We start from the raw sequence: 57671 nt of genomic DNA on the forward strand, positions 1-57671 counted from the left end.
AAGGACATTACGATCCAGAACTAGGCCGCAGATCTCCGTCTTCCGGCGTCGGCGATCCGGTTGATCGTCGTGGCATTGAATGCCTTCAGGTCGTCTGGCTTGCGGCTGGTCACAAGCCCGTTGTCTTCGACAACTTCGCGATCCACCCAAATGGCTCCGGCATTCATCAGGTCAGTCTTCAGCGACGGCCATGAAGTCATGGTCCTTCCCTTCACGACACCGGCCTCAATCAGAGTCCACGGTCCGTGGCATATTGCCGATACCGGCTTACCGGCGGTGAAAAATTCCTTCACAAAGCTCACCGCGCCCGCATCCATACGAAGACGATCAGGATTCATCACGCCGCCCGGCAGTATCAGAGCGTCGTAATCTGACGCCTTGGCCGATTTGAGCTCAACGTCGACCTTCACGGTCTCGCCCCAATCGGTCATATCCCAACCTTTAACCTCACCAGGCTTTGGAGAGACGACCTCAACGGTCGCTCCTGCCGCCTTCAGAGCCTTTTGCGGCCCAGTTAGCTCTACTTGCTCAAAACCGTCGGTCGCGAGAATCGCGACACGTCTCCCGTTCAGCTCATTTGCCATCTGTTACCTCCTCATGCCGGAGATAAGACAGGTTCGGCCGCCTCTTCGTTGCCCGAAGATTCTGGCCAACCACAACACTCCCTACATGACTTCAGGAGCTTCAATCCCAAGCAACGATAGGGCGCGAACCATCTCGCGTTTGGCGACAGCCGCCGTAGCCAGAAGCAGTTTCTTCTTCGCCTCATCCGTCTCAGTGAGGATGTGATGCTTGTGGTAGAAGTTGTTGAACTGCTGCGCCAACTGAAAGACATACTTCGCCAGGATCGCCGGTTCTGCATTCTGGATGGCCTGCTCGATCACCATCGTCAGCTTCGAAGCTGTGAGCCATACCTCCCAGATACTGGCGCCGTTCTCTCCTTCCAGCAGATCCCCTGCGGCAAGGTCAGTCACAGCGTCCTGCTCCTCGACGCCCGCTTTACGGAAGATATTTGCGGCGCGCACGATGGCGTACTGCACATATGGCCCGGTCTCTCCCTCAAAGCTCAATGCATCGCGGAAGTCGAATGCAATCACGGTATTCCGTGAGTACTTCAGCATGAAGTAACGCAGAGCGCCAACAGCGATTTTGCGCGCGGTTTCGAAGCGATCTGCCTCATCGAGTTCAGGATGACGCGCGTCCACTTCAACCTTCGCAGCGGCGATCAGCTTGTCCAGCAGGTCGTCAGCTTTGACACCGAATCCCTTGCGCCCGCTCACCTCGATGTACGCACGTTGCTGGTCTTCCTCACTGACGGTGTAGCCCAGTTCAATTGCGCAGCGTGGCGTCAATGCCACCATCTCGTAGTTCAGATGGGTATAACGATCGGCGGCATCCTCATATCCCATGCCGCGCAACGCCTGAATGACATTGCTCTGGGGGTCATTCTGACGCGAGTCGATGACGTTGTAGATGGCATCGGCGCGGCCGAAATAGGGATGCGGCTCTTCGCCATCTTCGGTCGAGATCCAACACATATGGTTGGGGTATTGGTGAAATGGCTTGTAGCCGAAATCCTTACCCAGCAGACCGAACTTCCACAAATGATAGGCAATGTCCTTACCAACATAGGTCACGGTGCCGTTTGACCGCACGATCACCTTCGCATCACCGTCAGGACCTTCGGTAGGGAACTCCGAGCCGGCGCGACGCATCACCCAGCACCCCTTGTTTTTGCCTTCGGTCTCCTGGTAAAGCACGCCCTTCTCAATCATCAGCGCTCGTGCTGCTTCCCAGAACTTCAGATGGAGAATTTCGCTCTCTCTGGGCAGGAAATCATACTCGATGCCGAGCCGTTCCATGGTCTCAAGGTGACGCCGCAGGACGGCTGTTGCAATCAGGTCGGCAACCTCGGCCGTCTCATTGCCGCCATGCTCAATGGCGTGCAGCGTGTCGAGACGCAGCTTCTTCCGCGCTTCCTTCTCCGCTTCATCAGCCGTGTACCACTGCGAGACACGCGCATACAGGTCCCACATGTAGAAGTCGACTCGTTCGTTCCTGGCTGCGAGTTCTTCCAGCAACGACTTCACACCGGCCAACGTGCGACCTTCCAGGGCCACCAGGCCCACGACTACATCCGCTACCTGCACGCCGGTGTTATCGATGTAGTTCTGAACGCCGACATCATAGCCGCTCTTATATTCGTCTTTGCGCAGCAGGCGCTGAAAGGTATCTCCCAGAATGGCATTGCGCAGGTGCCCGATGTGAGCAGCCTTGTTCGGATTGATACTGGTGTGCTCCACCAGCCGGAAGCCCGGACCTCCGACGTCGGCATGCTCGCCGGTTGCGATACGGTCGGCAACCACGCCGCGATCGAGCTTGATATTCAGGTAGCCCGGACCGGCGATCTCCACCGAGGCGACGCCGTCGATCGATTCGAGCTCAGGACGAAGCTCCTCGGCAACCGCCCGAGGCGCCTTCTTCACTCGTTTCGCCAGTTGCAGTGCTACCGGCAGCGCGTACTCGCCGAACTCTAGCTTCGGCGGCTGCTCCACGGCAACCTGGGGCAGTTCAATTCCGTATTTTTTCTCAACGACAGCAGCAATCTGCCGCAGCAGATCTAATTGAATCTTGCGATACATACTCTCTCTACTTTACGGAAGCTCGGCCGGCAGCTCTTCCACTTCCCGCGTCAGCGAGGGATGTGGACCGCGCTGCGCGCGGTGCGACAGAAACATGAAGCCACCGGCAGCCGTTACCGTGAACAGGATAAAAACATGGACAACTAAAGCAAAGGCCACTGCGGGCGTCTCCGCTGCTCCGTGCGAGACCATGGCCAGTTTTGCTGTGAATTCGAAGGTACCCACTGCTCCGGGCGAGCTCGGAATGAGATAGGAAAGATTGCTGAAGGCCAGGGCGCCCCAGGGGCCGATCCAGTCACTCACAATTCCCAAGGCACGCGCTACCGCGACGAAAATCATTCCCTCACATGCCCATAAGACAAAGGACTCCAGCAGAAGCGCCAGGCGCACCGGCAGAGAGATGATGGCAATTGCATCCAAAGCCGAGACCAGCCGAGCTTCGATTTTGCCGACGAGCCCAGGATGCGGCAAAAGGTTCAAGAGCTTTCCAAAGGGAGATTTGAGCTTCGCCGCAGCCAACAGCAGCACCAGTACCGCGCCGCTCACTCCCAGCAACAACACGCGCGCCACGATCTGAGTTTTGGGCGAAATCAGCGTCGAGTTGCGCCCCATCGTAGCTACAAACAGAAGCAGCAGCGTGAAGACGTCCAGAACGCGTTCCAGAACGACGGTGCTTAAGATTACAGGCGCGGTTGAATTCAGGTCGCCGGCGTAGCTGAAGACGCGGAGAAAATCTCCAATGCGAAGCGGCATGATGTTGTTCGCAGCAAAGCTCGTCATCAGAACCCGCGCACAGGTGGAGAACTTCGCCCGGCTTGAGGCATGCATCATCAGCCACCAGCGATGCGACCGCAGGGTGTAACCCGCAATCAGAAAGACCACGGCAACCAGCATCCATGAAGGCTCAACCAGCCGTACTTTGCGTAGACCGGCATAGTCCACCTTATGAAAGGTGAACCAGAGGAAAAAACCGCTGATTAGAAAACCGGGGATTGTTTTCAGCAGATTACGGCGCTGCTGCGGCGTCATGCGGTTATCCTTGGACGGGCCTTGGGAGTGGCCACGGGCAACAGTTCATGGGTGCAGAGCATCGTCCTTATTATAGTGAGGACGACAAACGGGCCAATTTCTTCCCGATTAAGCCACGCACCGAAACTTTTTCCACATTGCTGTTCGTCTAAACACTTAGCCCATCGGGAGTTCTTCTAACCATTGGCCACGTTCGTCGTCGTAACGCAACCGCAACAGGTAGAGCGCCCTGTTCGCCAGTTCACCGCCTCTCGTAGCGGACAAGCCCTGGTTCTGGTTGTTCTCGCGCTTGCGGCCTTGGTGATTCACGGTTATCACCCCTACAGCGAAGATGGCGGTATTTATATTGCCGCCGCCGAACACGCGTTGCAGCCCCAGCTCTTCCCTCACCTCAGCCAGTTCGCGGATGCACACGTCTCCTGCCTCTTTTTTTCACGGATGATGACCGGCATCGCGACACTCGCGCATTTGAGCCTGACCTGGGTCTTTTTTCTTGGCTATGTGGCGTCCATCTACCTCACCCTGAGCGGGCTGTACAGCATTCTGCAAACATGTCTGCGCAGCGAGGCGGCCCGCTGGTTCGGCCTGCTCCTCTTCACCGCGATCATGTCGATGCCTGTCGCAGGGACATCGATCATCATGGTGGATCCCTATCTCACCTCGCGTTCGCTTGGTCTTCCGCTGGTGCTCTTTGCCATCGCCGAATCGCTGCAAGACCAGCCACGCTGGGTGCGCATCGTGATTTTCCTCGTGCCGGGCAGCCTGCTCCATCCGCTGATCGCCGCCTGCGGGATTTACCTGATTGCACTGATCGTTGCCCTTCGCAGCGGAAACCGCGCCATGGTGTACGGCGTCATCGCATTTGCCCTGGCGACATCGACGGCCGTCCATTGGCTTGCACCGGTCGAATCTTCTGCCTATCGCGAAGCCGCCGTCTCCCGGACCTACTGGTTCCTTACTCGCTGGAGTTGGGATGAAATCATCGGTGTGATTGCGCCGATTCTGTTGCTTTTGGCTCTGGATCGCTTTCGTCTGACAACCTTCACCGATACCTTTTCGACCTTCCTGCGGGCTCTCTGTCTCGGTGGGATCGTCACCATCGTGGTCAACCTGCTGTTCGCACATCCCGAGAGCGGCAACCATCTGGTCGCCAGTCTGCAGCCTCTTCGCTTTTTCACATTTCTCTATCTGGTGATGGCTCTGGCGCTCGGCTCACTACTTGCACTGATACCTCGCAGGATTGTTGGTGGACTCATCATCGCCGCACTCGCGGTATTTCTTTTCCTGGTACAGCGCAATATCTATCCGAACACGGTTCATCTGGAACTCCCCTGGCGAACCTTGTCCAATGAGTGGGAACGCGCCTTCCTCTGGATACGGGAACATACGCCGCAGGACGCCGTATTCGCGATGGACTCCGACTACCACAACCTTCCGGGCGAGGATACCCACGTCTTCCGCGCAATTGCGCTGCGCGATGCGTTGCCGGATTATTCCAAAGATGGAGGGATCGCTGCGGTAAAACCATCCGTTGCGAACGACTGGATCCGCGGTGTAGCCCTGCAGCGTGATCTCGATGCCCTGGATGACACGACACGTATCGCCAGAATGAAACCGGCGGGTGTGACCTGGGTGATCCTTCGCCCTTTAGCCAACACCCGCCTTGATTGTCCCTACGTCGATCACGATATCCGCATCTGCCGGATTCCGTAGTTCTTGGTGTATTGCTCACCGCAGTACGGGTCGATAAGAAGATTTCTCCGCGCCCGTTGGTCGCTACGAAATGACAAACGAAAATACGCTCGCGCGAAGCGCGATACCCACCGTTCGCGATCAAACCGCGAAGAATTGGGGCACCGAGTATCTACTGCTTCCGAATTCGTCGATAACCCCTAGTTGCTTGCTCCCGAGGCTGTAGCCGCAGGTGCGGGCTGCAATACGACGTTCTCCTGATCCTTGGCCTGCAGCTTGTTATAGAAGGTCCGGATTGTCGGATAATCGGTGACTGGGTAGATCAGACCGTTGCGCGCGAGGTTACGGCGAACCGTGATCGTGTTCGTCACCTGCTGGCTGCTGATGTCATACAGCATGCTGTCCAGAATCTTGTCCTGCGTTGTACCAGGAGCCGACTCGACCTTCATTCCTGCCGGAAGAACATAACGGACCGCATCGCGTTCCCATACTTCATAGTTGAAGTAGACCGGAAGCTCACGCTTTTCATGCGGGAACGCAGCCTTGGCGCGCGACTCATAGATATCGCCGGGAAGAATCATACGCTTCGAGGTCGCTACACCTACAGGACCACTCACCTTCAGCGCCACTTTCAGAGGCTTTTCGTAGTCATAGAGCTGCTCGATCTTCGTGACCTCCGCTTCCATGCCGGCGGGCAGCATGGCTTCCACGGCATCCTTCAGATCGCGGTTCAACTCTGTTTCGTCGGTACGGGTTGCACGTTGACGCCAACGTACGGCGGGAGCTCCCATGAAAGTAAATACGCCTACACCAGTTGCTTTGCCTGTTTCGTCGAGTTTCAGATCAGCGACTCGCTGCACCTGAGAGTACTTATAGCTCTCGCCCGGAAGCTCCGCGACCTTGACACCCTGATCCGTCTGACGAATGCCACCGGCATACGTGTGCTTCCAATCCAAGTGTCCGTAGGGAACATACTTCATGCCTGGATCAAAGAATTGTTCCTTACCATCGACAACGACAATCGCGACCAGATCATCAAGTTGCGAAAAGGAAAGCCAACCAGGAAGAAAGATCCTGTCATCTCGGCGTACTACCGCCATTCCGTAGGCCTTCATACCCGCAGCCTTCGCCATCGCGAGGAAAAGACCGGCCAGATCATCACTGCTGCCGCGCTTTCGGGCGAGGACGTCATCGGCGGACTTCACGGCCTTGAGGCCATTGGCCTTATCTTCGGAGGCAGTGCGCGCGCGGGTAAAGTCCGTGTTGTCCATCGCCATCACAGCGGCGTAAATCTTCTTCAGCTTGTCGTCCTGCGTCGTGGCACCGGCGATGGTTTCCGTCGTGAAGGACCGTACAGCGCCGGACGGCTCAGCAAACTTGTCGATGTCCTTCGACCATTTCTTGCCTTCCGACTGCCAGAACTCATCCGCGCTCTTGTAGCTCAGGTAATAGAACATCACCCGGTAGCTATTGCTTTTCATGGGAGGCATATAGTCCTCCTCAACCACAGCCGGAATATCCTTCGCATTCAACTCGAAGATGATCTGACCGTTATTCCCATTTACACCAGGCAATTGCGTCTGCTTGATCTCTGTACCTTTGGGAAGAATCGGCGTCCAGGAGATTCGTGTGTTGTTCTTTCCATCAGAGAAATACAACTCCCTGGTGCTGGGCTTCCATACGTAGTGCGCCTTCTGCACGTACAGGCCTCCCTGAACATCCCAGCGAGGGAAGGTATACCAGTTATCGTCCCAGCGTTTTTTGTAATGCAGCTCGATAATGCTGCCCACCGTCACGTCCGGAAGGGTAACGACCTTCGCCGTGTACTTGTTCTCCTTAGTCTTTTCGATCACCTTTTCATAAGGTTTTCCCGTATATGGGATGATCGTCCCATCGGGATGGATCGTGCGTCCCTGAACATCATCGATATTCCAGTACCAGCCATCATTGCCGTGGTACTGCACCAGTTCATAGTCCGCATTTTTTCTCCCCTCTTCGTTAAGAATTTTGATGCGAACATAAGCGCTGAACATATGGAGCCCGTCTTCCGTCAGCTCGTCATAGTTCAGAATCACGGCCGAAGCTCCCGGCGCCTGCGGGAAGCTTGTCATCTTCAGTTCATCCTGTGTCGGCGTAATCCACTGATCAGCAGCGTGCGCCACGCCGCTTCCTACCACCAACGCCGCTGCCAGATAGGCGGCACGTATCATCCGAAACATCTCAACCTCCAAACCATCTCTTGTTACTTCTTTTTCAGAACGACGTTGCTTTGCTCGTCGTAACCGATTACACCTGCGAGCTTCTGCACTTCTTCGTATTTCGCCGCGGGCAACTCCACCTGCCGCACCACGTATGTCCGTGTGTAATGCAGCTTGCCGCCTTCAACCTTACTGGCGCTCTCATACGAGGCCCAGCCCATATCCATCTTCACCGGATCGGGGATTTCGTCCGCCACATAGCCCTGCGGCAATTCGATCTCATAGTCGTCTTTCACTTCTCGTGCGGCGCCAAGATCGATGGGATATACACGGGCCTTTCTATCTGTCTCCAGACTGTCAGTTCCGAGCACGCGAGGACGCATCATCAACAAAGAGCCCGCAGGTCTGGCAAAGCTTGATGCCTTCAAGGCATAGGACATCTTCAAATCTTTCGTAAGCTCCATGGTGTTCTCAACTTTCAAACCGTCATAGCTGAAATTCACCAGATCGCGTCCGAGCATACGATCAAAGATCTCGTGCTGTTCTTTCTCAGTCCCGGTACGAAAGAGCCGACGATGCCGATCGGCGATATCACCGAAACGGCTTTCTATTATCTGCCCAGTCAGTGAGCCGTCTTCCGCCAGCTTGAACTGGCCTGTACGGCGGATTGAATTCATTTCGGGATCGAGAATTGGAAATGCAATGACTTGACTGTACTTCCCGTCCATCAGTACGCCATAGCCGCCTTGCAGGTTGTACTCAAGATGCCCGAATGGCGTGTACTCCCAGGTTGGATCGAAGATTAGATACCGCTTGCCATTATTTGCCTTCACGATGGCATGCAGCTTAGAAGACTCGTAGTCCGCCGGAAGTTCGATCGCCGCAATCATATGGTTCCCGGCAATCGATGGAGCATTAGGATCCACCACACCCCGATCAGAGTCCACCATCACCCATGTCGAGCGGATACCAACACCAGAGAGCATGGCTGAGAGAAGCGTCGCTTTATCTTTACAGTCGCCGTATTTGTTTTTGTAGATCTGTTGTGCCGGATGGGGCTGGTACCCGCCTACTCCGATTTCGATGGCAACATACCGAATCTGACTCTGTACATACTCCGCAATCGACTGGACTTTCTCCGCAAAATCCGTCTTACCGGCAATCAGCTCCTGTGCCTTAGCGGTCATCTCCGGCGTGGCATCGTTACGTCCTTTCGCAAGGACGTCATACCACTCGCCGATACTCTCCCAACTTCCCTTCGTCGCGTTAGGAATCGGGGCTCCAAAATAGTGGACGGACATGCGCTTCGTCTGCCCTCGCCATTCCGGAGCCATATTGACGTCTCGCAGATCAACTGGCGGCTCGTTGGAAACTTCCCACAGATACTTACCTTTTTCAAGATCGACCGGGACAGTTTCCTTCTTTCCCTTCCAGACCTCTTTGTATTCCACGCCTGGCGGCAACTCCAGCTTCAGGCGCTCTTTCAGAACCGGGAGCTCCTCCTGAACGTGCCAAATATATTCCGTAGAGTAGGGACGAGCCTCGCGCTCGTACTCCATGGCAACAATCGCCCCAGGATCGCCGGCCGGCGCAGTACCTCCCCTATAGCGATCATCCGAATAGAGCAGATAACCCTCGTAAGAACCGTGGTCTGCAATCTCGTTATCCTTCAACTCGTACTCATGACCATCCGGTCCAATGCTCCAGATTTTCAGAAGACGAAGTTTCGAATCACCGTCGTAGGAAGCTCCGAGATGTGCATAGCCCCTACCCTGTGGGCGCAGAATCTTGATGGCCACGCGGTGATGCTCCACTGCACGCAGGTCGCCGCTTACGGTATAGGTAGTATCCGAAAGCAGGACAACGGCATTGGTATTTGCAGGGTATGAGGGCAGCGGCTGCTTCGCAGCCTCTTTCAGCCAGTCAGGCAGGACCGGTTTCTTTTCCGCGAATGCAGAGGAGCTAAGCAGCGCGACGAAACAGGCACATGCGAGGAGACGAACCGAGGAAGGAAAGGCAAGAGAACGATTCAGGAACACAGCTACAAACCCTTTGCAGATCAAGCCAACGAGCGGGCCAAGGAATGACGGGCGGAGAACGATTTCTTCCACGCCTGACGTACCAAAGTTGGAGATGTAGCTGCTTTATATCCTGCGCACGGACGAGAGGCAAGAGAATTTGCACAGGATTTATAGCATTTTCCCAGTTCCTGAATATCCGGAAAGGACATGCAGCGGCGTTTTCTTTGCGGAAAACACCCATAGATGCGGAAGCCTACACTACCTCACAAGGAAAATCCTCTACGGCACACGTAACGGGCGGAAACCGTCGTACGGGAACAGACCCGTCGGGTAGTCTTCTGTCGGCACCTGCGGCTTGAACAGGTAGCGGAAGAAGAAGCCGGCCGTAATGGTGTTGTAGTTGTTCGTATTGTTGCCGTTCAGAATGCCGCCGACGTACCAGTGATCGGCGATGCGGTAACTCATCTCAGAGTTCAAAGAGTAGTTCAGCCCGGTGCTGGTGTTGACCGGATACTCTCCGCAGGTATGCGCCGCAATGGAGGGCAGCGTGCAACCCGAGAACGCCCCGGTCTGCAGTGACGTATCCAGGGGATAGTACTTGGCGTAGGCTTCCTGGAAGCTTTGCACGCCCACAGCACCGGCGATCGTATAGTGCCAGTTCGTGCCGTAGAAACCATTGAAGGTGACAGGCATGGCGCCGAGGAAGTACGCGTTCGGGCTGAAGTATCCGCCCATGCCGTAGGTCATGCCGCGCTGGTTGTTGTCATAGTGCATGCCGAAGAAGCTGGCGCCGAGATTCAAAGAGCCATAGCCCGGGAACTGCTTCACCCGCCAGTAGGAACCGACGGTGCCTTCGAACTTCCGGTTATCCAGGACATGAAATCCGGTCAGAGAGGCCCCTGCCGCACTGACGTAGAAGCCTGCACGCTCATTGCCGAAGTCGAGACGCAGACCGCCTCCGGTGGAGACGACGCCGCCCCAGATGTTGCCCGCGAAGACCGGTGTGGCAGAGCCCGGATCGCGCATACCGGAGTAGGACAGCTGTGTGTCTTTCACGTTGTCGCGATCGGCGAACAACAGGAAGTGGCCACCGAAGGGACGCCAGCGCCCATGGCCGATGACATTGGTTACGAGGAACTCGTAGGGGGTGAAGCCAACCGACACCGCCATATTGGTGGTTACCAGTTGCGCCTCGCCACCGAGGCCGGCCGTAAGCTGCTGCGACGGCTGATTGATGGCGTTCAAAGGAAGTGTGCCCAGAATCGGCACCGTGCCGCTGGCGTTCTGGTACGACGCAAGATCGAGCGAGCCCGCATTCAGGAAGACAGCCCGTGGAATGATGCTGAGCCGCAGTGTCTTATTCGCGACCAGCGTCGCCTCGAAGGGCGATTCCAGATCGAACAGCCGGTTCATACCCGAGATGCCGCTGCGATAACGGGCAAGAGCCGTCGCGCCGATCCATGAGGAATAGCTTGCCTCCAGAGAAGCCAGGTCCAGTTCGGCCTGCTGCCGCTCGCTGAGAGGAGGTCCCGGAGTCAGAGCCGCAGTGCGATCCCAACTGCCACGCAACGGCGGAACGTTCTTTGCCAACAGCATGGGATCCGTTGGAGGATTTTGCAGCGGGTAGCTTGGTCCCAGATCAGGATAGGGTTGACCGCTCAGCGCGACAGGGACGCCAGGATAAAAGAGTGGAGCCTGCTGCGGTCCGGTGGAGGTTCCCTCGACAGAACGGCTGCGTACCGTCCGGCGCCCGGTCGTAGCCGGACGACGTACTGGCTGCGGATACTGCTGTCCGTAGCTCTCTGTCCCGGTAGCCGCACCGGCGTTCTGCGCCAGGCCGCCACGATACTGATAGTTCTGCTGCGTCTGAGGAGCCTGAACCGCCGAACCCGTGCCGCCCTGCGGCTGCGGAATCTGCGTCTGCGCGGCGTTGTACGGCTGACCGTTGTACTGCGTCTGGGTCAGGGGAGCAACATCGATCGGGTCCTGCGGAGGATGGCTCGTACCAACCAACGGTCTCGGGTCGGACTGTCTGCGACGGGTGGCGGCGGCTTCGGCTGCCGCGATGTCCGGATGAGAGGATGACGACGGCAAACGGCCAGTGCGCCTGGAGTTCGGCACATACTTCGCCGTCGGAACAACGTCTGTCGGCTGCTGCATCTTCGGCTGGATGGGCTGGAGATCCGATCCCAGATCCACCGGGGCCGCCTGCGCCATATAGGCGGCATTCTGGTTTACGCTTTGCGGGTTGAACGGAACGTAGGGACCGTAAACTTCACCGCGAGCCTGCTGCTGAGCTGGAGGGCCATAAGCGGAGAGAGGACCTGCGCCATTGACTGCCTGCTCTGTCAACCGCCGGATCTGCTCCCGCTGATATGCCATGTAGTCATTGGCATTGACGGCATTGCCGTTGGTGTCCGTCTGCGGGAAGGCCGGCAAAGCGCTCTGAGCGGTGGCCTCGGGCTGTTGCTGGCCGAACGGAGCAAGCGCCGGATTCGCCTCCGCCTGCGGAATGTAATCCTTTAGCCGCGTCGTCGTTCCCGGACGAGCCGGCGTGCGCTGCTGCTGGTAGGCCGGATTCGTCATATACGACGGCACCAGAGTGCCATTCGGAGGAGCGCCGTTTCCCTGTAGCTGTACCGGCGCAGTCCCGTACTGATTCGAGTAGCTGGGAAGATAAGGCGGAGGCGCCGGAGCTGCGATCTGTCCCGTCACCATGGCTGCATCTGATCCCGGAGCCATCAACTGTGCCAGATCCATAGCCTGCGTCGCATTGGGCAGACGGCCGCCATTCTGGGCTGCGAGGCTCATCTCGGCAGCGAGCTCAGCACCTGGATCTCCCGGAGGCATCGCATTGAGACTTGCTTTGTAGTAGTCCGCCGCACGTTCGCTGTCTCCGCGAGCCTGCTCGAACTTCGCCGCAAGGATCAGCATTTGCGCATCCTTCGGATACTGATCGAGGCCATAACGCAGCCACGTCTCGGCATTCTTGGTATCGTTCGCCGCCAGGGCAGCCCCGATGGCGGCCTTGTAATCGGTCGCCGACGCCGTCGTCATGTCCTGCGAACGGAAGATAGCAACTGCCTGTTTCGGCTGACCGGCACGCGCATAGCCCGTTGCCAACGCGCGAATTACAGCCGGATTATCGGGAAAAGCCTTCGCCGCGGCGTTCAGAATCGCCAGCGCACGGCGAATGTTATTGGCCGCCACAGCCTGATTGGCGCGGCGTACTGCCCAATTCGCCCAGATGGTCTGCACTGTACGGCGCTGTTCTTCATTCAGGTCATTGCGGCTGCCAATCATCATTAACTGGCGATAGAGACCGGAATCGTTCTGGGAGTTATAGAGCAGCCAGGCGTCCTGGATATCGATATCCGCGGGAGGCGCCATATTCTGCCTGGCATAGTGTTGCTGCACGCGCTGCAGAAAGACCATCGCCTGCTGCGGCTGCCCCAGTCCCCCGTAGATACCGCCTACGGTCTGCAGATACTCCGGATCCAGTTCGAGCTGCTTGCGTGTCTGCTGCGGAATCTGCTGTACCTGCGCCAGGGCTTCCTGGTCATGGCCACTGGCATGAAGTGCCGTCAACAAACCCTTCCAGCTATCGAGCCGGTCAGGGTTCTCCGTCAGAACCTGGCGATAGATGGCATACGCCTGCTGGGCGTTGCCGCGCTTCATGTAGATGCCTGCGAGTTCCGTCTGCATGGCGACCGATGGCTTCTGCCCGGCCATACTTGCCTGCGAGACGGCCTTCTCCAGCATGTCCTGCGCAATATCGAGCTTGTTCTGTGCATCGTAAACCGCAGCTACCGTGCTGACGAAACCAGGATCGCGAAGTGCCTGATCATACGCGGAGGGGGGCATACTCTCCAGCGTCTGCTCGGCAAGCGCATCATTCTTCATGGCATGCTCAACGCGCACCAGCCCCTGCCAGGCGGCAACATTCGCAGCATCTTCACTCAACACCTGGCGATAGAGCCCGGCGGCCTGATCCATGTGATTGCCGGCCAACAGAAGGCCGGCGTACTGCAGCTGGGTCTCGATTTTGATACCACGCCCATCAGCGGGAAAAGGGAGCTCAAGGGCTCCCTTCAACACTCGCTGTGCATCTGCGTCTCGACCTACGGCCGAGTAGGCCGAGGCCAACGTTCGCAGGAAGTCCGGGTCTTTCATGAGCTGAGCTCGCACCCCCGCCGGCATCTTCCGTTCTGTTGCCAGTGCAAGAGCTGCATTCCCTGCCTGATATTGAGCCGTAAACAAGCCTCTCCAGCCGGTAATGCCGCTGGCCCTCAGCTTGATGTACTGCTCGTAGTACGGAGCCGCGGCTTCAGGCTGCTGCGCCTTCATCAAGGTTCCAGCCAGACCTTCGAGTGCTTCCGGGCTGCCGGGCTTCATGTCCAGCGCCGCACGGAAGTGCTTTTCGGCGGTTGTCAGATCGCTCTCATTCAGGGCTGAGGTTCCCTCGCCCATCGTGTACCAGAACCGCGAGGTCGACAGCGCATTTTCCAGACCGGCATCGCGCGCTCCGTCCTGCTTGGCCTGCTCCAGGAAGCTGATCGCTCCACCGAAGTTCGACTGCTGCATGCGGATATAACCCATGCCGGCCAGCGCACGCGGATTATCCGGATTCTTTGCCAGCAGCGCCTTGAAGCGCTCTTCCGCGTCTGTCAGCCGTTTTCCATTCAGTGCAGCATAGGCGGCCTGCTCTTCCTGGCTTACCTGGCGATTCGCAACGATCTCCGCCTGCTGTTCCGGAGTCATCGCCGGCCCCTGTGCTGCGGTACGAGCTCCAGTCCGGACCGATGCAGCAACGCGAGCCTGCGTGCTCTTCATCGCCGTCTCAAGGGCGGGATCCTTGTGCTTTGCGAGATAAGCGCGGATGTCGGAAAGAGCTGCCGGATTCTGCGCATCCCAGGTCAGCGACTGGCGCAGCGCTTCCATGGCTCCCGGATCATTCGGGTGACGCTCCAGATACCGCCGGCCTTCGGCGCGGGTAGCCGGGTTGTAGGTCAGGATGCGTCCCAGAGCGATCTGATAGCGCGAATCCTGCGGATACTTATCAATGAGAGAACGAAGACCGGCGATGGCGTGAGGGCGACCGTCTTCGGTTGCCGATTCGGTCTCGTAATAGGCCAGCGCCCAATCGCCCGGAGGCGGCGTTCCACCAAAGACCTGGCGATAGATGTTCATCGCCTGCGCATACTGTCCGGCCTGCGCCAACTTGCCAGCCTGCTGCAACTGCTGCAGCTGGTTCTGCTGGGTCATCATGTTCTCGGCACGCTCAATATTCGGATCGTTCGGGCTAACCGCCCGCAGGCGATCCAGGTACTGCTTTGCCTGCTGCTGATTTCCCGCAAGCTTGGCAGCACGAGCCAATCCGCCCAGCGCCTCAGGATTATTGGGATCAGCCAGCAGCACCTGCTGCCAGGTCTGAGCCGCCATATCCATGCGTCCCTTTACTTCAAGAGAGTGCGCCTTATCCAGCAGAGCTGCCGTCGTCGACGCATTTCCCTGCGCCCAGGACATGGCAGGCGTGCCCATCATGCCCGCATATAGCGCCAGGCTGGCCGTGAGCATTCGCATTGGTGGCAGATTCTTCATTCCTACTCGCAAATCCTTAGGCGGCGAGGGGGTATCTAGAGAGACACCGCGTCGCAGCTTAGCTTACCGCTTTTCTTAGGGTTTTGTCCCTGTTTTTTTCCGCTATTAACTGCGGAATCACTAGTTTACGGCGTGAGTTGTTACTTCCACTTCAGCTTCAATCGTCCTTCTTTGTCAATACGAAACCGCTGTTCCTGCCAACCGGTGGCAAACATCGCCAGGTTCTGGTCGTAATAATCACCATTCCTGCCATAGAGTCCCGTCGATGGATCCTTCAGAGCCGCCAGACGATCCATCTGCGTCTTGGCCTGTTGTTTCAATCCCATCATCTGCAGATAGGGAGCAAGCGCCGCCGAAAAACCGACCGGGCCATCCGCGTTCAGCACCTTACCTTCTGAGTCCACCTGCAGCGGCGGAGCCAGGTTGGCACGCATATAGTTCGTCATGCCGCCGAGCGGCGCCGCCAGCTCCCGAAGTCCCGGTGTTCCCGGATCGCTGATTCCGAGCCACAGATAGACGCGAATAGCGTCATAGCTCCCTACCGGGACACCTTCATTCTTCCCAGTGGCCAACTGCGCGGGAGTCAAGGAAGGACGTACCCCACCTGGACCGGCCAGAACCCAGTCCATGACAAAGCCGCCACCACTTCCCTGAGCCAGCAACTGAGGCATCGCGTCCAGAACCGTCGACCACGGTCCCTGAGGGTTTTCCTTCGCCAGACGCACAAGGACGAAGGGCGGCAAATAGCTGGGGTTCAAAATGTAGGTGGTTGGTTCGGGATGAAATCCCTGTGGGCCCGGAAGGATTGTCGTTCCCAGCCCCGGCGCCAGAACGACTTCACTCTGCGCGATGCGGCCGGCCATGACAGTCCCCAGCTTGGCGTAACGATCGTCGCGCCAGATGCGTCCGGCTTCCAGAAGCGTATAGGCCATCCAGAGATCGGCATCTGACGCCGCGTGATCATCCAGCACCTTCCATTGACCTTCAGGAGACTTGCCCCAATTCCAGGCAGGCAGACGCAACGTCATGTCGCCGCCCGCAAGGTTCTCCTCTGTCCACTTCAGCAGCTTGTCAAACCGGCCGCGATCGCCGGCAACCAGAGCGAAGAACATGGCATAGGCCTGTCCTTCGCTGGTGGTCCGATCCTGCGCCGTACGATCGATGACACGTCCCTGCGGGTCAACGAACTTCGCGGCGTACTTCTCCCACAGGTCCCAGGGCTGTTCCGCCCGGCACCCCTGGCCGAGCCAGGCCACAAGGGTCACCAGCAGCGCAACACATGCACTCGCGCTTACCCGTTTTTTGCTGCTCCGCATCACCGGCTCTCTTTACTCGCCCTGCAGGCGGACTCTGGCCCGGTGCCGCAACCATACCCGGATGAGGCCGGCCATCAGGAAGGAGAAGCCCATGACCAGGATCACTACCGTCCAGGAGAACTGCGTGAAGAACAGCTTCAGCCTCGCCCAGAGCGACAGATAACCCACGTGGTAGACATAGTTGCCAATGCGATATGACGAAAACTTCTCGCCATGCAGCACGCTGACCGACTGCGCAATATCCGACGACTGAGAGTCCCGAAGGAAGGTCGTCAGAAACTGCGGAATCACTGAGTGATCCCGCGCTGCAATCACCACGACAGATCTGCCTGAGTTGTTCGGCCACTCGATGCCTTCGAGGATCGTGTCCGGCAGGCCGCCGGCCATCGTCAGCTCTCCGGTCTGCACGTGGTCGCTCGAACGCACCTTCCACCAAGCATTCTGCAACGGCGTGAAGAAGCCCTGCGTATCCTGCACATGCAAGCCGCCGCCGTCGATGCGCACCGGAAGATCGTTCTTCAGCATGCTCAGAGCCGGCTGATCTTCAACTGTTCCAAGAACGATGTAATCCTTCTTGGAGTCGCGCTTCATTCCGTCGGCCGTCACAACCGTAACATCGGTGGCCGGATAGCCGGTCTGCGCTCCGAAGTGTCCCATCAACGTCAGGTACTCTTCGATCTCGTCGGTCTGCGCGTTATCGGGAATGACGACGGCGGTCTCTGACAGATCCTTCATGCGGGTGAAGGGATATCCGGCATTGGCGAAGAGCTCGAGATTCGGCAGCACCGCCCAGTGAGGAATATCGCGGATATCGAGATAAGAACCCTTCAGGATTGCGCCCTGCAGATTCAGCGGAGCGGTGTCCTGACACTTCCCCTTCTTCGCAATCTGGAAGACGAACTTCAGCATCAGCGAATTAGAGAAGGGCCGCATATTCACGACCGGCACTGGAATGGGTGTCTCCAGAATCGCGCTGGCCTTGTCCTGATGCGGCATCGGCGTCGAGCTGACATACGCGCCGTTCATATAGACCTGCAGCGTGCTTTCATTGGCCAGCGGTACCGGGTTGTAGCGGTACTCCATGTGGAACCCGAGATTCTGCTTCGCCACGCAGTCGTAGCAAAGATCCGGAGGCACACGCATGTAGACGCCCAGGGGGACGCTGCCATCGCCCTGCAACTCGGCCTGCTGTGTGATATCTCCCACCGTGCGGAGCTGATCGGTCGGCAGCCATCGCGGAGCATCATCCGGTTGGCTGGCAGCCGGATGTTTCACCTGCACGCTCACCTGGCCTCCCTGCCACATGGACCGCTGCAGTGCTAATCCCATCGCGGCCTTCACCGTGTCTTCTGCGCTGTCGCCTGTAAGGATCAGCACCTTTGAGTAGGGATCGCTCGGATTCGTTCGCATGGCCACCGTGGGGCCACTACTTCCCGTAACACTTAAAGCCGCGGGTAACTCAGACGCATTCTCACTGATGACGATCGCGTTCCCCTGAGGAATGGTCCCAAAAGAGACAGGGAAACGTACCGGGCGGTAGTCGGTAAGAATGCCGAAGTACGAAGCGACGATACCTGCGGCCTGCAAACCTTTCGGCGTGGGCTGCGAAAGAAAGACGATCGGGATCGACGGATGCAGATTCACCGCGGCATCGTAGAACGGCAGCGGCAGCAGCTTGAGATCGTCCTGCAGCGGCAGCAGATTGCCGGCCAACTCGATCGTCGTGGTGGTGTCCACGTGGCTCCACAGCGTGGAGTGTGACGGATCTTCGCACTGCAGCGTGTAGTGCCCGACGAACTCGAAGGTGATCTGGTTGTCATGCACCAGCATCTCCGCCGGCAGGGTCAGTGTCGCTTCCAGCAGAGCGTTATTCTCGAAAGAACGTGCATTGCTCAGGCTGTTCTGCGCCGCGATCTTCTGCTCGGGAGTCAGATCGGCCGGCTCACCTACAAAGTTCGGCTGGGTTGTCACCGGCAAGGTTGCAAACAACGTGCCGTTCACGCTCACCTTCAGGTGACTGATCGCCGGCAGCAGGCCGGGCGAAAAGTGATACCTCAGGTGCATCGTCGCCGACTTTACGACCTGGTTCTGCGGAATTGAAAAGTAGGTCGAGTGATAGGCATCGACACCACGCAGCACGATGGTGTCGGGAACACCAATATCCGAGAGCGTAAAGATATTGTCGAACTGTCCCGGAGGAACCGGGCGAGCCTGCACACCGCCATCATGTCCGGGCAACTGGGCCTGAGGAGCGCCGGTGGGCGCTACTCCTCCTCCGTTTGCATTCGGAGAGGTCGCCGGCAGCATTGGCCGGGCCTGCGCCTGAGCCTTGCCCGCGCCCATCAGCATCGCTGCCAGCACCAGCACAGGAGCAACACTGGCTGCCATCTTCTCTGTCGTCTTCTTCTTCATCAGGCCCTTAACTGTCTGCTGCAGACCAAATATCGCCAGCCGGAAAATTCTCATAAGACTCACCAGCGGCTTATCAATTTCACGAGACTCGCCCCAGCCAAGCCAGGTATCGGCGCGCGAGTACAGCACCATCGTCAGCGCCTCTTCTTCCTCAATCGTCAGCGAATCGAACTGCGCGCGAAGCTGTACGCCGTCGTACCACACCACTGTGGCGGGAAGTTCGGCATCGCCATCCAGTACGGGGAAGACAACCTTGATGTTGTCGCCGGCATGGAGCGTTGCATTGCCATCCACGTTCATCTGCAGACCACCGCTGGAGATATCAGCGGTAAGACCGGAGATCACCGCACCATCCGGAGTAATGACGTCCGCCGGCACACTCATCGTGATACGCACGGTCTGACGCCGCTGCTGGCTCTCCCACGCCACAGCCGTCGCTACGCCCAGAATCATGATCGAGAAGAACGTCCAGATTACGTTCATCCAGATCGTGCCCGGGTGTGTGCCGTCATACAGTCCGCTTAGATAGTTGAACGGAAAAGGAAGCGTGGGCGAAAAGTAGAAGTAGCGCGGAATCGCCATCAGCAGACCGATGACGTTCAGCACCAGCATCACCAGAAATGGCTGCGCAATGCGGGAGTCAAAGAACCTGCGATTAACCACGCCGCCCTTCGCCGTCACATTGAACGCCCCCAGCTTAGGGTTAATCAACGCCATCATCGTCGGCAGAAAGATATACGGCGCCAGCACGGTCTCGTAGATCTCATTCCAGAACGAGTGCCGGTGCTGTCCCTGGATACGCGAGTTGGTAATGCTTGAGAGCACCAGGTGCGGGAAGGCATACGCCAGAATCGCAGCCCAGTAGCCAGGGATATTGGTGTGACCAAGGATCAGGTAGATCAGAGGCGCGGTCAAAAAGATCAGACGCGGCAGACCATACAAGAAGTGCGACATCGCGTTGAAGTAGCAGAGGCGCTGCGCCGGCTTTAGTCCCTTGGCAAAGAGCGGATTGTCCGTACGCATGACCTGGATCATGCCGCGCGCCCATCGGATGCGCTGCTTGACGTGGCCGCTCAGGCGCTCCGTTGCAAGGCCGGCTGCCTGCGGAATGTTGATGTAGGCCGTGTTCCAGCCGTTGATCTGCATACGCAGTGAGGTGTGCGCGTCTTCCGTGACCGTCTCGACCGCGATGCCGCCGATCTCATCCAGAGCTTCGCGGCGCAGTACCGCACAACTTCCGCAGAAGAAGGTGGCGTTCCAGAAGTCATTACCATCCTGCACAATGCCGTAGAACAGCTCGCCTTCGTTCGGAATGACGCGGAACTGTCCCAGGTTGCGCTCGAACGGATCGGGCGAATAGAAGTGGTGCGGCGTCTGCAGCATCGCCAGCTTGCGGTCGCGCAGGAACCATCCCACTGTTACCTGCAGGAAGCTGCGCGTCGGCACGTGGTCGCAATCGAAGATCGCTACCAAAGGAGCACTCAGGCGCTTCAGCGCGCGATTAATATTGCCGGCCTTCGCATGCGTGTTATCGTCACGCGTCATGTAGCCGATACCGGCCTCTTCACAGAACGAACGAAACTCTTCGCGCTTTCCGTCGTCAAGGATGTAGACGTTCAGCTTGTCCGCCGGCCAGTCGATGTTCATGGCCGCAAGCGCGGTGTAACGCACCACGCTGAGCGGCTCGTTGTACGTCGGAATCAGCAGGTCGACCTCGGGCCACTCATTCGGATCCTCCGGTAGAGGCACCGGTGTGCGGCGCAAAGGCCAGATGGTCTGCAGATAGCCAAGATAGAGGATCAGGAAAGCGTAGGTCTCCGCAAAGCAGAGCGTCAGGATGAAAAAGGCATCCAGCGGTCCCCACTTCGTTCCGGGGTCCTGGAAGAACTCCACCACTGTTGCGATACGCCAGTAGCCATAGCGGAAGGTCGAAAAGACCGACGCGAGCATCAGGGTCAGAGTGACCAGGTAGCTGCGGGAGCTCCGGTCCATCCATACACCAATCAGCACCGTCAGCAGACCAAGTACAGCCTGCTGCGGCCACGACAACCGGAGCATGCCTGTTGTTCCCAGAACGAAAACGCCGCCCAGGATCACGAGCACCCGAACCAACTTCATTACCAGACTGTCGCCAGTCTCAAACTCACGCCACGCACCGGTATGCGTCATCGTTCCGTCCACCTTGCTCCGCGGAATCCGGCTGTTGCCGGCGCGGTAGCCGCGCGCACCCACGTTGCGACATTCATGAAGTCTTCAGAGACAGGGCTCGACGGAGCATAGTCGATCACCGTCATGCCCTCTGCCAGAGCCTCACTCACCGCCGGATTCCGGCGAATGGTAAAGGGCAGAAGACGATCGCCAACCAACTGACGCATCACCTCACGCACATCCAGGTGCAGCGGCAGCGAAGAATCGAACTGATTCAGAACATAGTTCGGCCGTACCGGACGCCCGTCGGCATCCGTAACACCGTGGAAGAACTTCTCCACCGCCTGCAGACTGATGACCGAGTTCATGTCGGGAGCCAGAGGCACAATGACCGTAGGGTTCAACCGCCCCAGGCGGCGCAGCAGCCAGCTCGAGCCGGAGCTGAGATCCACGATCATGCGATGAGCTCCCTGGCTGTTACGGGCGATCTCATCCATCACCCACTCCTGAGTTGCCTGATCATTGCCCTTCTGGTCGAGCTCATAGTTCACCAGATAGATGGGAGCATCAGTGCTTCCAGGCGGCGGAGAGAAGGTCCGCACTACGCTCGGACGCAGTTCACGCGCACCGAAATAGAACGGCAGCAGGCCATGGGATGTGGTATCGGTGAGCAGTACCTTCTCGCCCATGCTGGACATGGCCCGGCCGAGTGTAGCCACCATGCTGGTCTTACCGACACCGCCGGCGAGAGAAAAGATGACGAGGGTCGGAACGCGGTACTCCTGCTTACGCGCAGGCTGCGGCTCATTCTGTTCCTGCGAATGATCGAACACACCCTTCAGCGCAAACCAGCGCGAGGCAACACGCTCACGCGAGTGCTGCAATGTATCGGGCACTGGCTGGGGCTCTTGCTGCACGGGCTGAGGCTGGGGACGCTGCTGGCGGTCTTCGCCATACAGCCATGCCGGACGCACCGGACCCTGTTCCCGCTGTGCTGCCGGCATCATGCCACTCTGCCGCACCGGAGCAGGGCGATACATTGGCTGGACCGGTTCACGCTTCTCGGGCATCGTCTCAACGCGTTCCTGCGGAGGATAGTTTTTAAGCGGCGTCTCGTGGACGGGTGGCAATGTAACCTCGCGAGGCTGTGGCTCTTGCCGAGGCATCGGAGGAGCAGGAATAAAGTTACGGACCGGTTCGGCAGGTGGCTCTGGCACATCCGGGCGCGGAGGCATGGTTGCCGGGCGCTCTTCATAATGCGGCATGGGGCTCTCCGGAGCTGGGATAAAGCTGCGCTGGGGCGCCTGGTAACGCGGCTCTTCGCGATATGCGTTCATCTGCGCTGTCGGGATATCCGGATGATAGCCGCGCCGCGGCTGCTGCTCCTGCGAGGCTGCCGGCTGTTCGGCAATACGCTCGGGCTGCCTGGGCGTCACCGGGTCAACGATGGGGACCTTCTTCATGCCCGATGAAAACCCGGGCTGCACGCGCACGGCCGCGCGAATTGCGGAGCTCTGCCGCAAAGCAGCAGCACGCTCGGCAGAAGAGGTGTGCGGGCGATGAATATGGTGCTCGACCTCCACGTCGTGCACGGGCTTGCTGTACGGATCACTGATCTCGCCTGGGACGGCGGGTTGAGGCTGTTCGTTCGGCCAGCGACGCTGCTGCAGCTCGGCATGCGCGTGGGCTTCGGCCGCCTCGCGTTCGGCACGGCGGGCCGCAGCCTCCGCCGCAGCGGCAGCTTCGGCATGACGCGCTGCCTCCAGTCGATCCTGCGCAGCCTTCTGCGCCTGCCGCGCGCTCTCAGCAGCAACAGCAGCTCTTTGTGTCTCTTCCGCGTCAGCCGCTTCCTGTGAGAGCTTCTCAGCAACTTCCTCTTCGTGGCGCGCGGCCTCTTCTGCTTCTACCTTCGCCTTCTCTTCCGCTTCGCGCGCGGCTTCTGCGGCGCGATGCTTCATCTGGGCGCGGAACTCACGCCGCGACGCCGAAAAGTCACGATACTTCGCACCCTGCAGATTCGCCCACGAGTACAGTACGGCGACGTCTTCAGGGGTCTCGTCCGCAGCTTTCTGCTCTCCACTCCGCTCCGGATTGTTGCTGTCCATAACTGCTCCTTGAGCCTCATGTGTCGTAAACCGGCCAGCCAATCCTGCCCGGAAAAGACACACTTTTCCGCAATTGTTCGATCTAATGCCCTGAGCGTACTGAGCTTAAGAACCCAAGTCAATCACCAGCGGATGCTACTTAAGTGTCAGAAACCACGCATTTTGAGCCTCATGGAAAGAGTCTTTCCATAGGGCTGGGTCACCCTGAACATGCCTCATTTGTGCTACCTTGAAGAAAGTGCGAGAGCGTAGCTCAGTTGGTAGAGCATCGCCCTTTTAAGGCGCTGGTCCTGGGTTCGAGCCCCAGCGCTCTCACCACTCTTCCTTCGCTTTTCTTCTCGACTCAGGCGATTCTACCCACTCCGTGGGCGGCCTGAACCGCACAGTAGTACCCATCTGGGCACGAATCCTGAACGTTACCTGCCGGGCACGGATCTGTCTGGGATGGGAGGCCATCTTTCTACCCTTCGGTGAGCCGGGAAGGAATGTATCGCGCTATGCCGAGTCGCACAAGAACATCGGTAGAGAAGCAGATTCTCCGCTACGGCTTCACCCCAGCCAGCAACGCTGTCCGGGGACCCGAACGCTCCGAAATGACAAACGAACTCTAGCCTACCGGTCTGTCAGGGACTGGTGCGGTAGCGCAGAAACGTTCCAGGAACTCCGCCGCATATTGCTGCAGCAGTGTGTTCACCCGCTCCGCGCTCTCAGAGGCCACGATCAGCCCGGCGTGATGATGGCGCTTCAGCGTCTCAACCACCTCCGGTGCATCGAACGGCGAGAGATCCGGCTCCGCCATCTTTGCCAGGCATAGCACGCTGCCGGCATAGAGGCTCTTGAGGCGAGGCAGGTCATACTCATTTCCGGACATCGATGCGACCTCGATCTTCGCCCATTCTCGCCACAGATTGATCCCGGTAGAGTGCTCGATGACATCCGCGATATATGCTCCGCCAACGCGGGCGGCCGATTCCAGGAAGTAAAACTCGCCATCCTCGTCTGCCTTGATGAACTCGGTATGGGTCACGCCGCTCACCATCCCCAACGCAGGTATAAGGGTTCCGTGAGCCTCGATCAGCATACGGGCGTCCAGACTATCGCGGTGGATAGCGCGTGTGGTGAACACGCCGCCTTCATGCATCACCTTCATCGGCGGAGCACCGTACTGATGTACAGCATTGAAAAGGATGCGGTGCTTCCAGGTCACGCCATCCACATGGAAGACCTCGCCCGGAACAAATCGTTCCAGGAGATAGTGGCTCTGCTTATCGCCAAGCTCATCCAGCAACGGCCAAAGATGCTGCGCCTGATGAATCTTCTGAATCCCAATCGCAGAGGCGCTGGAACGCGGCTTCAGCAGCCAGGGTCCCGGAACGCTCTGCATAAACTCCCGCAGATCCTCGTAGTTCAGAACCGGCGTAAACTCCGGTACAAGCACACCTGCTCTCTGAGCACGCTGCCGCATCGCCAGCTTGTCGCGAAAGAAGCGTGTAGTCGACTGCCCCATTCCCGGCAGACGCATATGCTCCCGGATCAGCGCAGCCGCTTCGAGGTCGAACTCGTCCAGCGCGACAATGCGATCAATGCGCTGGTGCCTTGCCCGATAGGTCACCGTATTCAGCACCTGTTCCGGGGTAAGCCCCTCGGGCATCGTCATCACGTCGGCCAGGGCCTCGCGCGGCCACGAGGCGTCCTTCAGCTTTTCGACCGTCAATAGCAAGACGTTGCAGCCGAGCCTCGCGGCCTCGCTGAGAAACGCCTTGCCCTTCTCATAGCTGCTGATGCACAGAATCGTCTCTCTGCCGTCGCTCATAGCATTCCTCTTGCCGGTCACCATTAGAGCTGCAGGGCGGAGTTCAGCAGACGCCCGTAAGCTTCTTTACGATGTTGGTCGTTGAGAACCCGGCTACGGTTGGCACGATCTCGACACGGCCTCCCGCTGCAATGACATCTTCATGGCCCACAACCGTCTCGATGGTGTAGTCGCCACCTTTCACCAGAACGCTCGGCTTCAATTCACGGATCAGTTCCAGAGGCGTGTCTTCATCAAACAACACAACGGCATCGACCGCGGCCAGCGCCGCCATCACGCGAGCGCGTTCCTGCTCTCCCACGACCGGACGCGTTGGCCCCTTCAGGCGCTGCACGCTGGCATCGGTATTCAGACCTACGACGAGCTTGCTGCCGAACCGCCGGCAGTCCTCGAGCAGCGTGATGTGTCCAACGTGCAACAGGTCAAAACATCCGTTGGTGAAGACGATGGTTTCGCCGGCGGAACGCCACTCCTCGACACGGCGCTTCACGCGGTCCCGATCGAGCACACGTTCATCCGACCGCAGGTTCTGGCTCGGCGTCAGCAGCTCAACCAGTTCGCCGGAAGTGATGGGCACAGTGCCAACCTTGGCGATAACAATGCCGGCAGCCAGATTCGCCAGCTCGATCGCCGTCTCAACCTTCAGACCACCAGCCAGGCTGGCCGCAAGTGTGGCAATGACTGTATCTCCCGCACCGGAGACATCGAAGACCTCACGTGCCCGGGCCGGCGAGTGATAGGTGTATCCAGGCCGTACGATCCGGATTCCTTTCTCGCTCATCGTGACCGTCAGGTATTCGAACTCGTGCTCCACCACCTGCTTCTCCGCGGCATGCAACAGGGCGTCCACCTCATTGGAAGGAACTCCCGTTGCCTGCGACAGCTCATTCAAGTTTGGGCAGACGGTCGTTGCTCCGGAGTACTTGCCCAGGTCACGTGTCTTCGGATCCACAAGCACTGGAATCGCGCGGTCGCGTGCGGCGCGGATCACAGCCTTGCACAATTGCTCGGAAAGCGCGCCTTTGGCGTAGTCACTGAGGATGACAGCGTCCGCATGCGCGACTGCTGCAACAGAGGTGTCAATCAGGCGCTGCAGTTCCTCAGGGGAGGGCTTCTTCTGGCTTTCGATATCGAGCCGCAACATCTGCTGGGTGCGCGCCACGATACGGGTCTTCGAGATGGTAGGCAGGCTGCCTGTGATGACCGGGCCATAGTTCACGCCCTCCTGATCGAGCAACGCAGCCAGTTCTTCCTTTTCACGGTCGGCGCCCCAGAATCCTGCAAGCGTGGCGTGTAGGCCTAGTCCGGCAAGGTTCATCGCCACATTTGCGGCGCCGCCGGCCCGTTCATACCGCTGTGCATGGCGCAACACCGGTACGGGAGCTTCGGGCGAGATGCGCTCCACCTCGCCATGAATGTAACGATCGAGCATGATGTCGCCCACAACCAGAACCCGGAGGTCGGAAAAACCGCCCTCCAGCAACCCGAGCACCTCATGAACCTGCGGAAGCATCGTCTCTCCTTCTCCTCATCATCATCGCATCCCGGTCACAATCCATCATTTCGCCACTGTTGACAGAGCAGCACGCACCTCGTGCATCACCTCGTCTACAGTGATTGACATCAGGCACTTCCTTTTCTGGACAATGCAGGTCTCCAGATTGCATCCATAGCAGTCAACCTTGTGATATATCACCCTGTGTCCCGGGCCATAGGGGAACCAGACTGCCGGCTTATTGCGAGCGGCGAAGATCGCCACACATGGTGTTTGCACCGCTGCTGCAAGATGCATTGGACCCGAGTCGTGGCCGACAAACAACCTGGCATGAGCAAGTGCCGCGGCGCTCTCACGTGGGGTTAGCTTGCCGCAGAGATTCACCACCGGACCTCCGCCAGCTGCGCGCCATCCATCGGCTGCCGCTTCACTGACTGCACTTTCTTCTGGAGCTCCTACAAGAGCCAGACCGAACTCCGGATAAGCCGCGCCTATCTGCGCCAGCAGACCGCGCCAGTTCTCTACGCCCCAGTCCTTTGCCTGCATCTTGGTGCCAACGCTGGCAGCGATAACCGGACGCTCGCCCAAAGGCTGCAGCAGAGCCGCAGTCTTGTCCTTTTCCGCAGGCACAAGCTCCAGATCCCAGCTTGCGGCATCGTCCAGATGCGCATCGCCCAACTCGGCGATATTCCTCGCATGTTTAGCCGCCTCCGGCTCGTAGATGCCATTTTCGTCCAGACGATTCTGCTGCATGTCTTCGGTCAAGGGAAGGCCCACAAACTTCTTCACCCCGGCTAGACGAAAGAACGCGGCATCGCGCTTCGCGTTGGCGAGACCACGGCCGGCTGCAAGATAGACAAAGACATCGGGCTTGAACCGTCGTATCTCCCAGGCCAGCTTCGCCAACGCAAGAGGACTTCGTGTTCCTACCTGATAGTGCATGTATCCATGAATCAGCCCCGTGGAGCCCAGAACCGCCGCTGCCGCAGGAGCCTTGCTGCTTATAGGCCAATTCGTCAACATGCGCCGCTCAGCGTTTGGAAATGCCCGCGCGATAAGACGCAGGCAAGGAAGAACAATGAGCGTATCCCCAAGACTTCCCAGACGATAGACCAGCACTCGCTTTGCATCGAAATTTGGAGTCATTACACATAGAATATCCGCTTAGCATGTCTGTTCTGTTACTCGATGCGTTCGCCATCACCGCGGCCCAGGATCTTCAGACCAAAAACTGGCATCTGCCCGAGCCTTCGCGCACCACGCCGGCGGACCCTTTCGACGGCCTGCTCAGTCAGCTCCATCGAGCCAACTTTGACCTGTGGCACGAGGAAGACAGGGCCCGTGATCCCAACGCCAGTTCTGATCAGATTGCGATTACCAAACGAGCAATCGACATTTTGAACCAGCGCCGCAACGATGTTGTCGAACAGCTCGACCGCGCACTACTTGCTGCGCTGGCGCCACTCTCGTTACCCAACGCGGACGCGGCGCTGCACTCAGAGACGCCGGGGCTGATCCTTGACCGGCTCTCTATCCTTGCGCTCAAGATCTTCCATACTCAGGAGCAGATTGACCGCACCGACATTACCGAAGAGCATCGCTCCAGGAACCAGGCCCGCCTGGCGATGCTCACGGAACAACGCAACGATCTCGCGGGCTGCCTGGATGCTCTTTGGAGCGATATCACAACCGGTAGACGCCGCTTCAAACTCTACCGGCAGTTGAAGATGTACAACGATCCGACACTGAATCCTGTGCTCTATGCCCGCAGAAGCGTCTCGTGACAAGTTTGGCGTTTCTTGACCTGTGCGCGTATCCTGCGTATAAATCACCAACGACCCTTTTAGACGCTACCCCTTGCTCTTAACTCCGCGTCTGAATCAACTGGAACCGCAACCATGGCCACGACCAAAGCCAAAACAGCAAATAATATACGTCGCATGCCTCGCACCATCGCTGCCCAGCCCGCCCCCGATGCTGCTCGCCAGCAGGCCCTCGAACAGTTCTCTGCTGCCGTCCAGTTGATGCAGTCCGGTAAGTTCGATAAGGCTCTCGCCGCTTTTGAAAAGCTCCTTCCCGATGCGCCCTTCGAACTCGCAGATCGCATCCGCACCTTCCGTACCGCCTGTGCCAAGCAGACAGAGAAGGTCGCCGCCAAGTTTGCGTCAGAAGAAGAGCGCTGCGACTATGCCGTTGTTCTGTTGAACGACGGCAACTATGCCGACGCACGCGAACACTTCGATGAAATTCTAAAGAAGAACCCGCAGAGCGACTTCGCTCTCTACGGTCTGGCAGTGCTGTCGTCGATGACAGGAGACTTTACCGCCTGTCTGGAGCACCTGACCGCGGCTATCAGCATGAATCCGCAGCGCCGTATCCAGGCACGTTCTGACTCCGACTTTCAGGACATGGCCGACGATCCGCGGTTCACGGAACTGCTCTATCCCGAGACCTAAACCATTACGCATGCAAGAAAGAGAGGGCGTGGCCAGTGGCCACGCCCTTCTCTCTTTGATTCAGTAGAAAAGCTGTTAATTCGGCAGTGAAATCTCGGTGGTATTGGCCGGGCCGGAGGCGCCACCGTTTTCCGTGTCCTGCATGTAGCGCTTGAGCAACTGATGATGCAGGCAATAGAGAGCCAACTCCAGGCGATCGCTTACGCCCAGCTTGTCGTAGATCTTACGCAGGTAGTTCTTGATCACCTGTTCGGTAGTGCCTAGCTGGAAGGCGATCTCCTTGTTACGCATACCGCGCGTGATGCAGGAGATGATCGAAATCTCCTTGGGCGACAGGCGTGGCTGCACCTTCGGGTTGGTGAGAGTCGTCGCCTGTGCGCGATAGGCCTCGATGACCCAGTTGATCGACTGATTGTCGATCCAGGTCTCACCGGCCGCAATCTTGCGGACGCACTTCACGAGCAGATCGGGGGAGATGGATCGTGCCACGACACCGCGCACGCCGCGGCGATACAGTTCCACGGTATTCGCCTCATCAGTCTCCACCACCTGGACAATGATCTTGGCGTCCGGAGCTCGCTTGACCAGCTCGGGAATAGCGTCGATGGTGCCGGCGATCATCTGCCCTTCAAGCAACACCACATCGGTCGGATAGCGCTGCAGAGCCTGATAGAGATTGGGAAGATTCTCTGCCTGAGCGACGACACGGATATCGTCTTCAACGGCAAAGATCTTTCGCATCCCCACACGATAGATGGCCTGAGAGTCGGCCAGAATCACACGAATGGCGCTACCTGCACCGGTTTGTCCTTCAGTTACATCCACGTCCTGGATCGGTTCGTTCCCACTCATACTCAGCTAGCCTCAAGAGAATACTCATCGATCACCACAGCCGCTTTTTGTTCTGTTTCAGACTGCTGATGACGTACAACCCTGCCCACACAATGCACCTTGACATCCGTAGCCGTACCCATAATGGCGGACGGCATGGCCATCGTAAATTCCACCTTTGTGTCTACTCCAGGCAGCTTTCTCGCTACCAACAACAGGCCGCTGGCAGAAACGTTCTCTGTCATCGCCTCGAGGATGCCTTCGGGGGTCTGCAGACTCACTTGCAGCCGTAGGGGAAATCGCACGGCAGTGCGTACAGGGTCTTTCGTCAGAGCGAAGCTGGGAGGCAGATAGGACATACGATTTCTCCCGCGGAATTGGGGCCCTTGTAACCTCTTACCCTCTTCATGGTTACCACGGTGGACCCCAGTGTAACTCATTTACAAATACCCGCTACCTCAATTTTGAAACAAGAAGTTACCGTTTCGGGAAGAAGCCGGCGGAACCGCCGACCCAGGTTTTATCCTGGTTATGGTCGACTCCCATCATGAGTCCGCGTCCCATCCTGGCGAGACTGATCATCGGCTGCATCCGTTTTCCCTCCGGCCAGAGATAAAGAATCCGCACCTCAACCTGGGTTGCTCCCTCAGGTGTCTGAATGACCGGCTCAAACTGAACCCGCTCCTGCAACAGGTAATTCCGTCGATCCCCTTCCGGGATCGAGCGCAACACGGTCTCTTGTGGGGAAAACGTAATTCCTTTTCCTGCAAAGGAATACAACGGTTTCAGAATCCATTGCTCGCGTTTTTCAGGAAGCCGGTCGCGATCTTTGCCCGCCATCCAGTCATCCAAAAATACCGCGGCGGGAACCATTCGATGGCGCAGATATGGAAGCGAGAACTTGCTGATGCGGAAATACCAGTTCGGATGGCCGGCCCACTCGACCTCAAGTTCCTCCCGGTAGTCGAAGCCCGGGACGATTCCCTTCCGTTCCATCTCATCGACGATTGCCCGGTTGTAGATCCGTTTGACGGGAATCTCACGGCCATCGGATTCATACACCAGGCCCCGGCCACGCCGCTTCAGCGCGGTTACGTCCACGATCCGGATGCCCAGACGGTCCGCATGCACGTGGAAGTCCGGCAATGTCTTCTGCTCCGTGGGAGTCACGTCGGCCAGAACCACTTCTTCCGGATCATGAGAGCCGACAATCTCTTGCCGCAGCAGCTTCCAGTAGCCAGCCTCGTCCAGGCCTCCCAAAAACCAGGAACAGTCGTCGATTCCGAAGACCTCCGCATAGGCGCTGGATAGGACTGCCTGATAACCGAAGATGGACGGAAAGGCCTGCATCTCAACCAGGCGCGGCCGCAGTGTGCCGCCCGGCTCGCGAACCAGACCGAAATCGATGGCCAGGAAGAGAGGTTGACCGCTCTCCTGAGACACACGGTAGCGCTCCGGCACGGTTGCGGCAGAGTCCCGCATGTACTCAGGGTTTTCCGTCAGTTGCAGGGTAAGCTCCTCCCCCGCCTGCACCATCTCGTCGAGTGTCTCGCGGGCGAAGAAGCATGGCGTCTCCGCCATGCGGAACTGGACGCTGGCGCGTGTGCGCTCGTCCATCAACCGCTGCAACCGGCTGTATTTTTCCGAGGTAAACCCCGCGTTGAAGCGTTCCCGCCAGCCGGCCAGCATTCGATCTCTTCTCCCCGCAGACGCTTGAGCATTTTCCCTGTTGCCGGGTATTCCGGAAGGGGCGTGAAGCGGCGTTTTCATTGCGGAAAACGCCCATAGATCCGGAAGCCCTACACTACACCTGCAGGGAAAATGCTATCGCCCCGCACGAGGCGGGGCGATGCTGGCGCCTTGATGGCTAGCTTAGGTTACTTCAGCTCCTTGAGGTACACATTCCTTACCCAATATTCGCCAGTCGATTCCACTTCGATACCGAGCTTACCGCTGGCGCGGAAGTACTTCGGATCGAGATCGACGAATGAGGTGATGAGGTGACCGTTCATGAAGATCTGGGTCGTATTGCCCTTGGCAATGATCATGAACGAATTCCAGTCATCCTTCTTAAACCACTGATTCAGCTGATCCTTTTCCGCAATGGTCGCCGTCGCGAAGGTAGGCTTGCCAGGCTCTGCGAGGATAGCGTGTCCCGGGGGCGAGATGATGGAGCGGCCACCCTGCTCATAGAACATGCCTGACCACATGTTGCCGGCGTCGAAGTCGGCCTGTGGTCCAAAGAGATCCCACTTGGCCTGCGACTCCTTGCTTGGCGGAGTTCCGGGGTTCGCGCATGCCGGCGGACGCGGAGGCACCCCAGCCGGACGAGCTGCTCCCTGACCGGCGGCAGCGCCGGCGCCTGCAGCAGCCCCCGCAGGACGAGGAGCTCCCCCACCAGCCATCCGCTGACGCGGCGGATAGACCGTTCCTGTCGGCTTCTCTGTGAGATAGCTGCGGAACTGCATACCGCCGTTCACGCGTTCTGTCCCCTTGAAGTCGTACTTCAGGATGAAGTCGGCGGGCTCGCCTCCTTGCCACACCAGATACACCGTGCCGGTGGGGTGCTCGCAGGTCGGATGGATGTAGATAGCGCCATCCTTGACTGACCAGAGTGAGGTATCACCGTCCCAACCCTTCAGGCTGCTGCCATCGAAGAGGGGTGTGAAGCCGGTATTGTCGGTGTAGTCGTACGGCGCGGAACCACGCGGATTGAAGCCTGGCGGAAACGCAGGGGCGGCCTGACCGGCCGGAGCCTGTGAGACGGCCATTGGGGCTGCCAGCATGAGGGCAGCGGCGCCAAGGTGCAGTGGAATCGAAAACAGCTTCTTCATCGGTAGATAGCCTCCAGAGCTTACAAAATGAGTCGTCTCAGGTACAGACCCGAAATTTCCCTCTTCAAGACTGCGAACGGAATCCTACCCGAACGGAGTCAACTTCGCCTAGGGCATGTCATCAAATTCCTGCACAGGAATGGATGACACACTGTCGAAGCGATGACACTCCCGGGGTAATGCCGGCGCGTGCAGAGACGCACGCACCGGTCTGGAAGTCTCACCCCAAAACGTCTGGAAGTCTCACCCCAAACGTCTGGAAGTCTCAACCCAGCGTCATCTTGACCGGATCCCAGTGAATGATAGAGCCCTTCTCGACGCTGCGGTTCGCCAGCAAAGCCGCGCCTGCCGCGCGGAAGCCAAAGGTGGCATCTTCAACCGGCTGCTTGCGGGTTCGTACTGAGTTGAAGAAGTTCCGGAAGTGATCGTAGTTATCCGCATAACCCTTTTCCGCAGAGAACTTCTGGATCGTTTGCGGAGGCGCGCCTTCGGGATGGGTGACCGGATACTTCTTGCGGTACTCCGCGAACGTCTCCTTCTGTATCGCTTCGCTGAAAGTGCTCACGGTAAAGCCGGGCTCCTTCTCGTGCGGAACACGGGTTACCGTCACGGTGTTGCCGGCGATCTCCATCGTTCCCTCATCGCCCGTAAACAGGAAGCCTTCGCTCTCTTCTCCGCCGTTTACGAAGTTCACGCGCAGGCTAAGGTTGAAGCCCTCGGGATAGTCGAAGAGCGCCAGCAGGACATCGTTAGCATCGCGGCCGTCGTTCCAGTAACGGATCGCGCCGGTCGCCATCGCCCGTGTAGGTCCGTTCGATCCTGTAATGAAGTGGGTTCCGCTGAAGAGGTGGACAAACAGATCCCCGGCAACGCCAGAACCGTAGTCGCTCCACTTGCGCCACTGGAAGAAGCGCTCCGGACTCCACTCATGCTTCGGAGCGGAACCGAGGAAGCGCGGCCAGTCGCAGGTCTGCGGGCTGGCATCCACAGGAACGGTATAGTTCCAGGCGCCGATCGAGGAGTTGCGGTCCCAGCGGGCGTTGATGGTATTCAGCTTGCCGATAGCGCCCGCGGCCAAGAGCTCCTTGGCCTTGGCATAGACGACGGAGCTGACGCGTTGGCTGCCAACCTGCAGGATGCAGCCGGTCTCCTTTGCCGTGCGGACGATCTCAGGTCCGTCCTCGTAGACGTGGATCATCGGCTTTTCGAGATAAACGTCCTTGCCTGCCTTCATGGCATCTACTGCGGCCTGCTTATGCCAGTGGTCAGGCGTGGCGATCAGTACCGCATCCACATCGGGACGAGCAAGAATCTCTTTGTAGTCGCGCGTGGTAAAGATATCGCTGCCCCAGAGCTCTTTGCTGTGCGCTAAGCGGCCATCATAGCAATCCGCAACCGCAACCAGCTTGACACCCGGAACCTGTACGGCCCAGCGCGCGTCGCCCTGCCCCTGAATGCCGGCGCCGATCAGCGCAAGCTGGATGGTGTCATTCGGCGACTTTACGCGCGGTCCCTGAGCATGCAGGGAACGCAAGGTGACTGCTCCGGCAGCAGCCATAGCCGAAGAACGAAGAAACAACCGGCGATCCATATCCATCCTGTAAGCCTCCACTTTGTGAGTCCAGACAGGTATACGGGGAAGAGGCTGTGCTCGGCAACTGGCGGAATGTCCTACGCTTAACCTTTGTGCGACGACACCAGCCTAAAGCGGCGCAGTCGTGAAATCGCTGATGAACTGAATTCCCGGAATATGGAGCTTCTGCAGCCTCTTGTCCCCAGTCAGGAAAAGATCTACTTTTTCCACTGCAGCCGCTGCAAGATGAATTGTGTCCGCTGCCGATGTGCGATGCTCCGCACGGATTCTTGCAAAGATATCGACCGCTCTTTCGTCGAAGCTCAACAATCGAATGCCGGCGACCCGCATTCCTTCGCGAACCGCTCGGGCTGTCTCTTCATCTTTGTCGCGATAGGCCCCCGCAAGAATTTCACCTAGCGCAAGATGGCTGGTACAGAGCTCATCTCCTCGCTCCAGAGAGCGTTTGCGCAGATAGGCCACACGATCGCCGAACTGCGTGTCGTCCTGAAAGAGGTAGATGAACAGCATCGAGTCCCAGTAGATGCGGCTCATTGAGACTCCTTACGATCACTACGCAGCTCTTCCAGAAATGCTTTGGCTCCTTCACGAATAGCACCTCGCAGCGAGCCACGTAATCCAAGAAGAGAGTCCTTGGCTGGAGTCACATCTGGGCTCCGGGCCTCCGGTTTATTTGCAGACCGAAATTCGTATCGTGTCGTCACGCGATAGTCGTCGCCTAGAACCCGAACAGAAACGCCTTGCGCCTGCTGTAATTTTTTAGATTTGAGAGCCTCGCATATCTGTCGAACGTGGCTCGGTGGGAACCCCTCTTGGAAAAGCTTTTCCTGTAACTCCCCCACCTCGATGACAACGGAGCCATCTATCGAATCTTTTTTTGAGAGATAGTCGCGAATAGCTACATCGCGTACCAATTGACTGCTCCCTTTGCCCATCTCTCCCTCGTTTTGTTGCCGGACTATAGAGCGGGCCTTCAGCCCTTCCCTTCAACACACCAGTGAAGCTGGGGCGTTGCCCAGGCTGATATAGAACGCACCTTCAGTGCTTTTGTCTCGCCTCTCCAAAGCCCTTATTCATCAAAATACAGTATTTTCATTACTGGTACAGTATGAAGAGTTTTGCGAGAGCAAATTATCCTGAAGGAGTAATGCCTCCGATTCTGAATGCACGCACCATCAGCAAGGCCTTTGGGGCCTCGCCGCTCTTTCGCGATATCTCGCTCACCATCTCGGACGGCGACCGCATCGGCCTGATCGGCCCTAATGGCGCCGGCAAGTCGACATTGCTCTCGATCCTTGGCGGCCAGCAGGAGCCGGACTCAGGCGAAGTTGCAAGCCGCAAGCGCGCCCGTGTCGCCTATGTGGCTCAGGACTCGGAGTTTGCCTCTGGACGCACCGTTCGTCAGGTGCTGGAAGATGCCCTCGCCAAGGCTCACGTCCCGGAGGACGAACGCGACGGCCGCCTGCACGAAACCGTGGGCCGCGCAGGATTCCCATCGTTCGATTCGGAGGCCGCTTCCCTATCCGGAGGCTGGCGCAAGCGCCTTGCCATCTCCGAGGCCACCATCACGCGTCCTGACGTGCTGATGCTGGACGAACCGACGAATCATCTTGACCTGGAAGGCATCGAGTGGCTGGAAGAGCTACTGCAGCAGGCGCCTTATGCCGTCGTGACCATCTCGCACGATCGCTACTTCCTGGAAAACGTCGCCACCGACATCATCGAGCTGAACCGCATCTACGCTGAAGGATTGCTGCGCGTCCGTGGATCGTACTCGCGTTTTCTGGAAGAGAAGCAGAGCTATCTCGCCTCCCAGTCGCGGGAGCAGGAGGCGCTTCGGAACCGCGTCCGCACGGAGATTGACTGGCTGCGCCGCGGCCCGAAGGCACGCACCACCAAGAGCAAAGCGCGCATCGATAAGGCAAACGAGCTGATCGGGCAACTCGCGGACGTAAACTCGCGCACCAATACCCGCACGACCGATATTGATTTCACCGCCTCCGACCGCAAGACCAAGCGGCTGATTGAACTGGAGAATCTCGGCTACGAGATCGACGGCAAGACCATCTTCCGCGATCTGAGCTTCACCTTCACCGCCGGTACCCGCGTGGGGCTGGTCGGCCCTAATGGCAGCGGCAAGACCACCCTGTTGCGTCTGCTGCGGAACGAAATCCAGCCGACCTCCGGCGCCATCAAGCGGGCCGAATTTCTGCGCACGGTTTACTTCTCCCAGCTTCGTGAGATCGATTCTTCCCTGACGCTGAAACAGGCGCTGACGCCGGACGGCGGAGACTCCGTCACCTTCAATGGCCGCCAGATCCATGTTGCGAGCTGGGCCAACCGCTTTCTCTTCACCGGCGAGCAGCTCAACCAGCCCGTGGATCGGCTTTCAGGCGGCGAGCGCGCTCGCGTGCTGATCGCGCGGCTGATGCTGCAACCGGCCGACCTGCTGCTTCTGGACGAGCCTACGAACGACCTCGACATTCCAACACTCGAGATTCTGGAAGAATCGCTGCTTGAGTTTCCTGGAGCCCTGGTTCTGGTCACTCACGACCGCTATCTGCTCGACCGCGTCTCCACGACCGTGCTCGGTCTGGACGGCGAGGGTGATGCGGCTCAATTTGCCGATTACAGCCAGTGGGAGGAGTGGAAGAGCCAAAAAGAGGAGCCCGGCAACGCCACCCCTGCCCGTGAAGAGAGCACAACGCCTGCCATCGAGGTCCGCGCGCAGAAGAAAAAGCTTTCCTACCTGGAAGCCCGGGAGTTCGCCACGATCGAGCAACGCGTGGAAGAGGCGGACGAACGGGTTGTCGCACTGAAAGCGAAGCTGGAAGACCCTGCCGTGGCCACAAACGCCGCCGAGTTACAGGCGACGTTGGCGGAGCTGGAGACGGCACAGACCGAAATGGAAACGCTCTATGCCCGCTGGGCGGAGTTGACCGAGAAGGCCGGCTGAGCGGGTGGTATCCTCGAAACAAATGCACTTCAGTCCTGATTTCCATCAGAAGGCCCGCCGCCTCGCATGGCGCATTTTGCTCGTCGCCATCGTGTTGGTGGTGATGCATCACGGCTATACGTTTGGGCAGTGGTTGCAGAAACATTAGGTTAGGGATATCACCCATACACCGGGTGCCCATCCATTGCAAAGCAATGGGTGGGATTGAAGCCGGCTCGATATTTGAATACCGGTATAAGTAAACCTGCACGAATTTACCCTTGAGGGGTCGCTCAATCTCTCGCAAAGACTAAGAGCGGTTCGAGCACCAGCTCGAATAATTCCACCCATTGCTTCGCAATGGATGGGGCACCCAGTGTATGGACTACTTGAGATACTTTTCTCTGGTAAAGACGCGCAGGCGGTCAGAAACTGTCTTCGTATGAAGACGATACTGGCGACGCTTCTTCTTTCCTCTTCCCTTCTTCTCGCACAGCAAAAGCAGACGGTTCTGCATGCGGCCAGGCTGTATGAGGCCGAAACCGGCCGCATCCTTACTCCGGGGGAGATCCTCATCGAAGGCGATCACATCGCCGCCTCTGGCGTCCGTGTCGAGCGTCCGGCGGGGGCGGAGACAGTCGATCTCGGCGACCGGACGCTGATGCCCGGCCTTATCGATGCGCATACGCATCTGTTTCTGCATCCCGGCGCTGAAGATGCACAGACCTTCGAGGAGTCCGTGCCTCAGCGCACCCTTCTAGCCGCTGAGGCAGCGAAACAAGACCTGCTTGCCGGCTTCACCGCGGAACGAGATATGGGAACCGAGGGCGCAGGTTCAGCCGACTCCGCGGTCCGCAATGCCATCAACAGCGGCCTGATTCCGGGGCCGCGCATGCGGGTGTCCGGCAACGCCATCTCCATCACCGGTGGTCATGAAGACGCGATCCACTACAACCCGGAGCTGCATCTTCCCTCAAACGCGACCTATGCCGACACCGCGGATGACCTGGTGCGGGTGATCCGCCAGCAGCTCAAAGAAGGCGCGGATTTCATTAAGATCTACGCCACGGGAAGCGACCGGCTGCGCGACGGTGTCTTCTCCTCTCCCTACCAGTACACGGAGGATCAGCTCAAAGCCGCAGTCGATGAGGCACGCCGTCAGGGAGCGACCGTCGGTGTGCACTGCACCACCGATCCGGCGGCACTGTTTGCCGTACGCGCTGGAGTCGTCTCTATTGACCACGCCGACCAGCTCTCGCCGGAGACCATGCGGCTGATGCGCGAAAAACAGATCTACGCCGTGCCGACCTTCGCCATCGGCGAATACTTCGAGCAGCATGCGGCAACTCCGGCGGCAGCCGCCAGCCGCCATGCCGTGAACCAGTTCCATATCGCGGAGTTCAAGAAGCAGATGGCGGCAGGAGTTCCCTTCGCCGTCGGTTCAGACGTCGGCCCGTTCCCCCATGGCACGCAAGCCCGCGAGATGGTCCTGATGGCCGAGTATGGGATGAAGCCCGCCGATGTATTGCAGGCAGACTATCTCCACGGCGCCCGGCTCCTGGGCTGGGAGGGCCGCATAGGCACACTTCGGCCGGGAGCATGGGCCGACGTTATCGCCGTACCAGGCAATCCGTTGGACGATATCTCCGCGTTGACCCGGGTCGCCTTCGTTATGAAGAACGGACTGATCTATAAGCGCTGACAACTGTCAGCACCGCGGAAGGAAGGCATGCCAGAAATCGCAGATTGGGACGAAAAAGCGGCGTGCGCACACGCACGCCGCTTCCTGTTATTGGAACAGGATTTGAGCTTGTGGATTATTCCACGTCGCCTTCATCCTCATCTTCCTCGACGATATCCAGTGCGAACCGATGCTGGAGTTTCATGCTGGCGGCACCGAGGATGGTACGCAACGATCTTGCCGTCCGTCCCTGTTTGCCGATCACTTTACCAACGTCTCCAACCGCGACTCGGAGCTGGAGTACTGTTGCTCCGTCGTCTTCCAAGGTATCGACAACTACCTCATCTGGCTTATCGACCAACGCGCGGGCGATTTCCAGAACAAGGTTACGCATATTTTCTACTGGGCCTGTAGGCTCCGATTGCACAGCCTGACTCATCACACACACCTCTTGGGAGTAAAACGCCTCCTGAACTCTTCACAGCGACTCTTGTCCCTCTTTTGGGATCTTTCGAGCACACTGCTACTTGCAGAGTCCCGGCAGCGATACGAACCAGCCGAGTGGTTAATACACGGCCAGCCCGCTGTTGCCAGATCACTTCCGTCTGGAAGGGAACTGTTGGGAGAAGTTTACGTGAGCAGGCCGCCAAACGAACAAGCGAAATGGTGCGAATGTTTTGCTTTTAGGCACCGGAAACCTCGTTACTTAGGCCACCGGCAAAAGGTAACCTAAGCAGCAACGGGGGTCTTCGCAAAGAGCTTCGCGACGATCTCAGACATCTGCGCGCCCTTGCTGGTCCAGTACTCAATGCGCTCGCGGTTGAGATTGACGGAGGCGGGATTGGTACGGGGGTTATATGTGCCTACCACTTCCACGGAACGGCCGTTGCGGGCGCGGTCCTTCTCGATCACAACAACGCGGTAGTAGGGCTGCTTGCGCGCACCAAAACGCGCGAGACGAATCATCAGCACAGGAAATCCTCAATCTCTCTTCTTGATTTGGGCAGGCCGGCTGTGCCGGTCGCGGGCCCACGCGGGAGCTACAGGGCCGCAGCCCGTCATTTCCCAACATCTAAGTATCGCGCAACTGGCCTCCGCGATGCAATGGGATCAGGCGGGAAAGAGAAAGCGCAGCACATCGCCCAGGCGGGCGGCCCAGGCCTCCTCCGAATGGGTACCGGCCGGTTCCTCCACATATCGCAGGTGCTTTCCATCCCAACCCTTGCGGCGGAGCAAGGCGGCCATGGCTGCGGCATTGCGAACGTGGCGCCCGCCCTCGAGCAGGCCTATGTCCAACCAGATGCGCGGCTTAGGCTCAGGGTTGAGCCTCTCCACGTCGTCGAAGATGCTGCGGCGGGTCCACCACAACGAGGGAGACAACACGGCCAGGCGGCCAAAGATACCGGGGAAATGGAACCCCGTCCAGAGCGAGATAAGACCTCCAAGCGAGGATCCGCCGAGCCCGGTGTGTTCCGTTCCAGGAAGTGTTCGGTACCGGCTATCGACGAAGGGCTTTAGCTCCTCCACGAGAAAGCGTGCGTAATTTTCCCCCTCTCCGCCACCTAATTGGGGATCGGAGGAGGGGGTGTACTCGGTAATGCGGCGAACTCCGGCATGAAAGATTCCGACCAGGATCAGCGATTCTATCTGGCCGGCGGCGGTTAACCGGTCGGCGGTGTCGTGCGCCCGCCAGGTCTGTCCGGGAACATGCGAGGTCCGCGGATCGATCAGGTTCTGACCGTCATGGAGGTATAACGTGGCGAACCGCCGTTCCGGCTGTTCGAAGTACTGCGGCGGAAGATACACGAAGATCTCCCGGTCGCCAGGCAGGTGACGGGAGCGAAAGCCAGCGTAGCGGTGAAGACGCGGGGTGCGATCAAGTGCTGCGGTCTCTTCTCTGAACTGGTCCTCTGGCGGATACGGCGCGACGATAGTAAAACTCCCGGATAGAGCATTTCCCTGCAGGTGTAGTGTAGGGCTTCGGCATCCATGGGCGTTTTCCGCAATGAAAACGCCACTGCACTCCCCTTTCGGGGACACCCGGTAACAGGGAAAGCGCGAGGGTGCGTCATCAAACTCGTGTCGTCAGCGCCGGGAGCAGATTTTTACGAGATCGAGGAGCGAGGAGAGAACTGTAGCTGGTCTACTGGAACGACGAGTGACGAAGAGATTGGGAAAATCTGCCCCGGCCCTTGGGTTGCGGCGCAAATTCGCCCATACTTCGTTGTCAGCCTCGACTGTGGACCCGCCACAGCCTTCGGCCTCCGCCTCGTATGAACAAATTTGCGCTCGCAACGCTGACGGCAGGAGTTTGAGGACGCACCCTGGGGTTAGGATGGCTTCAGCCTAGCAGAGCGGGGAGGGGCCCTCATGAATCGGGAATATCACAAATGGTTCTCGCCTGCATTAGGACGCGAGATGGAGTTGTTGATCTTCGGTCATGGAGGCATGCCGGCGATTATCTTCCCCACCTCCCAGGGCCGCTTCTACGAGTTTGAAGACCGCGGCATGGTGGAAGCCGTCCACCGGAAGATTCACCACGGACAGTTGCAGCTCTTCTGTGTAGACTCAGTCGACGCCGAAAGCTGGTATAACCGCGGGGCGCCTCCACGCTGGCGCGTCGCGCGGCATCTGCAGTATGAACAATACATCCTGAAGGAGGTGCAGGCCTTGGTGCGCCAGAAGAATCATGCTCCTCAACTGGCGCTTTCCGGTTGCAGCTTCGGCGGATTTCACGCAGTCAGCATGGCCCTGCGGCACCCGGATGTCTTCACCGGTATGTTGTCGATGAGCGGCGCCTTCGATCTCTCAGGCTTTCTGCACGGGTACTACGACCAGGACGTCTATCTGCTCTTCCCCACTCATTTCGTTCCAAATTTGCACGATCCCTGGTATTTGGATCGCTTCCGGAAGAACGTCTACGTTCTGGCGACCGGCGTCCATGATCAGTGCTGGGATGACAATGAAAAACTCGCAGCAGTCATGCGGCAAAAAGGAATCCCTGTAAGGCTCGATGTGTGGGGTGACAACACGGGCCATGATTGGCCATCGTGGCAACGCATGGCCGCTGAATACTTTTGAGGGGAATAAACCTGAAAAATTTCGCTGTGCGTTTCTGATTTGCCTTACCGAAGAGTGCGTATCATCGTTCAACGAATATATCCATGACCCAGCAGGCTCCCCCAATCCCGCTACCTCATCGCCGCACCCGTTTCCTTGACCGGCTGGATGCGGCGGTGGCTTCGCTCACGGATGCTGGAGAGGTAACGCGGATCGCCTGTAACCTGCTGCGCGATGATCTACGGGCTTCGCGTTGTATCTATGCAGAGTTGAACCAGCGGGAACATGAGTCGTCTTCGTTCGGAGAAGATCAGGAGCACTTCACATTTCCCGCTCCTGCAGTCCGGCCGCGCGAGTTCTCTGACGCTGCCATGACCTCGCTACGCGCGGGCCTGACCTTCGTCATCGAAAACACCGAGACCGACCCACGCGTAGCCGCGTCACGAGAGTCCTATCGACAGGCGGATGTCCAGGCCCTGGTGTGCGTACCTGTACCGAAAAACCAACCTCTGGCTGCTGCGCTGGCCGTCCATAGCCAGCAGGCACGACACTGGACTCCCCAGGAGATTGACCTCATCGAACAGGTCGCGGCACGGTGCTGGGAGTCGACAGTTCATCTGGCCACGTTGCAGGAGCTGCGAGAGAGCGAAGAGAACCTGCGATTAGCCATGGAAGCAGCGAACTTCGGATACTATGCCTACGAGCTTGGTGCGCCGCACATCAAGATCTCAAACCGTTTCGCACGGATCTTTGGCTACGATCAGACACCGGAAGACTGGACCTTCGATCGCTGGGTCGAACATCTGCACCCGGAAGAGCGGGACGCAGTCCTGGACGTGGTACAGACCTCAGAGCTGCATAACAGCAGCATCGAATATGAATCGCGCATCTTTCCCGCTGGAGTGGAGCGTACGGAAGACAATGTGCGATGGGTCTGGCTGCGCGCTCGTTATTCTCACCGGGAGAACGGCCGCCGTTATCGTTTTGGAGTCATCGCTGACATTACAGAACGCAAACAGGCCGAGGCCGCGCTGGAAGCAAGCCGGCGCGAGGCATACCGGCAATGGACCGAACTGGAAGCCATCTATCAGACGGCGCCTATCGGATTGTCGCTCTATTCAGTGGATGAGTTTCGCTATCTGAGAGTCAACGATGTACAGATGGGTGTAATTGGTCTACCCCAGGAACAGATCATCGGCCGTCCGTTTCGTGAGATCGCGCCCGATCTATGGCCGGCGTGTGAACCGATCTTACGCAGAGTGGCCGCAGGCGAGACCATTCGCAATGTCATGCTGGAAGGTGAGCTCTCCACACGTCCCGGACAGCATCGCTACTGGACGGTTAGCTATATGCCGGTACGAGGAGAAGACGGTACGATACGGGCCGTGGGCGCTGTCATCATGGAGACCACCGCTCAGAAACGGGCAGAGCAGGCCTTGATCCAGAGTGAGAAGCTTGCTGCCGTAGGCAGGCTCGCAAGCTCCATCTCGCACGAGATCAACAACCCTCTGGAAGCAATCACCAACCTGCTCTACCTCGCGCAGCATACCGAGGGCCTGCCGCAGGAAGCCGCCGAGGCTTTAGTGATGGCGGAGAAGGAACTGTTGCGAGTCTCGCAGATTGCGTCGCAGACGCTGAGGTTTCATCGCCAGGCCACCAAACCAACCTGGGTTACAGCAGTGGAGCTGCTGAAGCCGGTTGTCGCGCTCTATCAAGGCAGGCTGACAAACTCCAATCTTCGCCTCATCGAAGAGCATCACAGCGCAGAGCCGGTACAGTGCTTTGAGAATGATATCCGCCAGGTGCTGAATAACCTGATCGGTAATGCCATCGATGCAATGAAGAACGGCGGCGGCCGCGTTCTGATCCGCAGCCGTGAAGCCACCGACTGGAAGACCGGCCGCAAAGGTCTGCGCATCACGGTAGCCGATAGCGGCAGCGGCATGTCCGAGGCGACCCGCAGGAATATTTTCACGGCTTTCTATACCACCAAGGAAATGAATGGTACGGGACTGGGCCTTTGGATCTCCTTTGGCATTGTGGGCAAACATGAAGGCGTCCTGCGCTTCTATTCCAGTGACCGTCCAGGCCGTAACGGCACGGTCTTCTCGCTCTTCCTGCCGCGATACGGATGATGCGGGCACGATCATCAGCAATAGAGCATTTTTCCTGTTACTGGTTATCCCGGAAGAGGAGTGCAACGGCGTTTTCATTGCGGAAAACGCCCATAGATGTGGAATCCCTACACTACACCTACAGGAAAAATGCTTTAATCGCATTTTCCCTGTTGCTGGGTATCCCGGAAGAGGAGTGCAACGGCGTTTTCATTGCGGAAAACGCCCATAGATGTGGAATCCCTACACTACACCTACAGGAAAAATGCTTTAATCGCATTTTCCCTGTTGCTGGGTATCTCGGAAGAGGAGTGCAACGGCGTTTTCATTGCGGAAAACGCCCATAGATGTGGAATCCCTACACTACACCTACGGGAAAAATGCTCTAGCTTTCCTACTTCTTGCCGCAACTGTGCTACCGGCAGAGACAGCGCGTGTAGCTCTACACAATGCCCTGGCGCACACGCAGGCCTCTGCTGTCGTGCTGGATGCGGTCTCCGGAAAGATACTCGCGCAGGAAGGGATGCCGAGACGCGGCACTCCGGGTTCCAGCATCAAGCCGTTTGTGTTGGATTATGCCCTGCAGCACGGGCTCGTACAGCCACAGACCCAGGTGTATTGCCGCCGCGATCTGCATATCGGCGGACGCAGCGTGTCGTGCACGCATCCGGCGGATGAACCACTCTTCGATGCGGAGAATGCTCTGGCTGAGTCCTGCAATATCTGGTTTGCGGCGCTGGCGCAGCGTATGCCGGCCGGCGATGTCGAACAGGCTGTTGCTGCTACGGCACTGCCACATGAGAACTTGGCCGGCGCGACTGTGGATCAGCGGCAACTCGCCGTCCTCGGGCTTTGGGGAAGCACGGCGTCGCAGCTGGAACTTGCCCGGGCCTATCGTGCCCTGCTTCAGAGATTGCCTCAGGGGGGCGTTGTGGAACGCGGGCTGCAAGCGTCGGTGGAGCGAGGCATGGCGAATCCGGCAGCGACCAGAGGAATGACTATTCTGGGTAAAACAGGTACCGCTCGCAATCCGGGCGAAAGCTGGACACATGGATGGTTCGCCGGCTCGGTTCCCGGACGCTGGATCGTCGTCATCTACATCCCGAAAGGTGATGGCGGCACGGCAGCGAGGTTGGCCCACCGGTTCTTCGAGGAGATGGCACGTTGAAGGCAGTCTGGTTGCTGACGTTTCTTCCGGCACTGGCCATGGCACAAAGCGATGGTGGGGGCCGCGATGTCACCATTGCCATGTTCTCCACGCACGCAGTCCATGCCGTCACCCTCGCTGCTACCGGCGAGGGCGCATGGACAGCAACCTGCGCCGCCTGTGCCCATCGTCCGCTCGCTACACCGATGCGCTTCGCAAAAGGTGAGATCTTTGCCGGAGGTCCTGTTCGCGTTACCGACGATGCTTCCAAAGAGACCCGCACTGCGACCGGGATATGGCATCTGCGTGCCACTGCCGAGGGGATGGATATTGTCCTCTCGCTTCCGAGTGAACGCTACGTCGCCGCTGTCGTCTCTGCCGAGGGCTCTCCCAGCGAGAAGCCGCAAGCGCTGGAAGCCCTGGCCATTGTGGCCCGTACCTATGCTTTGAACGGCAGGCATTGGAAGCCGAGAGCCGGACATCTGCCGGCGGAGCTATGCGATAGTACACAGTGCCAGGCCATGCGTCTGGGCCATATCTCCACCAGCATCGAGACGGCCGTACGTTCCAGCACAGGCGAAACCATGTGGTTCCGTGGACGCAGAGCCGAGGTCTTTTTCAGTCAGCACTGCGGCGGCGAGACCGAGGCCGCAAGCGCCGTGTGGCCAACCTTGCGCACTGCGAAATATCTTGCGGCGCATCCCGATATCTTCTGCGTCCGCCGTGACAAAGCCGCGTGGCATACGGAAGTTCCCACGGCTCAGCTCATGGAGATCGCACATGCAGAAGGCTGGAAGCTTCCGTCTCAGCTCGCAGACCTGCGTGTAACCCAACGCAGCCCTTCTCATCGTGTGCTCAAACTTGATCTCATCGGCGAGGACGGCGCACGCTTCCCTGTCGCCGCAAGTTCACTGCGGCTGGCGATCGGACGTGCACTCGGATGGAACCGGGTCCGCAGCGATCTCTATGACGTTGCCGTGCGAAATGACCTCGTGGTCTTTGATGGACACGGCCATGGACATGGTGTTGGCTTATGCCAGGCAGGAGCGAGCGAGATGGCGGTTCAGGGCAAGTCTGCCCGCGAGATCGTCGAGTATTATTTCACCGGAGTCTCCGTAGGAATTACACCGAATGATGCCGGCTGGCAGCAAAGCTCCAACGGCCCATTACGGATCCGATCCGTAGGAAACGACGCAGTGTATGGAGCAACCATCCAGCATGCATGGGCCGAGGCTACCAAACGCTTCCCCGTGCAGAAGGCGCTGACGCCTGAGATCGTCGCCGCGCCCTCGGTCGAGATCTTCCGGCAGATGACCGCTTCTCCCGGCTGGCTGCTGGCCGCGACGCGCGGGAACACCGTAGTGCTGCAGCCATGGAGCATCCTTCGCAACCAGGCTGACAACGTGCTGCTGCATGAGTTCCTGCATCTGTGTATCGAGTCGGAAGCTGGGGCCAAAGCCCCGCTCTGGCTGCGTGAGGGTCTGGTGGAGTACCTGGCCGGCGACGCACAAAGCGGAGAGACGATGCAGGCTGCATCTCTGGAAACAGCGCTGCGCAGTCCCTCCACACAGCACGAGAGCCAGCAGGCTCACGCTGCCGCGGCGGCGAAGGTGCGCGCCCTGGTCGGCCGCTATGGAATAACTTCTGTGCGTGCCTGGCTGGGCTCCGGCGTGCCGTCCGGCATTGCCTGAGTCTGCGCCAGGATCGCCAGCACTAGAGAGATCACTGCGCCATCGAGGATCACGACAAAGCCGAGGCGTGCCAGCAGACTGAAGAGCTCCACACTGAGACCATGACCCGGCTTCCAATCCATCATCTTGCCGGTTACGGTTGTCGCCAGCACGCATAACAACACCAGGCCGACCCACCAGGTGAGACTGGCGAGAGTGCGGAGTACAGCGCGCGGGCGGCCGATGGTCACTGCATAACTGACGGCAGCCAGAAGGCCGGCGGCGATCCAGGTCAACAAGGTCCACAACCACCCGAGCCACTGGTAGATGTGGTTATAGGTAAAGAAGCTTCGCAGACCGTGCGGGAAGCGCGAGTTCAGATAGCTGGCTCGCTGGGGGTCGCCCGCGTGCAGCGACGTGATCCATTGAGAAAGCAGGCACCCCAGCAGCACAGCAACGATGATGGAGGCGGCCCCGAGCAACAAGCGTCTGCGCGTGCGTTCTTTGCGCGCCAGCCAGAGTGCGATCCACGACTGTCCGCCGGTAGCAATGGCCACAACCAGAATGCCGAGAATCAAGGAGACTGCCACCTGCAGCACGCTGGCATCCGGCAGGCGCAACCATAACGTTGCCAGCAGACAGACTGTGACACCCAGGGCGATCTGGAGCAGGAGCAGCTTCAGGGTGAAGCGACGCAGCGCGCCGCGCAACAGGCTCATTGCGGACCTCCGGTGGATGGCTGCGGCACCTCAAGCCGCAGGGCGTCGCTGGTCGCCGAGACATTGGGCTGATACATCGCCTCAACATGTGCCGGGCTGATCTGGAAGACTCCCGGATTCACGACGCGGATGAGATAGAAGATCTCCTGCCGGCCATTGAATTCCGTCGAGAAGAAAGCAGCCCGGTCATCGTGGAACTCACTACGGGTGTACCAGGAGTACCAGCCGCCGGGGCGTTGCTCGATCGGATAGCTATCCTCGTTGCGGATGAACTCTGTCCCGGCCGGGATGGGATCTTCCAGCATCAGGTAGCGCATCGGAGCACCGCCGATGGCCTCATGCACTGCGAGCACATCGCCCACCTGTGCTGTCCCGGAGAGCGGCGCCAACGTATAGACCACCTTGCCGTCCTTCTGCGCAGGCTGCAGCTTGAAATAGTCGCGTGTCAGGTTCAGCGTCATGTTGCCGGCCTGGTAATCCTTCTTCTCGGTGGAGAAGTAGCGCCCGCGCACTGACCAGTAAAGACGCCCACCGCCCTTGCGAAGGATCTCCAGGCTATTGGCATTGGGCGCTAATTGCGCTGCATCGATGGTGAGTGAGAGTGTGTTGCCGGTGATCGACTCTCCGGACTTGAAGGTACGTTGTGCGATCGACTTGCCGTTCAGGAGAACCTCCACGGAAGAGTCTGCACTGAGTTCGTGGGAGGCTGCGAGGTAATCCACAAGGCCGAAGAGAGCAGTGGCGGTCTGCTCGGTGGAATCCCACCATCCGCCGCTGTTCCGAGCCAGCATTAGCCACTGTGCCGCGCTAGGCAGCATGGCATCATTGGCATCGACCTTCGCCAGCAATCGCAGCACATAGGCCGTTGCTTCTGTGTCATTCGGATATTCAGTATCGAGCGTGGGGACATAGCTGCTCTTCCAGAAGACCAGCTCACCCTGGTGCTGGGCCTTGGACTTCAGCAGCGCTGCAAGCTCGCCGGCGCGTTTGTCACCGGCCTGCAACATCGCCAGGCCGGTCATCGCCAGGGGCTCAGCATCGAGGTCCTTGCGGCGGCTGTACTCAGCATCAAACGCCTCGCCGAGTTGTTTGTCGCCAGCCATAGCCAGCGCGTAGACAACGGCAGCACGAAGTTCCGGACGCATTCGCGGATGCTGCTGGAGCTGCTGTTTGAGATACTGGCGCCCGCGCGCCATCATCGACTGCTGCTCCGGCGTCAGCGGCGTAAACTCCCCTCCCGCGCCGAGACCGGCAACCACATATGCAGTCATATGGACGCGGCTCTCGTCTTCCTTCCACCAGCCCCAGCCCCCATCATCATGCTGGTAGTCCTGCAGGCGCTCCAGGCCGGCATTCATCTTGGCCCGCAGATCAGCCGGATCGATACCCGAAGGCGCCTTCAACCTGGCCAGCGTCTCCGCCACGATGACGTTCGGCAGATAGCTGGACATCGTCTGTTCGGTGCAGCCGTATGGATAACTGGTCAGATAGTCGAGAGCCGAAAAGAGCGAGCCGGCGATTGTTGGGCTGACGTCGATGCGGATAGAGTGCGCGGCCGCATCGGTATTCGCCGGGAAATTGATGAGCACATTAGCTGTGCCTCCCGTCAGAACACCGCTCGGTGCAATGCTGCGGGCAACGCCTGCCGGTTCAATCGGGAAGGTGATCTCCAGGGCATCGGACTCTGCATCGGTGATGGCCGTTGCGGTAAGCTTCGCCGTTCCTACATGCGAGGCCCGCAGACGCCACAGCACTGTAGCCTCGCCCTTGCTGGGGATGGTGATCTTCTGCTGATTGCCGATCACGGTATCGACGCCATCCACCGCCAGGGAGATGGTCGCTTCCTTGGGTGTATCGAGATAATTGTGAACGATGACGGGCAGCGTGAGCTCATCGCCCTTGAGCAGGAAGCGAGGATTGCCCATCCGCACCAGGACGTTCTTGCGCACCAGGACTCGGCTGATGGTGGAACCGGCCTTTGAGTCCATAGTGATGGCTCGCGCGGTCGCGCGCCAGGTCGTCAGCGAGTCCGGGAAGGTGAGATTCACCGTGGCGTGGCCACTGGCATCCGTGTGAATGCTGGATTGCCAGAAGGCGGTATCCGGAAATGCCTTACGAACACGGGGCTTCTGCTCGTTACCAGGTTTGACCTGGGCAAGTTGCGGCCGGTACCGGTTCGATCGCATAGCCAGCATGGGTGATTTACTGCCGGCGGAACCGCTGAAGTAGAAATCCAGCGAAGAATCTGTCTGTGCGACTGCATAGCGCTGCGGGTAGAGAGCCTTCACCATATCGCCGCTGCTATCGGGATAGAGCGAATAGATTGCCTCGTCCACCACGCCAAGACTGACGTCGGCGCTGACGGGCTTACCGGCGAAATCACGCGTGGTGATCTGGTAGGTAGCCTGCTGTTGCGGCTGGAAGATTTCTTTTGACGGCGTCACCTCCACCTGCAACTGCTGCTGAGCCGGAGGCACCTTCGGCATCTTGCTTGCCTGGTAGAGCGTGCTGTTCTTGATGAACAGGGCGCTGACGTTCACATTCGGCTGTGACTCCGCGGTGATCGGCAGGTCGAAGGAGAGTGTCGTTCCGTCAGCATGCAGCAATTGGCGGCGCAGCAATGTATCGCCTTCCACCAGCACCATGGCGTAGAAACCGGGCTGATCGGAGACCAGGCTGAGATGGGCTGTATCGCCGGGAGCATAGCTCTTCTTGTCGGCGATGAGTTGGGTCGTCGAGGAGTTCTCGCCCCATCCGGCTTCTCCCGAGCTTAATACCCAGATGGAGGTGGTATCGACCGGTCCTCGCGTACCCGGCTGCACCGGAGTTGCCGTTGCAACCAGTTGTGTGGAGGTAAAGTTCGGCGCGTTCACCGTCAGCTGGCCGGTACCCTGTCCACCGGCATCGGTCGTGATGTCGGTGGCCGGGCCATCGATGACCTGTGGATCGCGGCCGTACTTCCGGTACCTGAGCTGAACGTGGACCTTCGCTGCAATCGGATGATTGTCATAGTCCACGGCGGTTACACGGAAGCGGGCAGCTTCACCGTTGTGAACGGCGTAGCTGATGGGCTCGATTTTGATCCGGAAGGTGCCGTAGGTCGCCAGGAAACGGCTGCGGCCGGTGATCTCGCGGTTGGCTGCGTCGGTGACACCGGCCTCGACGGTGTAGTCGTAATCACCGAAATTCTTTTCATCGACGATGGTCGGAACCTGGATGTTCAGCAGACCATTGGCATCGAGCTTGCCGGTCTTTTCGCTCTCTTCATCACCGGCGTAACCGCTGGAATCCTCGCCGCTGTACTCACCGGGAGACCCGTCGCTCTCCTCTTCCCCGCCCCACCAGTAATGCCGCTCGTGATAGATGCGGTACTTCACCTTCGCATTGGCAACGGGTTCGCCGAAGAAGTAGCGTGAGTCGATCGTCACAGGCATTGTCGCCCCCTCAAGGACGCGGCGCTGCGCTGAGGTGACGGTCACGCGGTACTCGGGCTTGCGGTACTCCTCGACATGAAAGCTGGCGAAGAGTCCGCCTGGAGGGTCGCCGACGCGGATGGTGTAGTAGCCGAGCGCGGCGTCGCGTGGAAGATCAATCTCACCTGAGAGTGTGCCGGAGGGAGACAACGTCATCTGGCGATCGAAGATAGCCTTGTCGGTCGAGTCGGAGATGGTCACATGCATGCTTCCCTGCTTCGGCGGGGTAAGCAGATTGCTGGCATGTTCGCGGACGATCGCCTTCCAGTGCACCGTATGCGTCGGCCGATAGACAGGCCGCTCGGTATAGACATATCCGGCGTATTTGTTCTCCCAGTTGGAAGCCAACGCCCATGTACCGGGGGTGGAGACCGCGATCTCCTTTTCCCTGGAGGCTACTACCCAAAAGGCATCCTCATGGGCGCGGTCGGCAGAGATCGGCAACTGCGCGACGCCGTTCGCATCGGTGCTGGCAGAAGCTACTGCTTTTTGACCAAAGCCTGCATCGATCTTCACGCCCTCTAAGGGCTCTCCACTGATGCGGTTCGTGGCATAAGCGAGCACCATGCCCTTGCTGGTGCGCGTAACCAGCGCCATGGGAGTGACCATCACCAGGGTGTAGGCCTTCAGATGGCCGTCGGTCGCCTCCAGCAGATAAAGGCCGGCATCCAGCTTCTGCTGGATCGGAAGGTCGTTGTTATCGGAGACATAAGTGGCCGGCACCACCTGCCTCCATCTGGCAACCAGTTGACGCTGATTGAGGATTGGAATCTGCGCGAACTCGGCCTCGTTGATAATGCGGCTGCGGCGGGAGAGGGATGTCTGTTTGGCGCGCATGGCGTGGCGGGCTTCACGCGAAAACTGATACCGGAAGAAGTCGCGGATACGCTGCCAGAGCTCTGCCTTCCAGTCATGGAACTTCTCCAGCCAGGTCCGCTCGTCGATATGTTCGGGCCCATAGGAGTAGTCAGAACCGAAGGAGTGCAGCTCCTTCAGGTTTTCGACGAACTTGACCGGATCGTCGACGCGGTAGATGCGGAACTCCAGCGAGTCCACATCATGGGTATAGAGATGGATCGTCGGCTTCTCACCCGGAGCGAAGGTTTTGCTGGTGCTCAGGTTGAAACTTTGCGCGCGTGCAGGCGGGTTTGAGGTGAGGACGAGGGCGGCGAGGAGAGCGAAGAGAGCGAGGCCACGCGGTCTCATTGAGGGTCCTCTCGGAGGATAGACCAACGATACACGCCCATGAAGTTGGTATTGTGTGAAACCGGTCTCCAGCGGGGATCGGGATGGTCCAGCAGGTCTTCCAATGCGACACGGCGAATCTCACCGGGCCCCGAGCCGACGGGACCGGTGTGGTAGACCACCCAGTCTCGCTTGCTGCCGGTCACGATCATCGAATGGTAAGGAGAGTTCTGCTCCAGCTGCCGGTAAAAGAGCAGATCCCCCTCGCGGGCGGCGCCAAGATCGCGGGAGACGAAGAAGGTGTTACGCTGCCACAGGGTCTTTGCGTCGGCGAACTGCGCAAAGCTTCCGTTGGATAAGTCGGCAGGCGAATACGGCCCTTCGCGGACACGGAAGAGATTCGCTCCCAGGGGCGTAAGCGGATAGACGTACTGGCTGGCGGATCCGGAAGGTAAGGCGAACTCGATCGGCAGGGTCGCCTGCCAGACCTCGTTGTGGGCATGCAACGCTCCACGGTAACACCAGCGCAACAACGCAGCACAGTCGTTGATCTCAGCCGGAAGCTTCTGCGGAGGAGTCGCCGCTGCCAGATCGGCGAGTGACGAAAACCAACGCCGGAAGGCCGCGCGATCGGCAGAGCTGTGCAGGCGGAGATACTCCGGAGTGCCATCGCCGAAGAGGTCGGTCGCGTCCGCAATGAAGTCCAACGGGATGCTCAGGAGCCTGGGACCATAGGTGACCTGCAGCCACCGATGGCCAGGCAGAACTGGCGACTGCACCAGGATGGAGCCATCCTCCAGCACCCGCGTAGCAACCACGTTGGGGAGGCTGCGGATCTGGAGTTCAGCACTCCCTCTTCGAATAAGGTGCGCAAGACGATGCTCACGGCCATCCGCCGGAAATATGTGCTGGACCTGGGTCAGCCGGATGCCCGGACGTCCACGAAGAAGCCAGACAGCGGCGGTGCCTACAAGGAGTGGCACGATGATGAGAAGAAGAATTCGGCCCTGCGATGCTCGACTCACGGGTTTCGAGAGTGAGCATATCAGGACCGAAGGAAATCAGGGCCGACAGGGTTTGATGAGCGAGTTAGAAACTAATTCGGGCTGCGAGCTGAATACTGCGCGGATCCCCTACTCCATTGGCTCCACCAAAGGTGGTGCTGGGCGTCGTGGGATAGGCTCCCGTCCCCCAGGTTCCATTGGGCAGCATGTCGTTGCGATGGTTCAGAACGTTGAACGCCTCCGCCATTCCCTCCAGATGGACGCGGTCGGTAAGAGCGATGGTGCGGCTGAGCCGGGCGTTGATGCCGAAGAAGTCGAATCCGATGCCGGTATTCCGGCCAATCACTGCCCCGGCAAGTCCCTCTGTGCACGGGTTCGTTGTTGCCAGAGAGTATCCGGCGGTGCAGGGACGCTGCGTTGTCTGCTGCTTCGTCTGTCCGCCGGTCACGATGTTGAACGGCAGCCGTGAGTAGTACTGCAGTACTCCGCCGAGCTGCCATCCGTGCGTGAGGTGCCCCGTGACCGTGCTGGTATGGGACGTCGGCGAGTGCGCACTCAGATCGAAGATCAGGCGATGTCGCTGATCGTCATCCGAACGTCCGCGATCGACATTGAGATCGAAGTTATTAATCGGCGAGGAGAAAAAGAACTCGCTGATATTGTTGATGGCCTTCGACCAGGTATACGAGACCCGCGCCGATCCCCACGAGACTGGCCTCTGCACCAGCGAGACCGCCAAGCCGTCGTAATACGAATCAAACAACGAATCGTAGTAGCGAACATTGCCACGGGAGTTGTCTGGCCGCGTGCCATCGAGATTGATGTTGCGGTTGATGGAAGAGAGCAGATGCAGGCCATGCGTGTGCTGGTAGCTAAGTCCCAGGGTTGTTGCGCCGGCCAATTGCTGCTCTATGCCGAGGCTCAGCTGTTGCGCGTAGGCATTCTGAATTCCCGAACGCATCAGCGTATAGCTGATCTTCGCCGCGGGGTTTGGCGTGGTGGAGACGTTCGGGAACGATGGTGCGCCGACATCGCCTGGAACATAGGTGTATTGCAGCAGGCGGCCCCGCGCAGGATCCTGCGTGTTGTTAGCCGACAGCAGCGCATTCGCCAGCGCGCGTAACGGAATGCGGTCATAGAACAGGCCGTAACTGCCGCGCACCACGGTACGACGATCGGCAAACGGCGACCATGCGAAACCGACGCGAGGAGAAAGGTTATTCGCATCGGTACTCACGGTCGATAGAAACTGCAGGTCGTACCGCAGACCAGCGTTGACGGTCAGCGATGGAAGCGCCTTCCATTCGTCCTGCACATAGAAGCCGACGTTGGGGTTGTTCTGGGTAATATGTGGCGTGCCGAAGTTCTGAGCGTAGCTGGAGTATCCAGTAGTGCTGGACAGAAAGGACGCCAACGAGGGAAAAGTGTAGTTTCCCGCAATCGACATGGGGAACATAATGGTGTCGCGGTTGAAAAGAAAGTCCATGCCGGTCTTCACCGTATGGGCTCCGCGCTGCATTACCAGATTGTCGACCAGCTCATACAAGTAGTTCAGGCGAGCAGCGGGCGAAGAAGAAAACCGCCCGAAGCTCGCGATGCCGCTGATCGTGATCGCAGGACTGTTCTGCGTATTCGACGGAGCGTCCAGGCTGTCATAGGTGAACTGGCCACGGGTTTCGTTGAAGGTGCGCGGTGAAAGCGTCGCGATATTACTCGCTGCAACCGTGCGATTGATGTCGCGCACAGCGGTTCCATAGCTGACGTCCGCCAATGCGCCTGCACCGCGTGCATTGACACTGTTCAGCCGGTAGTAGCTGTAACGCAATGTAAGTTGATCTTTGTCGCTGAAGCGATGGTCGCCGCGCAGGAAGAGATTGTCGGAGTGCACTGTCGTCGGGTAGAGGGTCGTCGCGCCGGTTCCTACAGACAGACGAGGTCCGGTGAAGCCGAGAGTATTCAAACGGTTGTTGATCGCCGTGGCGTTCGCGGGTGAGATGGTCACGATGCCGTTCGTGTTCAAGCGTCGTCCTTCGTAGTTACCGAAGAGAAAGCTGCGGTCGCGCCGCAGCGGTCCGCCAAGGCTGGCGCCGTACAGCCCCTGCGTCAGCGGCAGCGTGGTGCGCGACAGTGGATTTTGCGCGTTAAACCGCTGATTCCGCAGAAACCCATAGGCCGTGCCATGCAGGTCATTGGCGCCGCTGCGCGTGACGATATTGAAGTAGCCGCCCATGGCCCGGCCGAACTCAGCCTGGCCACCCGAGGTGACCACCTGGAACTCTCGCACCACATCCATGCCGTAGGAGTTACCCGCAAGCCCGGCGGCATCGTCGTTGGCTGAAAGGCCATCCACCACAAAGCTGTTGGAGAAGTTCCGCTGGCTGTTGATGGAGTACCCCTGGCCGATGACCGGGGAGGTTTCGGCGAAAGTCTGCGTGCTATTGGTATTGGTGGGGCTTACTCCTGGCGCCAGAAGCGCGAGATCAAGGTAGTTGCGGCCGTTGTACGGCAGCTCCGTCACTTCGGCCTGATGTACGGTCTCGGAGATCTGGCTGCGGTTGGCTTCGAGCGGCAGCGCCGTTCCGTCGACGACCTCCACAGTGACATTTTGCCCGGCAAGCGATACCTGCAGTACGAGATCAAGAGCCGCCCCAACACCGAGCTGCACTTTCATACTGGTCGCTCGAAATTCGCGAGGCTGGGTGGCAAAGACATACTCCCCAACCGGAAGAAAGGGGAGACGGAAGCGGCCTCGCTCATCGGTCATGGTGGTGTAGTTCTGATTGGTTGCAACGGAACGAGCAGTGACAGGAGCTTGAGCAATAAGCGCGCCTGAGGGATCAAGGACGCGGCCGGTAACGGAGGCGCTGGTCAGCGTCTCCTGCGCATAGATGGCTGAGGTGGCAAAGAGGGACAGGGCGACAAGGGCCGCTCTCCGGGTAAACATGCTTTCCTCCAAACGGATTAGGGCTGCCGCAGAGCGCGTCGTACAAAGACAGTAATACGCGCCATACAACGACAGCAGAGACGTTCTTGGACCGTTGGTTAAAGCATTTTCCTGTTGCTGGGTATCCCGGAAGAGGATTGCAGCGGCGTTTTCATTGCGGAAAACGCCCATAGATACCGAAGCCCTACTCTACACCTACAGGGAAAATGCTTCAGGAGAAAAGCAGAGCCGGCGGGCCGCGCTCCGAATCGGAGAGCGTATGCAGCACTAACTGCTGCGAAAGAGGCTGGGCATAGATGTGGTCGCGCGAGGCGCGGACCGGAGGAAGACTGGCGAAGAACGGAAGCGACGCGATCGGCTGCGCCGGAGCATCGATCGAAGCCGGGCAGAAGGGGCACTTCTCCACCGGTGTGGCAACATGCAGATGGTGCGGCTCTGCATCCTGACCGGGAGCGTCTTCCGCGACCATCTCGGCCATAGCTGCGCTCACTGCCTTATCTATCATTCCCGGCTTGCCCATCATTCCCATAGAGCAGCGGTGCTTGCCGTGCCGTCGGCAGCACGGCGGCAGATGCGCATCATCGTCCTGCATGGCGGCCAGCAGAGGCGTGGCCAGGGGCAGGGCGAAGGCGACCAGCAGCAGAATGGAGAAGAGCTTCTTCAATCTCCTTGATTGCACCACTCCGTCGCGCCGTGTGCAAGCAATTCCGGGAAAAGGAGTGCGGTATTCGACGTCAAGCGACAGCCTTCACCGGAGCAGCGTGAAGTTGCGGTTGCGTGCGCTGGAGCTCCCGCAGGGCCGGTTTGCTGAGCGGACGCTCGTGCAGCAGCAGCTCAGCGGCACGCACTTTGGCATTCGCGTGGAACCACTGCTGAAAGATGTTGTCGCAAAGCAGGTTGGTCACTGCGAGCAGACACATGCCCTGATGGTGAGCCATCCAGCTCCGCACCAGCTCCGGTTGTTTATGATTCAACCGGTAGTCGGCAGCCTCATAGAATCCGTAATCGCCGACCCAGCCCATGTGCGCCATCCACCGCAGGTTAGCAATCGCCTGCTTGCGGATAAACGGCAATGTCAGGAAGGTGGAATAGGGCGAGATGACCGGCCCATCTTCGGCGCCATACTTCAGCGCCAGGTCCGGGATGCCCCACGCCTGATACTGATAGCGTCCGTCGGGATCGCGTGTCGCCATGCCGCTCTCGGAGATTCCCCATGGCATGCCTTTGACGTGGTGCTGCTGGATGGCAATCGCAGACTCCATCGACCGCGTGATCAGGGTATCGGGATAGTGGCGCATCCACAGCGCGGGCATCAGGTATTCAAACATCGTGCCCGTCCACGAGAGCAAAGCAGCCTTGCCGTCCACGATCACATGGGAGCGGCCCAGACGGAACCACGCCCGTTGCGGGATATCTCCCTTGGCGATGGCAAGAAAAGTAGCGATGCGCGCCTCGGAGGCGACGAGGTCATAGCAAGCTGGGAAGAGCTCCTTCTGCGCTCCATCGTATCCAATGGAAAGAAGCTGGCGCTGCGGCTCCAGCATGAAGTCGA

General features: G+C 58.8%; 38 protein-coding genes and 1 tRNA gene (2 of these 39 cut by a window edge). 11 read left to right on the forward strand and 28 right to left on the reverse strand.

Annotation, left to right across the window (positions count from 1 at the left end; translation table 11 throughout):
- Positions 1–24 carry the 3' portion of a response regulator gene (locus tag OHL21_RS11550; RefSeq protein WP_263417424.1) on the forward strand. Its footprint begins 336 nt before the window's first position, so 24 of the gene's 360 nt are visible here — the last part of the coding sequence; the start codon falls outside the window, past its left edge; its stop codon occupies positions 22–24.
- Here OHL21_RS11550 and OHL21_RS11555 read toward each other — a convergent pair.
- The 3 genes from OHL21_RS11555 to OHL21_RS11565 all read right to left on the reverse strand — a co-directional run bounded on the left by OHL21_RS11555 (position 21) and on the right by OHL21_RS11565 (position 3671).
- A complete protein-coding gene (locus OHL21_RS11555) occupies positions 21–584 on the reverse strand; it encodes a type 1 glutamine amidotransferase domain-containing protein (protein ID WP_263417425.1) in 564 nt (187 codons plus the stop codon). The genes OHL21_RS11550 and OHL21_RS11555 overlap by 4 nt on opposite strands.
- Before the next feature lie 81 nt (positions 585–665).
- Positions 666–2642, reverse strand: a complete 1977-nt coding sequence (locus OHL21_RS11560; protein ID WP_263417426.1) for an arginine--tRNA ligase — start codon at positions 2640–2642, stop codon at positions 666–668.
- Between the two features lie 12 nt (positions 2643–2654).
- Positions 2655–3671, reverse strand: a complete 1017-nt coding sequence (locus OHL21_RS11565) for a lysylphosphatidylglycerol synthase transmembrane domain-containing protein (protein ID WP_263417427.1) — start codon at positions 3669–3671, stop codon at positions 2655–2657.
- A gap of 183 nt (positions 3672–3854) precedes the next feature.
- Here OHL21_RS11565 and OHL21_RS11570 point away from each other — a divergent pair, with 183 nt between their 5' ends.
- Entirely contained in the window at positions 3855–5384 is a 1530-nt protein-coding gene (locus OHL21_RS11570) for a hypothetical protein (RefSeq protein ID WP_263417428.1), read from the forward strand.
- Between the two features lie 179 nt (positions 5385–5563).
- Here OHL21_RS11570 and OHL21_RS11575 read toward each other — a convergent pair whose 3' ends face one another.
- The 6 genes from OHL21_RS11575 to OHL21_RS11600 form a co-directional block, all read right to left on the reverse strand.
- Positions 5564–7582, reverse strand: a complete 2019-nt coding sequence (locus OHL21_RS11575; protein WP_263417429.1) for a DUF3857 domain-containing protein — start codon at positions 7580–7582, stop codon at positions 5564–5566.
- A 23-nt stretch (positions 7583–7605) separates the two neighbouring features.
- Positions 7606–9600: a DUF3857 domain-containing transglutaminase family protein gene (locus OHL21_RS11580; RefSeq protein WP_263417430.1), complete on the reverse strand. Its 1995-nt coding sequence runs from the start codon at positions 9598–9600 to the stop codon at positions 7606–7608.
- Positions 9601–9861: 261 nt separating this feature from the next.
- Positions 9862–15183: a cellulose synthase subunit BcsC-related outer membrane protein gene (locus tag OHL21_RS11585; protein ID WP_263417431.1), complete on the reverse strand. Its 5322-nt coding sequence runs from the start codon at positions 15181–15183 to the stop codon at positions 9862–9864.
- A gap of 140 nt (positions 15184–15323) precedes the next feature.
- A complete protein-coding gene (gene bcsZ / locus OHL21_RS11590; RefSeq protein WP_263417432.1) occupies positions 15324–16499 on the reverse strand; it encodes a cellulose synthase complex periplasmic endoglucanase BcsZ in 1176 nt (391 codons plus the stop codon).
- A gap of 12 nt (positions 16500–16511) precedes the next feature.
- The gene (gene bcsA / locus OHL21_RS11595) at positions 16512–21143 is read right to left on the reverse strand and encodes a UDP-forming cellulose synthase catalytic subunit (RefSeq protein ID WP_317889974.1); all 4632 of its coding nucleotides are present in this window, start codon (positions 21141–21143) and stop codon (positions 16512–16514) included.
- Complete coding sequence (locus tag OHL21_RS11600) at positions 21077–23164, reverse strand: cellulose synthase operon protein YhjQ/BcsQ (protein ID WP_263417433.1); 2088 nt, start codon at positions 23162–23164, stop codon at positions 21077–21079. Before OHL21_RS11600 ends, bcsA begins: the two co-directional genes overlap by 67 nt.
- A gap of 242 nt (positions 23165–23406) precedes the next feature.
- Between OHL21_RS11600 and OHL21_RS11605 the strand changes: the two genes are divergently transcribed.
- Positions 23407–23482: transfer RNA gene (locus OHL21_RS11605), tRNA-Lys, on the forward strand.
- Between the two features lie 289 nt (positions 23483–23771).
- Here the strand turns inward: OHL21_RS11605 and OHL21_RS11610 are convergent.
- From OHL21_RS11610 to OHL21_RS11620, 3 genes are read right to left on the reverse strand one after another with little or no spacing between them, the layout of a single operon-like run.
- Positions 23772–24977 (reverse strand): ATP-grasp domain-containing protein, encoded by a 1206-nt coding sequence (locus OHL21_RS11610; protein ID WP_263417434.1) that lies wholly within the window; start codon positions 24975–24977, stop codon positions 23772–23774.
- A 43-nt stretch (positions 24978–25020) separates the two neighbouring features.
- Positions 25021–26490 (reverse strand): bifunctional D-glycero-beta-D-manno-heptose-7-phosphate kinase/D-glycero-beta-D-manno-heptose 1-phosphate adenylyltransferase HldE, encoded by a 1470-nt coding sequence (hldE, locus tag OHL21_RS11615; protein ID WP_263417435.1) that lies wholly within the window; start codon positions 26488–26490, stop codon positions 25021–25023.
- 45 nt (positions 26491–26535) lie between these two features.
- The gene (locus tag OHL21_RS11620; protein WP_263417436.1) at positions 26536–27618 is read right to left on the reverse strand and encodes a glycosyltransferase family 9 protein; all 1083 of its coding nucleotides are present in this window, start codon (positions 27616–27618) and stop codon (positions 26536–26538) included.
- A gap of 23 nt (positions 27619–27641) precedes the next feature.
- On the opposite strand from OHL21_RS11620, the gene OHL21_RS11625 reads away from it, so the two are divergent.
- Positions 27642–28256, forward strand: coding sequence for a DUF4254 domain-containing protein (locus tag OHL21_RS11625; protein ID WP_263417437.1), 615 nt, complete (start codon positions 27642–27644; stop codon positions 28254–28256).
- A 114-nt stretch (positions 28257–28370) separates the two neighbouring features.
- Positions 28371–28928 carry a TPR end-of-group domain-containing protein gene (locus OHL21_RS11630; protein WP_263417438.1) on the forward strand — a complete coding sequence of 186 codons (558 nt, stop codon included), beginning with the start codon at positions 28371–28373 and terminating at the stop codon, positions 28926–28928.
- A 75-nt stretch (positions 28929–29003) separates the two neighbouring features.
- Here the strand turns inward: OHL21_RS11630 and OHL21_RS11635 are convergent, their stop codons facing one another.
- The 7 genes from OHL21_RS11635 to OHL21_RS11665 all read right to left on the reverse strand — a co-directional run bounded on the left by OHL21_RS11635 (position 29004) and on the right by OHL21_RS11665 (position 35122).
- The gene (locus OHL21_RS11635; protein ID WP_263417439.1) at positions 29004–29780 is read right to left on the reverse strand and encodes a response regulator transcription factor; all 777 of its coding nucleotides are present in this window, start codon (positions 29778–29780) and stop codon (positions 29004–29006) included.
- A 2-nt stretch (positions 29781–29782) separates the two neighbouring features.
- Positions 29783–30118: a PilZ domain-containing protein gene (locus tag OHL21_RS11640; protein ID WP_263417440.1), complete on the reverse strand. Its 336-nt coding sequence runs from the start codon at positions 30116–30118 to the stop codon at positions 29783–29785.
- A gap of 118 nt (positions 30119–30236) precedes the next feature.
- Complete coding sequence (locus tag OHL21_RS11645) at positions 30237–31448, reverse strand: hypothetical protein (RefSeq protein WP_263417441.1); 1212 nt, start codon at positions 31446–31448, stop codon at positions 30237–30239.
- A 188-nt stretch (positions 31449–31636) separates the two neighbouring features.
- A complete protein-coding gene (locus OHL21_RS11650) occupies positions 31637–32593 on the reverse strand; it encodes a 3-keto-disaccharide hydrolase (RefSeq protein WP_263417442.1) in 957 nt (318 codons plus the stop codon).
- Positions 32594–32858: 265 nt separating this feature from the next.
- On the reverse strand, positions 32859–34184 hold the full coding sequence (locus OHL21_RS11655) for a Gfo/Idh/MocA family protein (protein ID WP_263417443.1): 1326 nt from the start codon (positions 34182–34184) through the stop codon (positions 32859–32861).
- Positions 34185–34295: 111 nt separating this feature from the next.
- Positions 34296–34721, reverse strand: coding sequence for a type II toxin-antitoxin system VapC family toxin (locus OHL21_RS11660; RefSeq protein ID WP_263417444.1), 426 nt, complete (start codon positions 34719–34721; stop codon positions 34296–34298).
- Positions 34718–35122, reverse strand: a complete 405-nt coding sequence (locus tag OHL21_RS11665) for a hypothetical protein (RefSeq protein WP_263417445.1) — start codon at positions 35120–35122, stop codon at positions 34718–34720. Before OHL21_RS11665 ends, OHL21_RS11660 begins: the two co-directional genes overlap by 4 nt.
- A 212-nt stretch (positions 35123–35334) precedes the next feature.
- Between OHL21_RS11665 and OHL21_RS11670 the strand changes: the two genes are divergently transcribed.
- Both OHL21_RS11670 and OHL21_RS11675 read left to right on the forward strand, forming a co-directional pair.
- Positions 35335–37143 (forward strand): ABC-F family ATP-binding cassette domain-containing protein, encoded by a 1809-nt coding sequence (locus OHL21_RS11670; RefSeq protein WP_263417446.1) that lies wholly within the window; start codon positions 35335–35337, stop codon positions 37141–37143.
- Positions 37144–37564: 421 nt separating this feature from the next.
- The gene (locus tag OHL21_RS11675; RefSeq protein ID WP_263417447.1) at positions 37565–38824 is read left to right on the forward strand and encodes a metal-dependent hydrolase family protein; all 1260 of its coding nucleotides are present in this window, start codon (positions 37565–37567) and stop codon (positions 38822–38824) included.
- A 115-nt stretch (positions 38825–38939) separates the two neighbouring features.
- On the opposite strand, the gene OHL21_RS11680 is transcribed toward OHL21_RS11675, so the two are convergent.
- The 3 genes from OHL21_RS11680 to OHL21_RS11690 all read right to left on the reverse strand — a co-directional run bounded on the left by OHL21_RS11680 (position 38940) and on the right by OHL21_RS11690 (position 40735).
- Positions 38940–39197, reverse strand: coding sequence for a KH domain-containing protein (locus OHL21_RS11680; RefSeq protein WP_263417448.1), 258 nt, complete (start codon positions 39195–39197; stop codon positions 38940–38942).
- Between the two features lie 335 nt (positions 39198–39532).
- Positions 39533–39769 carry a 30S ribosomal protein S16 gene (gene rpsP / locus OHL21_RS11685; protein WP_263417449.1) on the reverse strand — a complete coding sequence of 79 codons (237 nt, stop codon included), beginning with the start codon at positions 39767–39769 and terminating at the stop codon, positions 39533–39535.
- Between the two features lie 144 nt (positions 39770–39913).
- Entirely contained in the window at positions 39914–40735 is an 822-nt protein-coding gene (locus tag OHL21_RS11690; RefSeq protein ID WP_399258229.1) for an alpha/beta hydrolase, read from the reverse strand.
- 438 nt (positions 40736–41173) lie between these two features.
- Between OHL21_RS11690 and OHL21_RS11695 the strand changes: the two genes are divergently transcribed.
- From OHL21_RS11695 to OHL21_RS11710, 4 genes are all read left to right on the forward strand, one after another.
- Positions 41174–41884: an esterase family protein gene (locus OHL21_RS11695; protein WP_263417451.1), complete on the forward strand. Its 711-nt coding sequence runs from the start codon at positions 41174–41176 to the stop codon at positions 41882–41884.
- Positions 41885–41967: 83 nt separating this feature from the next.
- Positions 41968–43998 (forward strand): ATP-binding protein, encoded by a 2031-nt coding sequence (locus OHL21_RS11700; protein WP_263417452.1) that lies wholly within the window; start codon positions 41968–41970, stop codon positions 43996–43998.
- A gap of 328 nt (positions 43999–44326) precedes the next feature.
- A complete protein-coding gene (locus tag OHL21_RS11705) occupies positions 44327–45145 on the forward strand; it encodes a penicillin-binding transpeptidase domain-containing protein (protein ID WP_263417453.1) in 819 nt (272 codons plus the stop codon).
- Positions 45142–46815 carry a SpoIID/LytB domain-containing protein gene (locus OHL21_RS11710; RefSeq protein ID WP_263417454.1) on the forward strand — a complete coding sequence of 558 codons (1674 nt, stop codon included), beginning with the start codon at positions 45142–45144 and terminating at the stop codon, positions 46813–46815. The genes OHL21_RS11705 and OHL21_RS11710 overlap by 4 nt, the downstream gene beginning before the upstream one ends.
- Here the strand turns inward: OHL21_RS11710 and OHL21_RS11715 are convergent.
- The 6 genes from OHL21_RS11715 to OHL21_RS11740 all read right to left on the reverse strand — a co-directional run.
- Positions 46755–47513 carry a hypothetical protein gene (locus OHL21_RS11715; RefSeq protein ID WP_263417455.1) on the reverse strand — a complete coding sequence of 253 codons (759 nt, stop codon included), beginning with the start codon at positions 47511–47513 and terminating at the stop codon, positions 46755–46757. The two genes, OHL21_RS11710 and OHL21_RS11715, sit on opposite strands and share 61 nt — an antisense overlap.
- Positions 47510–52192, reverse strand: a complete 4683-nt coding sequence (locus OHL21_RS11720; RefSeq protein WP_263417456.1) for an alpha-2-macroglobulin family protein — start codon at positions 52190–52192, stop codon at positions 47510–47512. Before OHL21_RS11720 ends, OHL21_RS11715 begins: the two co-directional genes overlap by 4 nt.
- On the reverse strand, positions 52189–53196 hold the full coding sequence (locus OHL21_RS11725; RefSeq protein ID WP_263417457.1) for a DUF1175 domain-containing protein: 1008 nt from the start codon (positions 53194–53196) through the stop codon (positions 52189–52191). Before OHL21_RS11725 ends, OHL21_RS11720 begins: the two co-directional genes overlap by 4 nt.
- 64 nt (positions 53197–53260) lie before the next feature.
- A complete protein-coding gene (locus tag OHL21_RS11730; protein ID WP_263417458.1) occupies positions 53261–56119 on the reverse strand; it encodes a TonB-dependent receptor in 2859 nt (952 codons plus the stop codon).
- Positions 56120–56330: 211 nt separating this feature from the next.
- Positions 56331–56783, reverse strand: a complete 453-nt coding sequence (locus OHL21_RS11735; RefSeq protein WP_263417459.1) for a hypothetical protein — start codon at positions 56781–56783, stop codon at positions 56331–56333.
- Between the two features lie 70 nt (positions 56784–56853).
- A protein-coding gene (locus OHL21_RS11740) for a glucoamylase family protein (RefSeq protein WP_263417460.1) crosses the window boundary here: on the reverse strand, positions 56854–57671 show its 3' end. The gene runs 3646 nt beyond the window's last position; 818 of the gene's 4464 nt are visible here — the last part of the coding sequence; the start codon falls outside the window, past its right edge; its stop codon occupies positions 56854–56856.

The organism is Terriglobus albidus (assembly GCF_025685425.1).
In the GTDB taxonomy this organism is placed as follows: Bacteria; Acidobacteriota; Terriglobia; order Terriglobales; family Acidobacteriaceae; genus Terriglobus; species Terriglobus albidus.

Coding starts and splice junctions, on each gene's coding strand:
- OHL21_RS11555 (WP_263417425.1), bottom strand. CDS start 584: ATGGCAAATGAGCTGAACGGGAGACGTGTCGCGATTCTCGCGACCGAC.
- OHL21_RS11560 (WP_263417426.1), bottom strand. CDS start 2,642: ATGTATCGCAAGATTCAATTAGATCTGCTGCGGCAGATTGCTGCTGTC.
- OHL21_RS11565 (WP_263417427.1), bottom strand. CDS start 3,671: ATGACGCCGCAGCAGCGCCGTAATCTGCTGAAAACAATCCCCGGTTTT.
- OHL21_RS11575 (WP_263417429.1), bottom strand. CDS start 7,582: ATGTTTCGGATGATACGTGCCGCCTATCTGGCAGCGGCGTTGGTGGTA.
- OHL21_RS11585 (WP_263417431.1), bottom strand. CDS start 15,183: ATGAAGAATCTGCCACCAATGCGAATGCTCACGGCCAGCCTGGCGCTA.
- bcsZ (WP_263417432.1), bottom strand. CDS start 16,499: ATGCGGAGCAGCAAAAAACGGGTAAGCGCGAGTGCATGTGTTGCGCTG.
- OHL21_RS11600 (WP_263417433.1), bottom strand. CDS start 23,164: ATGGACAGCAACAATCCGGAGCGGAGTGGAGAGCAGAAAGCTGCGGAC.
- OHL21_RS11610 (WP_263417434.1), bottom strand. CDS start 24,977: ATGAGCGACGGCAGAGAGACGATTCTGTGCATCAGCAGCTATGAGAAG.
- hldE (WP_263417435.1), bottom strand. CDS start 26,490: ATGCTTCCGCAGGTTCATGAGGTGCTCGGGTTGCTGGAGGGCGGTTTT.
- OHL21_RS11620 (WP_263417436.1), bottom strand. CDS start 27,618: ATGACTCCAAATTTCGATGCAAAGCGAGTGCTGGTCTATCGTCTGGGA.
- OHL21_RS11625 (WP_263417437.1), top strand. CDS start 27,642: ATGTCTGTTCTGTTACTCGATGCGTTCGCCATCACCGCGGCCCAGGAT.
- OHL21_RS11630 (WP_263417438.1), top strand. CDS start 28,371: ATGGCCACGACCAAAGCCAAAACAGCAAATAATATACGTCGCATGCCT.
- OHL21_RS11635 (WP_263417439.1), bottom strand. CDS start 29,780: ATGAGTGGGAACGAACCGATCCAGGACGTGGATGTAACTGAAGGACAA.
- OHL21_RS11640 (WP_263417440.1), bottom strand. CDS start 30,118: ATGTCCTATCTGCCTCCCAGCTTCGCTCTGACGAAAGACCCTGTACGC.
- OHL21_RS11645 (WP_263417441.1), bottom strand. CDS start 31,448: ATGCTGGCCGGCTGGCGGGAACGCTTCAACGCGGGGTTTACCTCGGAA.
- OHL21_RS11650 (WP_263417442.1), bottom strand. CDS start 32,593: ATGAAGAAGCTGTTTTCGATTCCACTGCACCTTGGCGCCGCTGCCCTC.
- OHL21_RS11655 (WP_263417443.1), bottom strand. CDS start 34,184: ATGGATCGCCGGTTGTTTCTTCGTTCTTCGGCTATGGCTGCTGCCGGA.
- OHL21_RS11660 (WP_263417444.1), bottom strand. CDS start 34,721: ATGAGCCGCATCTACTGGGACTCGATGCTGTTCATCTACCTCTTTCAG.
- OHL21_RS11665 (WP_263417445.1), bottom strand. CDS start 35,122: ATGGGCAAAGGGAGCAGTCAATTGGTACGCGATGTAGCTATTCGCGAC.
- OHL21_RS11670 (WP_263417446.1), top strand. CDS start 35,335: ATGCCTCCGATTCTGAATGCACGCACCATCAGCAAGGCCTTTGGGGCC.
- OHL21_RS11675 (WP_263417447.1), top strand. CDS start 37,565: ATGAAGACGATACTGGCGACGCTTCTTCTTTCCTCTTCCCTTCTTCTC.
- OHL21_RS11680 (WP_263417448.1), bottom strand. CDS start 39,197: ATGCGTAACCTTGTTCTGGAAATCGCCCGCGCGTTGGTCGATAAGCCA.
- rpsP (WP_263417449.1), bottom strand. CDS start 39,769: ATGATTCGTCTCGCGCGTTTTGGTGCGCGCAAGCAGCCCTACTACCGC.
- OHL21_RS11695 (WP_263417451.1), top strand. CDS start 41,174: ATGAATCGGGAATATCACAAATGGTTCTCGCCTGCATTAGGACGCGAG.
- OHL21_RS11700 (WP_263417452.1), top strand. CDS start 41,968: ATGACCCAGCAGGCTCCCCCAATCCCGCTACCTCATCGCCGCACCCGT.
- OHL21_RS11715 (WP_263417455.1), bottom strand. CDS start 47,513: ATGAGCCTGTTGCGCGGCGCGCTGCGTCGCTTCACCCTGAAGCTGCTC.
- OHL21_RS11720 (WP_263417456.1), bottom strand. CDS start 52,192: ATGAGACCGCGTGGCCTCGCTCTCTTCGCTCTCCTCGCCGCCCTCGTC.
- OHL21_RS11730 (WP_263417458.1), bottom strand. CDS start 56,119: ATGTTTACCCGGAGAGCGGCCCTTGTCGCCCTGTCCCTCTTTGCCACC.